This window comes from Caballeronia sp. ATUFL_F1_KS4A (assembly GCF_023630905.1).
GTDB lineage: Bacteria > Pseudomonadota > Gammaproteobacteria > Burkholderiales > Burkholderiaceae > Caballeronia > Caballeronia zhejiangensis.
Window position 1 is genome coordinate 1 of sequence record NZ_JALQEB010000019.1, and the last position, 57,671, is coordinate 57,671.

General features: G+C 63.2%; 46 protein-coding genes, 1 tRNA gene and 2 riboswitches (1 of these 49 running past the window's edge). Of the genes, 15 read left to right on the plus strand and 32 right to left on the minus strand.

Annotation, left to right across the window (positions count from 1 at the left end; all coding sequences use genetic code 11):
- Positions 1–148: 148 nt before the first annotated feature.
- From NCS03_RS13635 to flgB, 10 genes are all read right to left on the minus strand, one after another.
- Positions 149–901 (minus strand): flagellar brake protein, encoded by a 753-nt coding sequence (locus NCS03_RS13635; RefSeq protein WP_008352549.1) that lies wholly within the window; start codon positions 899–901, stop codon positions 149–151.
- A 270-nt stretch (positions 902–1,171) separates the two neighbouring features.
- Positions 1,172–2,233, minus strand: a complete 1,062-nt coding sequence (flgJ, locus tag NCS03_RS13640; RefSeq protein WP_051996850.1) for a flagellar assembly peptidoglycan hydrolase FlgJ — start codon at positions 2,231–2,233, stop codon at positions 1,172–1,174.
- Between the two features lie 15 nt (positions 2,234–2,248).
- Positions 2,249–3,376 (minus strand): flagellar basal body P-ring protein FlgI, encoded by a 1,128-nt coding sequence (locus NCS03_RS13645; protein ID WP_008352546.1) that lies wholly within the window; start codon positions 3,374–3,376, stop codon positions 2,249–2,251.
- A gap of 2 nt (positions 3,377–3,378) precedes the next feature.
- Positions 3,379–4,062 carry a flagellar basal body L-ring protein FlgH gene (locus NCS03_RS13650; RefSeq protein WP_008352545.1) on the minus strand — a complete coding sequence of 228 codons (684 nt, stop codon included), beginning with the start codon at positions 4,060–4,062 and terminating at the stop codon, positions 3,379–3,381.
- Positions 4,063–4,140: 78 nt separating this feature from the next.
- Positions 4,141–4,929 (minus strand): flagellar basal-body rod protein FlgG, encoded by a 789-nt coding sequence (flgG, locus tag NCS03_RS13655; RefSeq protein ID WP_008352544.1) that lies wholly within the window; start codon positions 4,927–4,929, stop codon positions 4,141–4,143.
- A 57-nt stretch (positions 4,930–4,986) separates the two neighbouring features.
- Complete coding sequence (flgF, locus tag NCS03_RS13660; RefSeq protein WP_008352543.1) at positions 4,987–5,739, minus strand: flagellar basal-body rod protein FlgF; 753 nt, start codon at positions 5,737–5,739, stop codon at positions 4,987–4,989.
- A 49-nt stretch (positions 5,740–5,788) separates the two neighbouring features.
- Positions 5,789–7,036 carry a flagellar hook protein FlgE gene (gene flgE / locus NCS03_RS13665; RefSeq protein ID WP_008352542.1) on the minus strand — a complete coding sequence of 416 codons (1,248 nt, stop codon included), beginning with the start codon at positions 7,034–7,036 and terminating at the stop codon, positions 5,789–5,791.
- Between the two features lie 45 nt (positions 7,037–7,081).
- A complete protein-coding gene (locus NCS03_RS13670) occupies positions 7,082–7,804 on the minus strand; it encodes a flagellar hook assembly protein FlgD (RefSeq protein WP_008352541.1) in 723 nt (240 codons plus the stop codon).
- Between the two features lie 23 nt (positions 7,805–7,827).
- The gene (gene flgC / locus NCS03_RS13675; RefSeq protein WP_008352540.1) at positions 7,828–8,253 is read right to left on the minus strand and encodes a flagellar basal body rod protein FlgC; all 426 of its coding nucleotides are present in this window, start codon (positions 8,251–8,253) and stop codon (positions 7,828–7,830) included.
- Positions 8,254–8,271: 18 nt separating this feature from the next.
- On the minus strand, positions 8,272–8,751 hold the full coding sequence (gene flgB, locus NCS03_RS13680) for a flagellar basal body rod protein FlgB (RefSeq protein ID WP_008352539.1): 480 nt from the start codon (positions 8,749–8,751) through the stop codon (positions 8,272–8,274).
- 240 nt (positions 8,752–8,991) lie between these two features.
- Between flgB and flgA the strand changes: the two genes are divergently transcribed.
- The 5 genes from flgA to flhA all read left to right on the plus strand — a co-directional run bounded on the left by flgA (position 8,992) and on the right by flhA (position 14,847).
- On the plus strand, positions 8,992–10,290 hold the full coding sequence (gene flgA, locus NCS03_RS13685) for a flagellar basal body P-ring formation chaperone FlgA (protein ID WP_250529267.1): 1,299 nt from the start codon (positions 8,992–8,994) through the stop codon (positions 10,288–10,290).
- Between the two features lie 170 nt (positions 10,291–10,460).
- Positions 10,461–10,802: a flagellar biosynthesis anti-sigma factor FlgM gene (gene flgM, locus NCS03_RS13690; RefSeq protein ID WP_008352536.1), complete on the plus strand. Its 342-nt coding sequence runs from the start codon at positions 10,461–10,463 to the stop codon at positions 10,800–10,802.
- Positions 10,803–10,882: 80 nt separating this feature from the next.
- Positions 10,883–11,317 (plus strand): flagella synthesis protein FlgN, encoded by a 435-nt coding sequence (locus NCS03_RS13695; RefSeq protein ID WP_008352534.1) that lies wholly within the window; start codon positions 10,883–10,885, stop codon positions 11,315–11,317.
- Between the two features lie 219 nt (positions 11,318–11,536).
- Complete coding sequence (flhB, locus tag NCS03_RS13700) at positions 11,537–12,745, plus strand: flagellar biosynthesis protein FlhB (protein WP_250529268.1); 1,209 nt, start codon at positions 11,537–11,539, stop codon at positions 12,743–12,745.
- Entirely contained in the window at positions 12,742–14,847 is a 2,106-nt protein-coding gene (gene flhA / locus NCS03_RS13705; RefSeq protein WP_008352531.1) for a flagellar biosynthesis protein FlhA, read from the plus strand. The genes flhB and flhA overlap by 4 nt, the downstream gene beginning before the upstream one ends.
- A gap of 192 nt (positions 14,848–15,039) precedes the next feature.
- Here the strand turns inward: flhA and NCS03_RS13710 are convergent, their stop codons facing one another.
- The 6 genes from NCS03_RS13710 to gcvT all read right to left on the minus strand — a co-directional run bounded on the left by NCS03_RS13710 (position 15,040) and on the right by gcvT (position 22,786).
- Positions 15,040–15,363, minus strand: coding sequence for a hypothetical protein (locus NCS03_RS13710; RefSeq protein WP_250529269.1), 324 nt, complete (start codon positions 15,361–15,363; stop codon positions 15,040–15,042).
- Positions 15,364–15,589: 226 nt separating this feature from the next.
- A complete protein-coding gene (locus tag NCS03_RS13715) occupies positions 15,590–16,978 on the minus strand; it encodes an L-serine ammonia-lyase (protein WP_250480752.1) in 1,389 nt (462 codons plus the stop codon).
- Between the two features lie 21 nt (positions 16,979–16,999).
- Positions 17,000–18,103, minus strand: coding sequence for an alginate lyase family protein (locus NCS03_RS13720; protein WP_008352523.1), 1,104 nt, complete (start codon positions 18,101–18,103; stop codon positions 17,000–17,002).
- A 124-nt stretch (positions 18,104–18,227) separates the two neighbouring features.
- Complete coding sequence (gene gcvP, locus NCS03_RS13725; protein ID WP_175979651.1) at positions 18,228–21,158, minus strand: aminomethyl-transferring glycine dehydrogenase; 2,931 nt, start codon at positions 21,156–21,158, stop codon at positions 18,228–18,230.
- A gap of 62 nt (positions 21,159–21,220) precedes the next feature.
- Complete coding sequence (gene gcvH, locus NCS03_RS13730) at positions 21,221–21,601, minus strand: glycine cleavage system protein GcvH (protein ID WP_008352521.1); 381 nt, start codon at positions 21,599–21,601, stop codon at positions 21,221–21,223.
- Positions 21,602–21,661: 60 nt separating this feature from the next.
- Complete coding sequence (gene gcvT, locus NCS03_RS13735; RefSeq protein ID WP_239295434.1) at positions 21,662–22,786, minus strand: glycine cleavage system aminomethyltransferase GcvT; 1,125 nt, start codon at positions 22,784–22,786, stop codon at positions 21,662–21,664.
- 116 nt (positions 22,787–22,902) lie between these two features.
- Positions 22,903–23,034, minus strand: a riboswitch (glycine riboswitch).
- A gap of 9 nt (positions 23,035–23,043) precedes the next feature.
- Positions 23,044–23,149: riboswitch (glycine riboswitch) on the minus strand.
- A gap of 197 nt (positions 23,150–23,346) precedes the next feature.
- On the opposite strand from gcvT, the gene NCS03_RS13740 reads away from it, so the two are divergent.
- A complete protein-coding gene (locus NCS03_RS13740) occupies positions 23,347–23,673 on the plus strand; it encodes a hypothetical protein (protein ID WP_008352517.1) in 327 nt (108 codons plus the stop codon).
- 3 nt (positions 23,674–23,676) lie between these two features.
- On the opposite strand, the gene NCS03_RS13745 is transcribed toward NCS03_RS13740, so the two are convergent.
- Entirely contained in the window at positions 23,677–24,720 is a 1,044-nt protein-coding gene (locus NCS03_RS13745; RefSeq protein ID WP_175979653.1) for an oxidoreductase, read from the minus strand.
- A 144-nt stretch (positions 24,721–24,864) separates the two neighbouring features.
- Between NCS03_RS13745 and NCS03_RS13750 the strand changes: the two genes are divergently transcribed.
- A complete protein-coding gene (locus tag NCS03_RS13750) occupies positions 24,865–26,952 on the plus strand; it encodes a UvrD-helicase domain-containing protein (RefSeq protein ID WP_008352515.1) in 2,088 nt (695 codons plus the stop codon).
- A gap of 66 nt (positions 26,953–27,018) precedes the next feature.
- Here NCS03_RS13750 and NCS03_RS13755 read toward each other — a convergent pair whose 3' ends face one another.
- Positions 27,019–27,906 carry a c-type cytochrome gene (locus NCS03_RS13755; RefSeq protein WP_250529270.1) on the minus strand — a complete coding sequence of 296 codons (888 nt, stop codon included), beginning with the start codon at positions 27,904–27,906 and terminating at the stop codon, positions 27,019–27,021.
- A gap of 312 nt (positions 27,907–28,218) precedes the next feature.
- Here NCS03_RS13755 and NCS03_RS13760 point away from each other — a divergent pair.
- Positions 28,219–28,294, plus strand: a tRNA-Arg gene (locus NCS03_RS13760).
- Between the two features lie 335 nt (positions 28,295–28,629).
- Positions 28,630–29,793, plus strand: a complete 1,164-nt coding sequence (locus tag NCS03_RS13765) for an AAA family ATPase (RefSeq protein WP_250497103.1) — start codon at positions 28,630–28,632, stop codon at positions 29,791–29,793.
- Positions 29,794–30,447: 654 nt separating this feature from the next.
- Here NCS03_RS13765 and NCS03_RS13770 read toward each other — a convergent pair.
- Complete coding sequence (locus NCS03_RS13770; RefSeq protein WP_250497104.1) at positions 30,448–31,431, minus strand: Rieske 2Fe-2S domain-containing protein; 984 nt, start codon at positions 31,429–31,431, stop codon at positions 30,448–30,450.
- Between the two features lie 212 nt (positions 31,432–31,643).
- Between NCS03_RS13770 and NCS03_RS13775 the strand changes: the two genes are divergently transcribed.
- Positions 31,644–32,738: a GGDEF domain-containing protein gene (locus tag NCS03_RS13775; RefSeq protein WP_008352510.1), complete on the plus strand. Its 1,095-nt coding sequence runs from the start codon at positions 31,644–31,646 to the stop codon at positions 32,736–32,738.
- A gap of 6 nt (positions 32,739–32,744) precedes the next feature.
- Here the strand turns inward: NCS03_RS13775 and NCS03_RS13780 are convergent, their stop codons facing one another.
- From NCS03_RS13780 to flhF, 3 genes are read right to left on the minus strand one after another with little or no spacing between them, the layout of a single operon-like run.
- Positions 32,745–33,476, minus strand: coding sequence for an RNA polymerase sigma factor FliA (locus NCS03_RS13780; RefSeq protein WP_250529271.1), 732 nt, complete (start codon positions 33,474–33,476; stop codon positions 32,745–32,747).
- An 18-nt stretch (positions 33,477–33,494) separates the two neighbouring features.
- Positions 33,495–34,412 carry a MinD/ParA family ATP-binding protein gene (locus tag NCS03_RS13785; protein WP_034472320.1) on the minus strand — a complete coding sequence of 306 codons (918 nt, stop codon included), beginning with the start codon at positions 34,410–34,412 and terminating at the stop codon, positions 33,495–33,497.
- A complete protein-coding gene (flhF, locus tag NCS03_RS13790) occupies positions 34,405–36,177 on the minus strand; it encodes a flagellar biosynthesis GTPase FlhF (RefSeq protein WP_250440306.1) in 1,773 nt (590 codons plus the stop codon). Before flhF ends, NCS03_RS13785 begins: the two co-directional genes overlap by 8 nt.
- A 296-nt stretch (positions 36,178–36,473) precedes the next feature.
- On the opposite strand from flhF, the gene NCS03_RS13795 reads away from it, so the two are divergent.
- From NCS03_RS13795 to NCS03_RS13810, 4 genes are all read left to right on the plus strand, one after another.
- A complete protein-coding gene (locus NCS03_RS13795; protein WP_034472322.1) occupies positions 36,474–38,165 on the plus strand; it encodes a thiamine pyrophosphate-binding protein in 1,692 nt (563 codons plus the stop codon).
- 78 nt (positions 38,166–38,243) lie between these two features.
- The gene (locus NCS03_RS13800; protein ID WP_008352500.1) at positions 38,244–38,507 is read left to right on the plus strand and encodes a PepSY domain-containing protein; all 264 of its coding nucleotides are present in this window, start codon (positions 38,244–38,246) and stop codon (positions 38,505–38,507) included.
- Positions 38,508–38,517: 10 nt separating this feature from the next.
- Entirely contained in the window at positions 38,518–39,033 is a 516-nt protein-coding gene (locus NCS03_RS13805; protein WP_239295428.1) for a cytochrome b/b6 domain-containing protein, read from the plus strand.
- 127 nt (positions 39,034–39,160) lie between these two features.
- Entirely contained in the window at positions 39,161–40,063 is a 903-nt protein-coding gene (locus tag NCS03_RS13810; protein WP_239295427.1) for an NYN domain-containing protein, read from the plus strand.
- Positions 40,064–40,124: 61 nt separating this feature from the next.
- Here NCS03_RS13810 and NCS03_RS13815 read toward each other — a convergent pair whose 3' ends face one another.
- The 4 genes from NCS03_RS13815 to hemE all read right to left on the minus strand — a co-directional run bounded on the left by NCS03_RS13815 (position 40,125) and on the right by hemE (position 49,586).
- Positions 40,125–41,270, minus strand: coding sequence for a branched-chain amino acid ABC transporter substrate-binding protein (locus tag NCS03_RS13815; protein ID WP_008352495.1), 1,146 nt, complete (start codon positions 41,268–41,270; stop codon positions 40,125–40,127).
- A 112-nt stretch (positions 41,271–41,382) separates the two neighbouring features.
- Positions 41,383–45,309, minus strand: a complete 3,927-nt coding sequence (gene putA, locus NCS03_RS13820; protein ID WP_250529272.1) for a trifunctional transcriptional regulator/proline dehydrogenase/L-glutamate gamma-semialdehyde dehydrogenase — start codon at positions 45,307–45,309, stop codon at positions 41,383–41,385.
- Positions 45,310–45,780: 471 nt separating this feature from the next.
- The gene (locus NCS03_RS13825; protein ID WP_250529273.1) at positions 45,781–48,027 is read right to left on the minus strand and encodes a primosomal protein N'; all 2,247 of its coding nucleotides are present in this window, start codon (positions 48,025–48,027) and stop codon (positions 45,781–45,783) included.
- A 461-nt stretch (positions 48,028–48,488) separates the two neighbouring features.
- Positions 48,489–49,586, minus strand: a complete 1,098-nt coding sequence (hemE, locus tag NCS03_RS13830) for a uroporphyrinogen decarboxylase (protein ID WP_175979658.1) — start codon at positions 49,584–49,586, stop codon at positions 48,489–48,491.
- 182 nt (positions 49,587–49,768) lie between these two features.
- On the opposite strand from hemE, the gene NCS03_RS13835 reads away from it, so the two are divergent.
- Positions 49,769–50,614, plus strand: coding sequence for a transporter substrate-binding domain-containing protein (locus NCS03_RS13835; RefSeq protein WP_250435342.1), 846 nt, complete (start codon positions 49,769–49,771; stop codon positions 50,612–50,614).
- A gap of 3 nt (positions 50,615–50,617) precedes the next feature.
- On the opposite strand, the gene NCS03_RS13840 is transcribed toward NCS03_RS13835, so the two are convergent.
- The 6 genes from NCS03_RS13840 to atpA form a co-directional block, all read right to left on the minus strand.
- Positions 50,618–51,565, minus strand: a complete 948-nt coding sequence (locus tag NCS03_RS13840) for an alpha/beta hydrolase (RefSeq protein WP_250435343.1) — start codon at positions 51,563–51,565, stop codon at positions 50,618–50,620.
- Positions 51,566–52,181: 616 nt separating this feature from the next.
- Complete coding sequence (locus tag NCS03_RS13845) at positions 52,182–53,912, minus strand: AMP-binding protein (protein ID WP_250435345.1); 1,731 nt, start codon at positions 53,910–53,912, stop codon at positions 52,182–52,184.
- 279 nt (positions 53,913–54,191) lie between these two features.
- Positions 54,192–54,617 carry a F0F1 ATP synthase subunit epsilon gene (locus NCS03_RS13850; protein ID WP_008352481.1) on the minus strand — a complete coding sequence of 142 codons (426 nt, stop codon included), beginning with the start codon at positions 54,615–54,617 and terminating at the stop codon, positions 54,192–54,194.
- A gap of 77 nt (positions 54,618–54,694) precedes the next feature.
- Positions 54,695–56,089 carry a F0F1 ATP synthase subunit beta gene (gene atpD / locus NCS03_RS13855; RefSeq protein WP_033536458.1) on the minus strand — a complete coding sequence of 465 codons (1,395 nt, stop codon included), beginning with the start codon at positions 56,087–56,089 and terminating at the stop codon, positions 54,695–54,697.
- Positions 56,090–56,127: 38 nt separating this feature from the next.
- Positions 56,128–57,012, minus strand: coding sequence for a F0F1 ATP synthase subunit gamma (gene atpG, locus NCS03_RS13860; RefSeq protein WP_175979661.1), 885 nt, complete (start codon positions 57,010–57,012; stop codon positions 56,128–56,130).
- Between the two features lie 64 nt (positions 57,013–57,076).
- Positions 57,077–57,671: the final stretch of a F0F1 ATP synthase subunit alpha gene (gene atpA, locus NCS03_RS13865; protein WP_008352478.1), read on the minus strand. Its footprint extends 947 nt past the window's final position; the window shows 595 of its 1,542 coding nt (coding positions 948–1,542); its start codon lies off the right edge, out of view; its stop codon occupies positions 57,077–57,079.

Here is a 57,671-nt window from a genome sequence, read left to right on the forward strand (position 1 = left end):
AACTCAACCCTTGACGCTCAATACAGTTGCTTTCTTTGCAGCAGCAAAGAAAGTGACTGCCGCCCCGCACAGGGGCAGTGCTAATAGACCGACACGAAAACGGGATCCGGCGAAAACGAAAGCAAAAGCAAAAGCAAAAGCAAAACCCCTACTTCGCCAAAGACCGCCGCTTCATCTCAAGCTGAGTGATCAGCCGCTGAAGAGTATTCTCCGCCGACCCCGGCATCGAAACAAACTTGAACCCGATGGTATATCGCCGATCCCCTTTCGCCGTCGTCGATTCCCGATGCGAAACCAGCATCATATCCACCGTCACACGTCCATTCGCGCTGAAATGCAGCTCGGCATCCTGAAACACGATGCCCATCTCCAGATCCGCGATGCGATCATCCGTCGTGCGCAGCGCCACGCCGCCCAGCGACAGATCATGCACCTCGAAGCGGAATCGCTCGCCATCCGGCAACGAACCCGTGCAGATGTAAGGATCGAGAACCGGCGTATCGACACGGAAATACTCGCGCCGCTGCATGTAGTACAGCACCGTCGGAAAATCGACTTCGAACGCCGGACGCCCGTCGAACATCGTTTCGCGCGCACCCGGCGTCGTGAACTCGACGCGCACGCCATCCGGCGCCGCACTGAAAATCAGCTTCTGCGACGCAAGCACGCCGCGATTCTGCTCGTCGAGACCGCCCCAGTCGAACGTGAAGCGATGCGCGGTCACATCGACGTCGAGCACGCGCGTGACGATCTGACCGTCGCCGTATTGCGCCGTCAGAAAGTCCCCGCGATTGGCGAGATTGCGCAGCGCCACGCCGATTTCCAGCGGATTACGCCTGCCGAAATCCACGATCGGCGCGATATCCTCGTCGGCAACGTCATGCTTTTGATTGGTGTTCATGGTGCTAGCCGTGTTCATTGTGCTCGCGCGCTGCCCGACCCCCGAACATCGCGCGACGATCCGAACCGAATAGGTCCGGCACTTCGATTATTCAGGTTAGCGGCATACCTCTTCAAAAGTTTAGGGTCGCCCGCCGAAAAATGTATGTGGTGCGCCGTCCCTACGGACGTAAAACGTTTGCTTCCCCGAAGCAATAAAGCGGCCGCATACATCGGCTGAATGCGCGGCGTGGCCCGCGCTTCAATATCGAACTACGCGGTCGAACGGGCGTCAGACGATCTGACGCATGATCGAGATGAGCTTCTTCGCGTACTGCGGATCGGTCGCGTAGCCCGCCTTCTGCATGCCGTGCGCGAAGCCCGCGACGTCGCGCGAAGCCTGAATCACCGGCGCATAACGCGGATTGTTCTTGATGACGCTCGCGTAATCGGTAAGCGCGTCCTCGTACGAATCGTAAGCGCGGAATTTCTCGACGACCTTCTGCGGACGGCCGTTGATGTATTCCGTCGTCACCGAGCTGACAGTCTTGCCGTTCCAGTCTTTCGTCGCCTTGACGCCGAAGATGTTGTGGCTCGTCGCGCCGTTCGGATGCTTGATCTCGCGCTTGCCCCAGCCCGATTCGAGCGCCGCCTGACCGATGATGAAGCGCGCCGGAATGCCCGTCGCCGCGCTCGCGGCCTGCGCCGGCACGGCGAGCCGGTCGACGAACGCGTTCACCTTGTCAGACCCGTTGCCGCGCGCCGGCGCTTCCACCGAATCCGCCGCCGTGTAGCCCTTGCCGGCGAGCGACGCGTTGTTCCTGTTGCCCTGCGCCGCAGCGTAAGCCTTCGCCATCGCGTTCATCGCGGCGAGATTGCCCGCGTTCGCGTCGAGATCGCCGCCGCCGCCCGACATGCCGCCCAGCGTCTGCATCGCGTTCATCGTGCTCATCGTGTTCATGGCGCCGCCCTTGCCGTCCGCGCCGGTCTGCGCGCCCGAGTTGCGCATGAGCTGCTTGAGCATCATGTCCGCGACGCCGATGCCCTTCGACGACATCTGCTGCGACAATTGCTGATCGAGCATCGACGTGAACGTCTTCGAATCGTTCGATTCGAACGGGCTGTCCGAAGGCGTCGCGTCGCGCATGCTCTTCAGCATCATCTGCGTGAAGACGGCGTCGAACTGCTTGGCCGCTTCCTTCAGGCCCTGTTGCGGGTTCGCGCCGGCCTGCGCGCGCAATGCGTCGAAGCCCTGCGTGTCGAGCGCGAAACGGTTCGAGAGATTCGAGAATCCGCTGCTCGTATCGGTCGATGCCAGCGCGGTGCCGGCGATGCCGTTCGTGTTCGAGTTCATAGGTTCTTATTCGTTTTAGATGATTTCGAGGTCTGCGCGCAGCGCGCCCGCGGCCTTCATCGACTGAAGGATCGAGATGAGATCGGCCGGCGTCGCGCCGAGCGCATTGAGCGCCTTCACGACATCCGCGAGATTCGCGCCCGCCGACAGCATCTTGAGCGCGCCGCTGTCCTGCTTCAACTGAATCGACGATTCCTTCGCCGCAACCGTCTGGCCGTTCGAGAACGCGTTCGGCTGGCTCACCGCCGTCTTCGTGTTGATGACGACCGACAGATTCCCGTGCGCGACCGCGCAGTTCTGCAGCGTGACCATCTGATTCATCACGATGGAACCCGTGCGCGCGTTCAGGATCACCTTCGCGGCGGCCTGCGCCGGACGCACGTCGATGTTCTGCAGCTGCGCCATGAACGACACCTGCTCGCTCGGCTCCTGCGGCGCGCGCAACTGGATCGTGCGGCCGTCGAGCGCGAGCGCGGTGCCCATGCCGAACTGATTGTTCACGGCCGCGACGATGCGCTGCGTCGTGTCGAAATCCATTTCGCGCAGTTCCATCTGCATGACGCCGCCCTGCTGCTGCAACGCCGACGGCACCGCGCGTTCGACGATCGCGCCCGCCGAGATGCGGCCGACCGCGAGCTGGTTCACCTGCACCTTGCTGCCGTTCGCGCTCGCGCCCGCGCCGCCGACGACGAGATTGCCCTGCGCCATCGCGTACACCTGGCCATCGGCGCCTTTCAGCGGCGCCATCAGGAGCGTGCCGCCGCGCAGGCTCTTCGCGTTGCCGAGCGACGAAACCGTCACGTCGATCGCCTCGCCGGGACGCGCGAACGGCGGCAGCGTGGCCGTCACCATCACGGCGGCCACGTTCTTCAATTGCATGTTCGACGACGTCGACGGGTTCACCGTGATGCCGAGGTTGCCGAGCATGTTGGTGAGCGATTGCGTCGTGAACGGCGTCTGCATCGTCTGGTCGCCGGTGCCGTCGAGACCGACGACGAGACCGTAGCCGATCAGCGGATTGTCACGCACGCCCTGAAACTGCACGAGATCCTTGAGACGCTCGGCGTGCGCCTGATGCGCCGAACCGATGGCGACGAGCGCGGCTGCGAGCGAGAAGGAAACGAAACGGAGAAACGGATTCATGATCAGAACGGCGCGACGTTGAGGAAGAAGCGCTGGAGCCAGCCCATGTTCTGCGCTTCGTCGATGTAACCCTTCGCCGAGTATTCGATCTTCGCGTCGGCGACCTGCGTGGAATAGACGGTGTTGCTGCCCGAGATGGTCGTCGGGTTGACGACGCCCGAGAAGCGCACGTACTCGTTGCCCTGGTTGATGAGCATCTGCTTTTCGCCGCTCACCTGCAGGTTGCCGTTGGGCAAAACGTCCGTGACGGTCACGGTCAGCGTGCCGCTGAACGTGTTGGCCGCGCTCGCGCCGCCCGTCGCGGTGAACTTGTTCGCGCCGGTGGCCGAAAGGTTCGTGTTGTTGAAGAGGCCGCCGAAGAGGCCCGGCGTGGTCGGCACCGCGAACGACGCGTTGCCGCCGCGGTTGGTGTTCGCCGCCGACGACTTCGTCGCGTTGACGTTTTCCGAGATCACGATGGTCAGGATGTCGCCCACGTTGCGCGGACGCTGGTCTTCGAACAGCGGCCGGCCCGCGTAGCCCGCGTTGTAGATCGCGCCGGGCGACCGCGTGCCGACGGGCGGCTGCGGCGGACGCGCGGTCATCGGCTGCTGGATGATCGGCTCTTTCGGCACGAGGCCGCACGCGGCCAGCGATGCGATGAGCGCGCCGATCGACGCGCGCGAAAGAATGTGAGTGAGCGACATCGTGATAACTCTTCTGAAGCGGATTCAGGCATCAGTGTGACGCCATCGCCGCGATTCCCATCCGTCGAATAGAGGGGATTAAACCTGCATTTGCGAAAGCGTCTGCAACATCTGGTCGGACGTGGTCACGGCCTTGCTGTTGATTTCGTACGCGCGCTGGGTCTGGATCATGTTGACCAGTTCCTGCACCACGTTGACGTTCGACGCTTCCACATAACCCTGTTGCAGCGAGCCCGCGCCGTTCAGTCCCGGCTGCGACACGTTCGGCGCGCCCGAGCTGCTCGTTTCCGAGAACAGGTTTTCGCCCCGCGCATCGAGGCCGGCCGGGTTGATGAAGGTCGCGAGCGTGACCTGGCCGACCGTCGTGCTGGTCGACGTGTTCGCGGTCGTCACCGACACCGTGCCGTCCGAACCGATGGTGATCCCCGTCGCGTTCTGCGGAATCGTGATCGCCGGATTCAGCTGATATCCGCTCGACGTGACGAGCTGGCCTTGTGAGTTCGTCTGGAACGAGCCGTCGCGGGTGTAGGCGGTCGAGCCGTCGGGCATCGTCACCTGGAAGAAGCCCTGGCCGTTGATCGCGACGTCCTTCGAATTGCCGGTCTGCTGCAGGTTGCCCTGCGTGTAGAGGCGCTCGGTCGCGACCTGTTGCACGCCGGTGCCGAGCTGCACGCCCGATGCGAGTTCGGTCTGCTGCGTCGAATTCGCGCCCGGCTGGCGCGTCGTCTGATACAGCAGATCCTCGAACACCGCGCGCGAGCCCTTGAAGCCGTTCGTGCTCACGTTGGCGAGGTTGTTCGAGATGGTGTCCATCTGCGCTTGCTGCGCATTCATGCCGGTCGCGGCGATGTAGAGAGAGCGATTCATCTTGTTTCGTATCCTGTGTAGCCGGCGTTTGCCGCGTGTTTGCAGCCTGTTTGCCGCTTAAGAGAAGTTGAGCAGCTTGTTGGCCGACTGTTCGTTCTGGTCCGCCGATTCCATCAGCTTCGTCTGCATCTGGAATTGCCGCGCGTTGGTGATCATCGAGACCATCGCGGCAACCGGATTCACGTTGCTGCCTTCGAGCGCGCCGCCGGCCACGACCACGTTCGGATCCGCGTCGGCGGGGTCGCCGCCGGCGGTGCGAAAGAGCCCGTCATCGCCGCGCGTGAGCGTCGCCGGATCGGGATTCACGAGCTTGAGCTGATCGACGACCGCGATCGCCGTCGGCGGGTCGCCGGGAATCAGCGCGGAGATCGTGCCGTCCTTGCCGATGGTGACTTCCGCGCCCGGCGGAATCGACAGCGGACCGCTGTTGCCCAGCACCGGCAGATTGTTCGCCGTGACGAGCTGGCCGTTCTGATCCACATGCAGATTGCCGGCGCGCGTGTAAGCCTCGCTGCCGTCGGCGGCCTGCACGGACAACCAGCCCTGTCCCTGAACGGCGACATCGAGCGGATTGCCCGTCTGCTGGATCGGGCCTGCCGAGTAGTCCGCGTTCGGCGTCGACGAAAGCACGAAAGTGCGCGTCGTGCCATCGGCGGACTGGTCTTCGAACGACATCGGCACCTGGCGGAACGCCGCGAGCTGCGCCTTGAAACCCGTGGTCGACGTGTTCGCGAGGTTGTTCGCCACGACGGCCTGCTGCTCGAGCGCCTGGCTCGCGCCGGTCATCGCGGTGTAGATCAGACGGTCCATGAATCGCTTTCCTTCTTCCTAATGCGTCAAATTCGCGTGCAGACGACGGTTACAGATTGATCAGCGTCTGATCGACGGTCTGCTGCGTCTTGATCGTCTGCGCGTTCGCCTGATAGTTGCGCTGCGCGGTGATCAGATTCACGAGCTCGCTCGTCAGGTCGACGTTGGAGTTCTCCACCGCGCCGCCCTGCAGCGTGCCGTGGTTGGTCGAGCCCGGCACGCCGACTTGCGGTGCGCCCGACGCCGAGGTCTGCGCGTAGACGTTGCCGCCGAGATCCTGCAGGCCGTTCTGGTTGTTGAAGTTGGCGATGGCGATCTGCCCGAGCGCTTTCGTTTGGCCGTTCGAGTAGTTGCCCGTCAGCGTGCCGTCGGTACTGACCGTGAAGCCCGTCAGCTCGCCCGTGCTGTTGCCGTCCTGCGCGATGTTGGTCACGCCGTCTTTCGCGCCGTACTGCGTGGTGCCGTTGAGGTCGATCGTCAGCGCTTGCTGCGTCGCGCCGCCGTCCCCGCCGTTCGGAATCGAGAACGTGAACTTGCCGGTTGCCGCCGTCGCCGCGCCGCTCGAATCGGTCGTCGAGGTCAGCGTGCCCGACGAATTGAACGCCATCGTGCCGAGCGAAATCGGCGCGCTGACCGGGTCGCCGTAGGTCGCGTAGGCTTGCCACGTATTCGTCGTCGCGCTCTTCTGGAAGTACACGGACACTTTCTGCGTGCCGCCGAGCGAGTCGTATACATCGACGGACGTCGACTGGTTGAAGGTCGTCGAATCGGTCGGATCGAAGGCGCCGGTCGGCGCGGTGTCCTGCGAGTTCAGGTTGAACGCGGCCGTGATGTTCTTGGTCGCGGTCGGCGCGACGTTCGACGTCGGCACGGTCAGCGGCACGGTGCTCGCGCTGTTGACGACGCCGTCCGAGTTCGCGGCGTAACCCATCAGTTGCAGGCCCGCCGAGTTGACGATGCGGCCCTGGTTGTCGAGATGGAACACGCCGTTGCGCGAATACACGATCGAGCCGTTGTTCGACAACTGATAGAAACCGTTGCCGTTGATCGCGACATCGAGCGCCTGGTTGGTCGTCGTGATCGTGCCTTGCGAGAACTGCTGCTGCACTTCGGCGAGCTTCGTGCCGATGCCGATCTGGTTGTTCACGGCCGTGGCCATCGAATTCGCGTACATGTCGGCGAATTGCGCGGAGCCCTGCTTGAAGCCGACCGTGTTCGCGTTGGCGATGTTGTTGCCGATGACGTCGAGATCGCTCGATGCAGCGCCCAGACCGCTCAGTGCTTGTTGGTAACTCATTTGATGTTTCTCCGTAACGAGCCCGCGCCCGTCCTGAAATTGGATTTAGAGGATCGACGCGACGCCCGACAGCGCGACCGTGGAGCCGTTCGACAGCTTGAGGCCCGGCGCACCGCCGGACATCTGCACGACGCTTTGCACTTGCGAAGCCGACAGCGTCGTCGCGGTCGCCTGCTGGCCGTTGATCGTGCCTTGCGCGGTGATCGTGTACGTGCCGTCGGCGAGCGTGGCGCCCTTCGAATCGACCGGCGTCCAGCCCGTCACCGGCACGACGCCCGCGCCTTGCGCGCCGAGGTCGAGCGTGTTGACGATCTGGCCCGACGAGTTCTTCACGACGATCTGCAGGTCGCTCACGTCGTTGGCCAGTTGCACGCCGAAGCTCGACGACTTGCCGCTCGACACCGTCATGTTGTTGCCCGCGGCGAGCACGTTCGAGCCGATGAGCAGCGCCGCCTGCGTCTGCTGGCCGGCGGAAAGCTGCGTCGCGAGCGAGGACAGCGACGTGTTCAGCTGGCCGATGCCCGTCACCGTGTTGATCTGCGCGAGCTGCGAGGTCATCTGCGAGCTGTCGGCGGGATTCGTCGGATCCTGGTTCTTGAGCTGCGTCACGAGCAGCGTCAGGAATGTGTTCTGCAGATCCGACGCCGATTGCGCGCCGGTCGCCGAGGTCGACGACGTCGACGAGCTCGACGATGCGCCGTTCATGGTGTCGAGCAGCGTCTGCGACACCGTGGTGCCGTTGCTGCCGATGGTTGTGCTGGTCGTCACGTTGTGTTCCTTGAGTGTCTCTATCAGGTTCCGATGGTCAGGGTCTTGAGCATCAGTTGCTTGGCGGTGTTGAGCGTCTCGACGTTCGCCTGATAGGAACGCGACGCGGAAATCATGTTGACCATCTCCTGCACCGGATCGACGTTGGGCAGCGTCACATAGCCGTCCGCGTTCGCCGCCGGGTTGCTCGGGTCGTAGCTGGTCTTCATCGGGCTCGGATCGTCGACGACGCCCGTCACCTGCACGCCGCCGACCTGCTGGCCCGACGCGGTCTTCGCGCCGCCGAGCGGATCGACCGCGAACACGACCTGCTTGGCCTTGTACGGCTTGCCGTCGGGGCCGGTCGTGCTGTCCGCGTTCGCGAGGTTGGACGCGGTGACGTTCAGGCGCTGCGCCTGGGCTGACATCGCCGAGCCGGCGACGTTGAAGATGTTCATCAAGGAAGGCATCTGTTTCTCCTACTGCGCTCAACTGTTCGACGTAATCGCCGACAACATCGATTTGATTTGCGACGACAGCACCGTCATGCCCGCCTCGAAGTGCAGCGCGTTGTCCGCGAACTGCACGCGTTCCGAGTCGAGATCGACCGTGTTGCCGTCGAGCGACGGCTGGCTCGGCACGCGATAGGCGAGCTTGCCGTAGTCGTCGCTCGGGCCGCCCGACGCGGACAGCGTCGACGTGCCGCTCATGTGGCCCTTGGCCGTCGTCGCCATGCCGCCGCTCGTGCTGACGCGGACGGGTTGCGCCATCTTCAGCGTCGAGCCGTTCGATGCGCTGCCGCCCTGCTTGAGCGCGCCCGCGAGCGCGCTCGAAAAGTCGACGTCGCGCGCCTTGTAGCCGGGGGTGTCGGCGTTGGCGATATTCGACGACAGCAATTCCTGCCGATACGCGCGCACGTCGAGCGCCTCGCGGCCAAATGCGAATTCCTTGTCGAGTCTGTCAAGCATTGCGGTTTCTCCTGTCGGCAGCGCCGGGGCCTTTTTGCATGACACGCATCTTAGGAGCGGCGCGCAATAACTAATCCGACGAATAACCGGGAAACGGGGCCTCTATTCGACGCTTGCGTTATCCGGCCGATATCTAGAATTCGTCTCGTTGCCGATTGCGGGTCTTTTTCCCGCCGCAAACGGATCAATGCAGTCGCCGCATCGTTTGCGGCCCGATCGAATCAGGTACGGAGAAAGTCGATGAGCAGGTCCGCGAAACGTGCATCGAACCCTACGGCTCGCGCCGCAGCGACGTTCGCGCGCCGCACGCTGCGCGGTCTGGCCGGCGTGTCTCTATGGATGGGCGTGGCTGCGCTCGCACAGGCGCAGCAGGCCGACGGCCCGATCGTCATTCCGGGCAACGCCGAAACCAATCCGGCCGCCGCCGCCGACATGGCCCAAAAGCTGACGGCACGCGCCGCGACGCCCGTTGCCGCGGCGCCCGCGCCTGAAACAACGCGTCCGGGCCCGAGCGGCTATCGCGCCGCGACCAAAGCCGCCGACGCCGCGATGCGCAACGCCGCGCTCGAACTCGACGCCCGCGCCGACGCCGCCGACGATTCGATGAACAGCGCGATGAACAGCGCGATGAACGACGCGAGCGGCATGATCGTGATTCCCGGACCGGGCGAAGCGAAGCCTGCGCGCGCGGTTGCGGTTGCGGCGCCTGCGCTTCAGAAAGCGCCGGCCTCATCCGCTTCGCGCGAGGTGATGCCCGTCGTCGTGACGCGCGACGATGGCGTCGTCCGCGGCGCGAGCGTCAAGCCCGTCGCGGCCAGCCCCGCGACGCCCGTCGCCGCCACCGCTTCGCCGATGAAGCGCGTGAGCTTCAATCCGTCGGCGGCAGCAGCAACGCCGGCCGCAGCGGTAGCCGCCACCATGCAAGACGGCGAATCGATCCGCCTCACCGCGCTCAACTTTCTTCAGCAGCAGGCCGCCGGCTTACCGGGCAAGGTCGACATCACCGTGACGCCGGTCTTTCCGCGCGGTCTCGCGGCGTGCTCGGCGCTCGATCCGTTCATGCCGACGGGCGCGCGCCTCTGGGGTCGACTGACGGTCGGCGTGCGCTGCGTCGGCGAGCGTCCGTGGACGCTTTACGTGCAGGCGCGCGTATCGATCAACGCCACTTACTACACCGCCGCGCGCGCAATCGCGCCGGGCGAAGTGCTGAACAACGCCGATCTCGTCGCCCGCGACGGCGATCTCACCGTGATGCCGCAGGCCATCGTCACCGATCCGGCTCAGGCCGTCGGCGCAGTCGCACTGTCGCGCGTGCCGGCCGGCCTGCCGCTGCGCACCGACATGCTGCGCGCGTCGACGTCGGTGTCGATCGGCCAGACCGTGCACGTCGTCGCCGGCGGCTCCGGATTCTCGATTTCCGCCGACGGCACCGTGATGAACAACGCGGCGCCCGGCCAGCAAGTACGCGTCAAAACCGCCGGTGGCCAGATCATCACCGGCATCGTGAAGGACAGTCAGACGGTGGAAGTGGCCCTGTAAAACGGGATGTGTTCGGTCCCCCACACTTGTTTCATTTTGTTGCAAATGCGCTCGATGCCCGCCAAATAAGGCTCAGAGCGCGATAGGCAGAGCGAACGGCAGTTGGCAGTCCGGCGTCAGGGTAAAGTTTTCAAGACCCGTCGCCGTTAAAGGACTCAACACGTTCGGGAATGGACATCGTGAAGATCGAATCGAATAGCAACACCAATCTGGCTGGCCTTCAAGACAATCTGCCGCGCGCGTCGCAAAACGACGCGAAAGGTGCCGCGGGCACCGTGCAGCAATCGCAAGCGGGCGCGAGCCCGGCGAAGAATTCGACGGTGAGTCTGTCGTCGGTTTCGAGCGACTTGCGCGCATCGAGCGGCTCGGACATCGACACGGCGAAAGTCGAGTCGATCAAGGCCGCAATCCGCGACGGCAGCCTGAAGATGGACACCAGCAAGATCGCCGACGGCATTTTGAGCACCGCTCGCGACCTGCTGCAAACGAGAACCCCGCCGACCGGCGGCTGAACGCTTCCGTAGCGCCTTGCGCGTGACGGCGAGCGTTGGCGACACCGGGCGGCTTTTCAAACCGCTTTTCGAGCGATGCAATGAGAGACGCCCTGCTTGCCACTGTCACCGAAGAAGTCGCCGCTGTTCTGGCCTTCGAATCCCTCCTCGAGGTCGAGGAAAAAGCGCTGATCGCCGCGCAGCCGCTTCCGGCGCTGCCGACGATCATCGAGAACAAGACCGCGCTCACCGAACGCATCTCCGCTCTCGAAAAGGCGCGCGACGAACAATTGAACGCGCTCGGTTTTCCCGGCGGCTTCGTCGGCATGGAAGCGGCCGCTGCGGGCGACAGCAAGATCGCCGAGCAATGGGCGCTGCTCACCGCCGCGGCCCGCCGCGCGAAACAGGGCAACAACAACAACGGCGTGCTGATCCGCACCCGCATGGAATACAACCGCAAGGCGCTCGCCGCGTTGCAGGTCGCTCCGTCGAAGGGCGGCTTCTACGGTCCGGACGGCCGCGTGCCCGGCGCCTGATCGCCTGTCATTGCCGTTTCTCGCCTCTCGAACGGCGCGCGCTTCTCGCGAGGCGCGCGCCGCTTTTGTTTCCCGCGCTTTCATCGGCCGAATAACCCCCTTTTCCCCGGCTTTATCCGCCGATGGCTGCTCGACGCCTTCCGCAATAATCGCTTTCATCAAAAAGCGGCTTCGTGCCGCTCGCATGTGAAACCGATGGAAGCGATGGAGTAAGGCCCGGTGGCAGAAGAAAGCGATCTCGAAAAAACCGAATCAGCGACTCCCAAGCGCCTGGAAAAGGCGCGGGAGGACGGTCAGGTTGCGCGTTCGCGCGAGCTCGCGTCGTTCGCGCTGCTGGCGGCGGGTTTTTTCGGCGTGTGGGCGTTGTCGGGGCCGATCAACCAGCATTTGCAGACGATTCTTCGCGGCGCGTTCACGTTCGATCACGCGACGGTGCTCGACACGCACCAGATGATGATGGGCGCGGCAAACGCGGGCCGGGAAGGTCTCTTCGCCGTTTTGCCCGTGCTGCTGCTGACCGGATTCGCCGCGCTCGTCGCGCCGATGGCTCTCGGCGGCTGGCTCATCACGACGAAACCGCTCGCGCCGAACTTCGGGCGTCTGAATCCGATCAGCGGTCTCGGCAAGATTTTCTCGATGCAAGGACCGGTGCAGCTCGGCATGTCGCTCTTGAAGACGGCGGTGGTCGGTGGCATGGCGGGCTGGGCGATGTGGAGCCGCAAGGCCGAAGTGCTCGGCCTTTTGACGAAGCCGCTCGATCTCGCGCTCGCCGACGCGATGCACATGATTTTCGTGTGCTGCGCGATGGCGATCGGCGGACTGTTTCTCGTCGCGGCCGTCGACGTGCCGTATCAGCTTTACTCGCACGCGAAAAAGCTGCGCATGAGCAAGGAAGAAGTGAAGCGCGAGCACAAGGAAAACGAAGGCGATCCGCACATCAAGGGCAAGATCCGCCAGCAGCAGCGCGCGGCCGCGCGTCGCCGGATGATGCAGGCGATTCCGACCGCCGATGTCATCGTCACGAACCCGACGCACTTCGCCGTCGCGCTGAAGTACGCCGACGGCGAGATGCGCGCGCCGAAGGTGGTCGCGAAGGGCGTGAATCTGGTCGCGGCACGCATCCGCGAACTGGGCCGCGAGCACAACGTGCCGCTGCTCGAAGCGCCGCCGCTCGCGCGTGCGCTGTATCACAACGTCGAGATCAACCGCGAGATTCCGGGCGCGTTGTACGGCGCGGTCGCGCAGGTGCTGGCGTGGGTCTACCAGCTCAAGCGCTACAAGGAAGATGGCGGCATCAAGCCGGACGAACCGTCCGATCTCGAGGTGCCGAAGGAACTGGACAAAGGCGGCGTTTCCGACGCCGACGCCGATCAGGAGGCTGCCGAAGCCCTGGCTGGCGACAACACTGACAATGGAGCCGCAGCATGAACGCGCGCGCTGGATTTTTCGCCAAACGGCCCGACGCGCTGGGCACGCAGAACCTTCGCGCCTTAGCCGGCCCGATCCTGATCTGCATGATCTTGGGCATGATGATTCTGCCCTTGCCGGCGTTCCTGCTGGATCTGTTGTTCACCTTCAACATCGCGCTGTCGGTGATGGTGCTGCTCGTCAGCATGTACACGCAAAAGCCGCTCGACTTCGCGGCGTTCCCGAGCGTGCTGCTGTTCTCGACGCTGCTGCGCCTGTCGCTGAACGTCGCGTCGACGCGTATCGTGCTGCTCGAGGGTCACACCGGCCCGGACGCGGCCGGTCAGGTGATCGAATCGTTCGGGCACTTTCTCGTCGGCGGGAATTTCGCGGTCGGTATCGTCGTGTTCGTGATTCTGATGATCATCAACTTCATGGTGATCACGAAGGGCGCGGGACGTATCGCCGAAGTCGGCGCGCGCTTCACGCTCGATGCGATGCCCGGCAAGCAGATGGCCATCGACGCCGATCTGAACGCCGGTCTCATCAACGAGGAAACGGCGAAGAAGCGCCGTCAGGCGGTCGCGCAGGAAGCCGAGTTCTACGGTTCGATGGACGGTGCGTCGAAGTTCGTGCGCGGCGACGCGATCGCGGGCTTGCTCATCATGGTCATCAACGTGGTGGGCGGGCTGATCGTCGGCATGCTCCAGCACGACATGGACTTCGGGCACGCGGCGACCAACTACACGCTGCTCACGATCGGCGACGGCCTCGTCGCGCAGATTCCGTCGCTCATTATCTCGACGGCGGCAGGCGTGATCGTGTCGCGCGTCGCGACCGAGGAAGACATCGGCACGCAGCTGACCGGCCAGTTGTTCCAGAACCCGCGCGTCTTGATGATTACAGGCGTGATCATCGGCGTGATGGGCCTGATTCCGGGCATGCCGCACTTCGCGTTCATGCTGCTCGGCGGCGGCCTCATCTACGCCGCGCGCACGATGAACAAGCGCGCCGAAGCGAAGAAGAAAAGCGCCGTCACCGATGTCACGCCGCTCCAGGCGAGCGCGGCTGCGGCTTCCGCCGAAAATGCCGAGGCCAGTTGGGAGGACGTGTCGCTCATCGATCCGCTCGGGCTCGAGGTGGGTTATCGCCTGATTCCGCTCGTCGATCGCAACAGCGACGGCGAATTGCTCAAGCGGATCAAGGGCATCCGCAAGAAATTCGCGCAGGAAATCGGCTTTTTGCCGCCGGTCATCCACATTCGCGACAATCTCGAACTGCGGCCGAACGGTTATCGCATTGCGCTGAAGGGCGTGGAAGTGGGCGTCGGCGAGGCGTTTCCGGGTCAGTGGCTCGCGATCAATCCGGGACAGGTGTCGGCCGCGCTGCCGGGCGCGCAGACGCAGGATCCGGCGTTCGGTCTGCCGGCGGTGTGGATCGATACGAATCTGCGCGAACAGGCTCAGGTCTACGGCTACACGGTCGTCGATGCGAGCACGGTCGTCGCGACGCATTTGAATCACCTCGTCGTGACGCATGCTGCCGAATTGCTCGGCCGTCAGGAAGTGCAGGCGCTGCTGGAGCGCATCGGCAAGGACACGCCTTCGCTGACGGAAGATCTCGTGCCGAAGGTCATTTCGCTTACGACGCTGCAGAAGGTGTTGCAGAACCTGCTGGACGAAAGCGTGCCGATCCGCGACATGCGTACGATTCTCGACGCGTTGCAGGAACACGCGCCGCGTGTTTCGGATGCACACGATCTCACGGCGGCGGTACGTCTCGCGCTGGGCCGCGCGATCACGCAGCAGTGGTATCCGGGCAACGACGATCTGCAGGTGATGGGCCTCGATCCGACGCTGGAGCGCGTGCTGTCGCAGGCATTGTCGACGGGTCCGAATCCGGGACTGGAACCGGGACTCGCGCAGACGCTGATGAACTCGACGCAAAACGCGATCATGCGTCAGCAGAACCTGGGCTTGCCGCCGGTGCTGCTCGTGCAGCATTCGCTGCGCGCGATGCTGGCGCGGTTCCTGCGCCGGAGCTTGCCGCAGTTGAAGGTGATCTCGTATGCCGAAGTGCCGGATACGAGGAATGTGAAGGTGGTGAATTTGATTGGGGCGTGATGTTCCGCTTCAATGAAGGACCGAACCGATCAGACTTCGAAGGTTTCGCGCATCGAAGACGACGGTCTTCCAGGTGTAGTAGTTGGCGCGTTCGAACTGTGCCTTGCCGACGGCTAACTGACTCTCGGCGATCGCCAGTATGAGATCGTGATGCCTGTCGCTCGGCAAAATAGGACGATGAGCGCCGAGCGATCATCTGTGACGCGCGGATCGAAAATTCGAGATGACTTGAGGTTCAGCTCCGGCGCCGCCCGGCAGCAAGCGATTCCGATAATCGATGGTCGTTTCGCAGGGCATCTTGCAATGCACGCCTTTATGGCTCGGATGATAGTGAAACTCCAACAGCGGAGACAAATCGCCTTGAGGCAAAGTCCAGAGCAGGTGTCCGTAGAACGATCGATCCATTAGCTCTTCGCCATCGCGCCACATGAACAGCACGCAGTGCGCATCCGAAACGGGAATCAGATCGGTGGCCTGACACGCGGACGCGCCATTCTGCTGAATGGCTTCGGCCACTTGCTCTTGTTCATCTGCCTGAACTTGGGCGACGCAGTCAGCGTCTTGAACGCCTGCTTGTGGGCAAGCAATTGATCGGATTCCAATGCTGCTCTCTCGGTCTGCAATCGGCAAAATCTGTCTTGGATTCCGCTGATGCTAACCGCGTCCGCACCGCAAATTTATCTCGTATAACGAATGTTTCAGTCATCGATAAAGCGGCTTATCCGCAGGCAACTCCTAGCGCTCAACACTCCACGATATTCACCGCCAATCCGCCGCGCGAAGTCTCTTTATATTTGGTCTTCATATCCGCGCCCGTCTCCCTCATGGTCTTGATTACCGAATCGAGCGAAACGTAGTGCGATCCGTCCCCGCGCATCGCCATGCGCGCCGCGTTGACCGCCTTGACCGAACCCATCGCGTTACGCTCGATGCACGGAATCTGCACCATTCCGCCGACCGGATCGCACGTCAGCCCGAGGTTATGCTCCATGCCGATTTCCGCCGCATTCTCGACTTGCGCTGGCGTGCCGCCGAGCACCGCGGCCAGCGCGCCCGCCGCCATCGAACACGCGACGCCGACTTCGCCCTGACATCCGACTTCCGCGCCGGAAATCGACGCATTCATCTTGTACAGAATGCCGATGGCCGCAGCCGTCAGCAAAAAATCGATCACGCCTTGCGTATTCGATCCCGGCACGAAGCGATCGTAGTAATGCAACACCGCCGGAATGATGCCCGCCGCGCCGTTGGTCGGCGCCGTCACAACGCGTCCGCCGATCGCGTTCTCCTCGTTCACGGCAATCGCGTAGAGATTGATCCAGTCGATCATCGACAACGGATCGCGCAACGCCTGCTCGGGCTTTTCAGCCAGCGCGCGATAAAGCTGCGGCGCGCGCCGCTTCACCTGAAACGGCCCCGGCAGATGCCCTTCCGCTTCCGGATTGCCGATGCCGCACCCGCGCGCGACGCAATCCTGCATCACGTCCCAGATGCGCAGCAGCCCGCTGCGAATCTCGTCTTCCGAACGCCACACGCGCTCGTTTTCCCACATCAGTTGCGCGATCGATTTGCGCGAGTCCGCGCACATCTTCATCAGCTCGTCGCCGGTCTGGAACGGATACGGCAACTGCTCGTGCGCCGTCAGCACCGCCGTGTTCGCCGCGCCCGCCGTCACGACGAATCCGCCGCCAACAGACAGATACGTCGCCTCGCGCAGCAACGCGCCGTTCGCATCGAACGCGTAGAGCTTCATGCCGTTCGGATGCTCCGGCAGCGCCTGCCGGTAGAACGCGATGTTCTCCTTGATCGTGAACGGAATCTGGCGCGCGCCGAGCAGCGCGAGCGTTTTCGACGTCCGCACTTGCTCCAGGCGCGGCACGATGCTCGAAGCATCGACGGTATCGGGCGCGTCGCCCATCAGGCCGAGCATCACGCCGCGATCGGTGCCGTGGCCCTTGCCCGTCGCGCCGAGGGAGCCGTACAGCTCGCATTTCACCGATGCCGTCGACTCCAGCAGTTCGTCGCGCTCGAGCCCCTGCGCGAACATCAACGCGGCGCGCATCGGTCCGACGGTGTGCGAGCTCGAAGGTCCGATGCCGATCTTGAAGAGGTCGAATACGCTGACTGCCATGACATCACCTGACTGAAAGAATTAACGCGCCGGCAGCGGCAGACACACCGCGAGCCACGCGGGCGGCGCGGGCGCGAGCCGCAGCGCCACCGGCGCGTAGCGGCCGTCGAGACGCGCCGCGAGATGAAAGAGTTCCGCCGCGTTCCTCGGATCCCACTGACCCGAGTAACCCGGCAATCCTGCTTCGCGCCGCTTGGCGTCGAAAGGCACGGACGACTTCACGAATTCGTCGTGCGTCTTCGTGCCGAGCGCATACGGCGTGAGCCAGTTGAGCGCCACGGCCAGCGTCGCACCCGACTGCGCGCGCTCCGGCAGCCAGTTGCGGTTGTGCCTGCGCGCAGCGAGCGCCGCCGTCACGAGCGGCTGAAGATCGTAGGTGACGTAGCGCAGCGCATCGCGTTCGGCGAAATCGACCGTGGATCCGTCCGGCGCGATGTTGTCGCCGATATGTTCGATAAAAAGCCGCTGCGCCGCGTTGATGAGCTTGCGGTCGTCGATGGTGAACGCGCCCATCGCCACCAGCTTCACGCGATGGCTCTGCCAGTTGTTGCGATAGCTGCCGGTCAGCGGGCGCGGCTGCTTGTCCATATCGTCGATATAACCGCTCACCATCTTCGTGATGAACGCGTTCGCCGCGTTGCGCGTCTTGACCGGCAGCGCGCTCGCCGTGAGGTCGTACGCGAGAATCAGCGATTCGAAATTCGTTTCGTCGATCGGATTGAAGCTCGGCTGATACGTGGTCGTCCACGCGAACAGGAAGCGGTCGACGAGACGCAGGTAACGTTCGTCGCCGGTCGCGCGCCACGCGAGCGCGGCGTCGCGCATCAGGCCGAGGTCTTTCTCCGCTTCGACGCTTTCGTCGTAGATGCCTTCGTGCGGCAGCGTGCCTTCCGTATGCAGCTTCGCGCGCGGCTTCGGCTGATCGTTCACGCGCGACTGCACCATTTTCACGAGGGCCTTCACACCGGGATCGGCGTTGGTGCGCTCGCTCGTCTGCATCGCGGGCGCGGCGCAGAAATTCATCGCGGCGTGCGCGGACGATGCGGCAAGCGACATCACCCCGAGCATCGCCAGCGCCGCGCACGCGCGGTTCGTCCCTTTCACCTCTCGCACCTTGAGCGCCATGTGAACCCCCTGTTTTGGCTTTTGGTCCGGGGTGAGATGTTAGCCGTTCTGGAACGCGCCGCAAAACCGCCCGACGAAGCTTTACGCTTTCGGGCGGCGCTCTCTCAGGTTCGTGCGCGTAGCCTTACTCGTCCGCGTATTCCGATACCGGCACGCACGAGCACATCAGATTGCGGTCGCCATAAGCGTTGTCCGCACGGCCGACCGGCGACCAGTACTTGCGCGCGATCAGCGACTTCAGCGGATACGAGGCCGCTTCGCGCGTGTACTTGTGCTCCCACGCATCCGATGCGACGACCGCCGCCGTGTGCGGCGCGTTCTTCAGCACGTTGTCCTCGCGATCGGCGCGGCCTTCTTCGACCGCGCGGATTTCCTCGCGGATCGCGATCATCGCGTCGATGAAGCGGTCGAGCTCCTCCTTCGATTCCGATTCCGTCGGCTCGACCATCAGCGTGCCCGGAACCGGGAAGCTCATCGTCGGCGCGTGGAAGCCGTAGTCGATCAGGCGCTTCGCGACGTCTTCCACCGAGATGCCGCTCGATTCCTTGATCGGACGCACATCGAGAATGCATTCGTGCGCGACCAGTCCGCCCGCGCCGCTGTACAGCACCGGATAGTGCGGCGCGAGACGCTTCGCGACATAGTTCGCCGCGAGAATCGCGCTTTCGGTGGCGGCGGTGAGGCCGCTCGCGCCCATCATCGCGATGTACATCCACGAGATCGGCAGAATCGCGGCCGAGCCGTACGGCGCCGACGACACCGCGCCGATGCCTGCTTCATCGCGCTTGTAGCCCGTGGACGTCTGATTCGGCAGGAACTTCGCCAGATGCGCGCCGACCGCGACCGGACCGACGCCCGGTCCGCCGCCGCCGTGCGGAATGCAGAACGTCTTGTGCAGATTCAAGTGCGATACGTCGCCGCCGAACTGGCCGGGCGCGCAGAGACCGACCATCGCGTTCATGTTCGCGCCGTCGACATACACCTGGCCGCCGTGCGCGTGCACGATGTCGCAGATTTCGCGGACGTTGCGCTCGAACACGCCGTGCGTCGACGGATACGTGATCATGATCGCCGCGAGATTCGCCGAATGCTTTTCGGCCTTCGCCTTCAGATCGTCGATATCGACGTTGCCGTTCGCATCGCACGCGACGACGACGACCTGCATGCCCGCCATCTGCGCCGACGCCGGATTCGTGCCGTGCGCGGACGCCGGAATCAGACACACGTTGCGATGCCCTTCGCCGCGCGACTCGTGATACGCGTGAATGATGAGCAAGCCCGCGTACTCGCCTTGCGAACCGGCGTTCGGCTGCAACGACACCGCCGCGTAACCCGTGCACGCGACGAGCATCTGTTCGAGCTGATCGATCATCGTGCGATAGCCGACCGTCTGCTCGGCGGGCGCGAACGGATGAATCGCCGCGAACTCCGGCCACGTGACCGGCAGCATTTCCGAGGTCGCGTTGAGCTTCATCGTGCAGGAACCGAGCGGGATCATCGTGCGGTCGAGCGCGAGGTCTTTATCCGCGAGACTGCGCAGATAGCGCAGCATTTCGTGCTCGGAGTGGTGGCGATTGAAAACCGGATGCGTCAGATACTCGCTCGTGCGATGCAGTGCCTGCGGCAGCGAATCCGTCACCGATTGATCGAGCGCGTCGATATCGAACGTTTCGGTCTTGCCCGCGACCTCCGCAAAGAGCGCGAAGAGCTTCTGCAAGTCGTCGCGCGTGGTGGTTTCATCGAGCGAAACGCCGACCTGGCTCGCGCTCACATGACGCAGATTGATGTGCGCGGCGTACGCGGCCTGATGCAGCGCGGTCGTGCTCGCGCCGCTTTCGATCGTGACGGTATCGAAGAACGTGTCGTTCGCGATCGTGTAGCCGAGCTTCTTTACGCCCGCCGCAAAGATCGACGCCACGCGATTCACGCGCAGCGCGATCGTCTTGAGACCGCGCGGGCCGTGATAGACCGCGTACATGCTCGCCATGATCGCGAGCAGCGCCTGCGCCGTGCAGACATTCGACGTCGCCTTCTCGCGACGGATGTGCTGCTCGCGCGTCTGGAGCGCGAGACGCAGCGCCGGATTGCCCTGCGCATCGACGGTCACGCCAACGAGACGGCCCGGCATCTGGCGCTTGAATTCATCGCGCACGGCCATGTATGCCGCGTGCGGCCCGCCGAAGCCGACCGGCACGCCGAAACGCTGCGTATTGCCGATCGCGACGTCCGCGCCCCATTCGCCCGGCGGCGTGATGAGCGTCAGCGCGAGCAGATCCGCGGCGGCGACGACATGGCCGCCCGCCGCGTGGATCGCTTCGGCGAGCGCGCGATAGTCGCGCACATCGCCGTTCGCGCCCGGATATTGCAGCAGCACGCCGAATGCATTCGCGCTGGCGGCATCGGCGGCGGGACCGACTTTCACGTCGATGCCCGCCGGCTTCGCGCGCGTCTTCACGACTTCGATCGTCTGCGGCAGCACGTCGTCGGCAACGTAGAACACGTTCGACTTCGGCTTGCCGATGCGTTGCAGCAGCGTCATCGCTTCGGCGGCGGCGGTGGATTCGTCGAGCAGCGAGGCGTTGGCCATCGCGAGGCCAGTCAGGTCCATGACCATCTGCTGGAAATTGAGCAGCGCTTCGAGGCGCCCTTGCGAAATTTCCGGCTGATAGGGCGTGTATGCCGTGTACCACGCCGGATTTTCGAGCACGTTGCGCAGGATCACCGCCGGCGTGTGCGTGCCGTAGTAACCCTGGCCGATGTAAGTCCGGAACACCAGATTCTCGTCCGCCAGCTTGCGCAGATACGCGAGCGCTTCCGCCTCGCTTTTCGGCTGCGTGAACGCGCCGAGCGGCAGCGTGTCCTTGCGGCGGATCGATTCAGGAATCACCGCGTCGATGAACGCCGCGCGCGACGCGAAACCGAGCGCGTCGAGCATCGCGCGCTGGTCGGCATCATCGGGGCCGATGTGCCGCTCGGCGAATGCGTCGTGGCATTCGAGCGCGGCGAGTGACAGGGATGTGCGGTTCATCAGGCGATCCGGGTGTTCGAGCTTCATGTGAATTCCTGCGACGCGGCTCGCTCTTGGTCTGCGCGAGCCGCCATCGTCATTGAGATGGGTTATTCGCCGATCGACTTGCCGTAGCCTTCGGCGTCGAGCAGCTTGTCGAGCGTGGCGTCGCCGGCCGGCTTGATCTTGAAGAGCCAGCTTTCGTACGGCGCGCCGTTGACCTGATCGGGCGCCGAGGTCAGCGCGTCGTTCGATGCGACGATCTCGCCCGACACCGGCGCGTAAATATCGGAAGCGGCCTTCACCGATTCGATCACCGCGATCGCGTCGCCCGCCGCAACGGTCTTGCCCGCCGCGGGCAGTTCGACGAACACGATGTCACCGAGCGCTTCCTGCGCGTGATCGGTGATGCCGACGGTCAGCGTACCATCGGATTCGGTGCGGACCCATTCGTGCGATTCGGTGTATTTCAGATCGGCCGGGATGCTCATTGGATGCTCCTTGCGTGGTTCTCGTGAGGTTCTTGATCGGAGGAAACGGGCGCGACGGCTTCAGGAAAGCTCAACCAGAACCTTGCCGTTGCGCACGAACGGAAGTTTTACCACGCGCGCCGGCAGTTGCTTGTCGCGGATGACGACCTGCACCGTGTCGCCGACGGCAACACCCGTGGGCACGCGCGCGAACGCGATCGACTCCTGCATCGACGGCGAAAACGTGCCGCTCGTGATTTCGCCGTCGCCGCGTTCCGTGACGACTTTCTGATGCGCGCGCAGCACGCCGCCCGCCTTGCCGTTTTCCTTGATGAGCACGAGCCCGACGAAGTTCGCCTTCGAGCCGTGCGCTTCGAGCGCGCTGCGGCCGACGAAATCGCGCGGCGTCTTCAGATCGACGGTCCACGCGAGGCCGGCGTCGAGGGGCGAGACGTTCTCGTCCATGTCCTGGCCGTAGAGGTTCATGCCGGCTTCGAGGCGCAGCGTGTCGCGCGCGCCGAGGCCGGCGGGCTTCACGCCTGCGTCGCGCAAAGCGTTCCAGAGCGCTTCCACATGCGTCGCTGGCACGACGATCTCGAAACCGTCCTCGCCGGTGTAGCCGGTGCGCGCGAGCATCAGTTCGCCGAATTGCGTCGACGGGAAAACGACCGCGTTGAACGGCTTGGTGTCCTGCGTCTGCGCGCGCGTGTCCGGCAGCACTTGCCAGGCTTTTTCGCGCGCGTTCGGACCTTGCACGGCGATGATCGCGAGGTCGCGACGCGGCGTGATGGAAAGGTTGAATTCGCCTTCGGCATTCAATTGACCGAACCAGGCGATGTCCTTCTCCGCCGTGCCCGCATTCACGACGACGCGAAAACTCGTTTCGGAGAAGTAGTAGACGATCAGATCGTCGATGACGCCGCCGTCGCCATTGAGCAGGCAGGAATAGAGCGCTTTTCCGGGCGTCGTCAGCTTGTCGACGTTATTGGCGATCGCGTACTTGAAGAATTCGCGGACGGCCTCGCCTTCGAAATCGACGACGCGCATGTGCGAGACGTCGAACATGCCGGCGTCGGTACGCACCGCGCGGTGCTCGTCGATCTGCGAACCGTAGTTGACGGGCATGTCCCAGCCGCCGAAATCGACCATGCGCGCGTTGAGCGCGAGGTGAGCGGCGTGCAGCGGCGTGTGTTGAAGAGAAGTCATCGGGGCCTCGGTTCGCGAAACAAAAAAGGCCACGCAGCGCACTATTCGCCTGCCGGATGCGCCTTTCGTGCTGCGGGAAGCAGCGCGCAAGGCCCATGCCGCGAGCGGTTGCGATGCGTGACCCCTCTGTCCTCGGTACCTGAGAGATTGCGCGAACCGTGCACGGCTGTGCCGCGGTCCATCGCGCGCCCCTTCGGTGGGCAACTGGCTCAATGACGAAGCCGCTGCCGCTCTCCAGAGTGCGAGGAAACTCGTTCCTCGACGCGGTCGGTCCTTTTGCCTGAGAGTTTGCGGGTATGCCCCTTCGGCGGCGCGGTCTTTCTCGTTGCGATGAAAGGCCACGCGCTCTCCCGACGCGTGCGGCAGAATTTACGCGACCGAATTAGGGTTGTCAAACGGATTCGGACTTGCGCGATTGCGCTTTTCCGCAGATTCGAAACCGATGCAAGCGCGCGAGCGTGTATCGACAAATCCGTCGTAGTTTGTTTCAGAAGCAGCGCTTTTTCGCAATGAAATCACGCGTACACTGTTCGGATCGCGTTGATTCCTCTTCGACGATCATGGCCACGATCACCATCAACGGCGTTACTTATACAGGCAACCATGTGTCGGTTCGCGGCGGCCGCGTGCTCGTCGACGGCAAGAACGTGAGCGCCGGCGAAGCGACGCGCATCACGCTCGAAGTGCACGGCGACCTTCAGGCGTTTCAGGCGGACAACTGCGATACGGTCGCGGTTCACGGCGCGGTCGGCGTCGTGTCGACCGTGTCGGGCAACGTGACTTGCGGCGATGTCGGCGGCGCGGTGTCGACGGTGTCGGGCAACGTGAACTGCGGCGACATCGCCGGCGAAGTGCGGACGACGTGCGGCAGCGTCAGCCGCCGCTAGGCGTCAGCCGCGCGCGAAGGGCACGCGCCGCCCTTCTTGCTCGCTCTGCATCGCGAGTTCGATGATCGTCATCGTGTCGACTGCGTCCTGCGGCGAAACCGGAAACGGCTTGCCATCCAGAATCGCCGCCGCCAGCGCACGATAAAACTCGACGTACGCGCCATCTTTCGTGGCGAATTCGTGACGCAGATCGAGATCGCCATCGACCTCGCGCAACGTGCCCGGCGGATTCTTCGCGAACTCCGGATTGCCCGGGCGCATCCCCGAACGCAACTGATCTTCCTGCGTATCGAGCCCGTTCTTCACATAACTGCCGCGCGTGCCGTGGATCGCGAAACGCGGCGGCTCCAGCGCCGCGAGCGCGCTCGCGTGCAGGATTACTTCCTTGTCGGCGTAACCGAGCACGAGATGCACGTAGTCCGGCGCGTGCGCGTGGTCGCGATGCGCCTTCACGAACGCCGTCACCGTTTGCGGCGCGCCGAAGAGCGTCAGCGCCTGATCGATCAGATGCGGCCCCAGATCGAACAGCAGGCCGCCGCCGCGCTCCGCTTCCTCGCGCCAGCGCTGCGGCACTTTCGGGCGGAAACGGTCGAAATGCGATTCGTAATGCGTGATGCGCCCGAGCCGTCCGCTTTCGATGAGCGCGCGCACCGTCATGAAATCGCCGTCCCAGCGACGGTTGTGAAACGGCGCGAACACGAGCCCTTTCTGCTGCGCGAGATCGGCGAGCGTGCGGGCGTCGCGCGACGAAAGCGTCACCGGTTTGTCGACGACCACGTGTTTGCCCGCCGACAGCGCCCGATGCGCGAGATCGAAGTGCGTGTCGTTCGGCGTCGCGACGACGACGCACTGGAGTTCGTCGATGGCGAGCAGCGCGTCGAAATCCGCGACGATCCGCGCGTTCGGATAATCGGCCTGCGCGCGCTCGGCCTGCGACGTGGCGATGGCCGTGACTTCGGCGCGGCCGCAGTGCTCGATGACGGGCGCGTGAAACGTCGCGCCGGCGAGGCCGTAGCCCATTACGCCGACTTTGAGTGCTGTGTCCATGCGGGCATCGTCCTGTCGTTGAATTGACCGGATATTGTGGCACGAACAGGGGCCGGAACCGCGCCGCCTCTATCGTGTTAACATCGCGCTCTCCTTTCGCGCGCAAGTCACAGCCAGGCGCGCCCAAACTCCAAAGCCAAAACGATGTCCGCTGGTCTGAACGCCGCGCAAAGCGAAGCCGTGCGCTATCTCGATGGTCCCTGTCTCGTGCTCGCCGGCGCGGGCAGCGGCAAGACGCGCGTCATCACGCAGAAGATCGCGCATCTGATCGAAGGGCGCGGCTTCGAGCCGAAGCACATCGCCGCGCTCACCTTCACGAACAAGGCCGCGCTCGAAATGCGCGAGCGCACGGCCAAGCTCCTCGAAGGCAAGACGCTCACGACGCCCGGCAAGGAAGGCCGCAAGATTCCCGTCAATCAGTTGACGATTTGCACATTCCACTCGCTCGGCGTGCAGATCATGCGGCAGGAAGCGGAACACGTCGGACTCAAGCCGCAGTTCTCGATCATGGATTCCGACGATTGCTTCGGCATGGTTCAGGAACAGCTCGGCACGACGGACAAAGGCCTGATCCGCAAGATCCAGTCGATCATCTCGCTGTGGAAGAACGCGATGGTTTCGCCCGATCAGGCGTCCGTGCTCGCGAGCAACGAGGACGAGCATCAGGCGGCGATCGTCTATCGGAGTTACGCCGCGACGCTGCACGCGTATCAGGCGCTCGATTTCGACGATCTGATCCTGCGTCCCGCGCAGCTTTTCGCGGAGAACGAGCAGGTGCGCGACAAGTGGCAGAACCGCCTGCGCTATCTGCTGATCGACGAATATCAGGACACGAACGCGTGCCAGTATGAACTCGTGAAGCTGCTGGCCGGTCCGCGCGCCGCGTTCACGGCCGTCGGCGACGATGACCAGGCGATCTACGGCTGGCGCGGCGCGACCATCGAAAATCTCGCGCAGCTCGGCAAGGATTTCCCGAAGCTGCATGTCATCAAGCTGGAGCAGAACTATCGCTCGACGGTGCGGATTCTGACGGCGGCGAACAACGTCATCGCCAACAATCCGAAGCTGTTCGAGAAGAAGCTCTGGTCCGAGCACGGCATGGGCGACACGATCACCGTCACCGGCTGCAACGACGAAGAGCACGAGGCGGAATCCGTCGTGTTTCGCTTGTCGGCGCACAAGTTCGAGCGGCGCACGCAGTTTCGCGATTACGCGATTCTCTATCGCGGCAACTTTCAGGCGCGCATCTTCGAACAGGTGTTGCGGCGGGAGCGCATTCCTTATGTGCTCTCGGGCGGGCAATCGTTCTTCGACAAGGCCGAGATCAAGGATCTGATCGCGTATCTGCGGCTGATCGCCAATCCCGACGACGATCCCGCTTTCATCCGCGCGATCACCACGCCGCGACGCGGTGTCGGCAACACGACGCTCGAAGCGCTCGGCGCATTCGCGGGCGCGGCGAAGGTGTCGCTGTTCGAGGCGGTGTTCATGGGCGGCATCGAGGCGCGTCTGTCGGCGCGGCAGGTCGAGCCGCTGCGCACGTTCTGCGAATGGATCCGGCGTCTGTCGGACCGCGCCGCGCGCGATCCCGCGACCGAAGTTCTCGACGACATGATGGAAGCCATCCACTACGAGTCGTATCTCTATGACGCGTACGACGAGCGCCAGGCGCAGTCGAAATGGCAGAACGTGCTCGAATTTCTCGAATGGCTGAAGCGCAAGGGCACGAAGCCGGAAGCTGCGCCGGGCGCGGAGCAGACCGGTTTCGACACCGCCGACGGTTTCGCCGATGAAGGCAAGAACCTGCTCGGCCTGATCCAGACCGTCGCGCTGATGTCGATGCTCGAAGGCAAGGAAGAAGACCCGGATGCAGTGCGCCTGTCGACGGTGCATGCGTCGAAGGGGCTGGAGTATCCACACGTCTTTCTGGTGGGCGTCGAGGAAGGCATCATGCCGCATCGCGGCAGTTCGGACGACGACGCGCCCGTCGACGATTCGCGCATCGAGGAAGAGCGCCGGCTGATGTATGTCGCGATCACGCGGGCGCAGCGCAGTCTGCATCTGAACTGGTGCAAGAAGAGAAAGCGCGCGCGGGAGACGGTGGTGTGCGAGCCGTCGCGGTTCATCCCAGAGATGCTGCTCGACGATGCGCCGCCGCCGACGGCCGAAGAAGCGCCTTTGTCGCCGAAAGATCGCATGGCGATGCTCAAGGCGATGTTGCAGAAGACGTGAACGGTTTGCCGTCTTGCTGATGAAAAACCCTGCTCGCGCGGCCCGCTCGCGCGGGGTTTTTTTCGCTTACTTCGCCGCGTTCGCCATGTAATCGACGGCGGCTTTCACATCTGCATCCGATGCGTTCGATCCGCCCTTTGGCGGCATCGCGCCCTTGCCGTGCAGCGCGTAGTTGTAGACGGTGTCCATCGGCTCTTTCAGGCGCGGCGCCCACGCGGCCTTGTCGCCGAACTTCGGCGCGCCGAGCACGCCCGCCGCGTGACACGCCTGACAGACCTGCTCGTAGAGCGCCTTGCCCGCCTGAGCGGCGTCGGCGCTTTGCGCGCCCGCGGCCGGCGCCGCCGATGCAACCGCCGGCACCGATGCGAGCGCCGCGACCGCTGCGGCGGCCTGAGCATTTTCGTTCGAACTGGCTGCGGCGGGCGCTGCCGCGCTCGATGCAGCCGCGGCGCCCGATGCCGGTTGCGCCGGTTCCGCGAGCTTGCCGCCGCTGCCGTTCGCCATATAGACGACCGCGCGCGCGATTTCGAAGTCGGAGTAATCGTCGGGGCTGGTGCCGCCGCGCGCGGGCATGCCGCCCTTGCCGTTGAGCGCGTTGTGCAGCAGCGTGTCGTAACCTTCGCCGATGCGCGGGGCCCATGCGCCGGCATCGCCGAACTTGGGCGCGCCGGCGGTGCCTGTCGCGTGACAGGCCGAGCACACGGCCTTGAAGACTTCCTCGCCGGACTTGTAGACGCGCGGCGCGTTGGCGTCGCGGACATCGACTTGTGCGGAGGGCGCGATGCGCGCGTTGACCGACTGCTCGATGTCCGTGCCGGCGCCGGTGCGCGTGGAATTGTTCACGTACACCGCGAGCAGGATGATGATGGCGACCGGGATGCCGAATCCCGCGATGACCGCGGCGATGAGTTGGCCGGGTGTCTTGATCGGGGCTCCGTGGGGTGCTTCGCTCATGCTTGTCTCGTCTCCCGTTTTTTGGTGTGAGTCGGTTCAGTGACAGCGTGACAGCTACGGCAGTGCGCTAGGCGCGCCTTGGGGAAAGGCACGGTCGATTATAGACGGAACGCTTAACTGTCGGCGCGGGGTGGCCGGGGCGGTGAAGCGGGCGTTTACCCGAATCGTGTGATGCTTTGTGACTCGTTCCGCGCAGGGCGTCCGGTCCCGCACGATGGACGGCGTCACGGAAAACAGGTATCCTCTCGGATTCGCATGGGCCTTGCAGCCGTCTTACGGCGTGTGTAGTTCTTCCGCAAGCCCTTCTCCGATGCGCCCGTAGCTCAATGGATAGAGTACTGCCCTCCGAAGGCAGGGGTTGCTGGTTCGATCCCAGCCGGGCGCGCCAAATACGAACCTCCGACTTGTGCCCGTCAGTACACAGTCTTGAGCAGGCAGCATCGTCCGTCCGCTCGGAAGTAAGGTACGTCGCATCCTTAGAGATGTCTCGCATGGCGAGCGGTCCATTCTGAGATGTTTGCCTGCCGATATTCGGGATAGCATTCTGGGGCTAAACTTCGCTAGGTATCTGGCACTCACACGGGCGGAACGGATACGCGAGTTAGTCAGCGCAGTAGCAGGAACCGTACGTTTCGATTCGTACAGACCGTCGAACGACCAAAAACGCGGATGGCAGATACTGCTCGATACCCGCTCTAAAAAATAGATAGCGCAAGGCGACGCATGCAAATCACACGACTCAGATTAAAGAATTGGCGAAATTTCCGCGAAGTCGATGTGCCTCTTGGTCTACGCTCATTCGTAATCGGATCCAACGCTTCTGGAAAGTCCAACTTCCTGGACGTATTTCGCTTCCTCCGTCTTTTGGCTCAGACGGAAGGTGGTGGTCTGCAAAAGGCACTGCGAGATCGTGGTGGACTAACGAAGCTGCGTAGTCTCCATGCACGCCGCGATCCGGAGGTTCGAATCGAACTTGAGCTGATCGATGATACGAGCGACACGGTAAGCTCTTGGCGTTATGCACTTGCTCTCAAAACAGAAGGGAAGGGACAGCAGCGCGTCGTGGTTTCCGAGGAGCGCGTGGAGCTCAACGGCGAACAGATATTGAGTCGGCCCGATTTGCAGGACAAGGAAGATCCTGAACGCCTGACCCAGACTCACCTTGAGCAGATCGGCAGCAACGCCGGGTTTCGCCCACTCGTGAACTTTTTTGCTGGAACTACCTATCTACACTTGGTTCCCCAACTACTCAAGTTCGGCGACGAGATTGGCGCGCGTATTCCTGAAAGCGATCCGTTCGGACAGGGTCTGATGCAGCGCATCGCTAAAACCCCAAAAAAGACGCGCGATGCGCGACTCAAGCGTATCCAGCAAGTCCTGTCTACTGCCGTGCCATTATTCTCTGAGCTGAGGTTCGAACAAGATCAAGTAACTGGACTCTGGCATCTCGAAGCAAACTTCACACACTGGCGAGTTAACGGGGCATGGCAAAGGGAAAATCAATTCTCCGACGGTACCCTTCGGCTTATCGGATTGCTATGGGCTTTACAGGAGGGTGAGGGACTGCTCCTACTCGAGGAACCGGAGTTGTCTTTGAACGACGGGATCGTCGAACATCTTCCGCTTTTGATCGATCGGGTTTTGAGAGACAGAAAAAAACGCCGTTCGTCTCGCCAAGTCCTTGTGAGTACCCACAGCCAAACACTGTTGCAGGGCGTTTCGGGCGATTCGCAGATATTACTTATCGAGCCTGGGGCCAATGGGTCATCGATCCGCCCGCCAAATGAGGAAGAGGAAGCACAGACCCAACACGGGCTCACCCCAGCGGAAGTCATGCTGCCAAAAACTCGCCCTCAGCGCGTCGATCAATTGGGTCTTTGGGAATGAGTCGTATATTAGTAGTTGGCGAAGATTCGCTAAGTTGTGTGCTTGGTGAAAAACTCGTAGAGATGGCATTACCGACATGGTCTTTAGCAAGTCCTTCGATCAACACGCGAGGCGTTACTAAACTGATCCCGTACTTAGAGCGCTATATGGAGCAAGCTCGACACGTTCAACCGGTCTTGTGTATTGCCGATACTGACGGGCAATGTGCGCTTGCTCTCTTGGCCGACTGGATCGACGCAGACGTGCCTGCCCACTTCGTGCTTCGACTCGCGGTATCCGAAGCCGAGAGTTGGGTCTTGGCGGACCGCACGGGGTTTGCACAGTATTTCCATATTCCGAAGAACAAGTTGCCGATGATCACAGATCAAGAGGGGGACCCTAAACGTCTGTTACTTTCTCTCGTTAGTAAGTCGAAGAATCGGATGTTCCGAGAAGAGGTAATATCGCGAAGTGATTTGAATAAACCGGGAGCTGGATACAACTTGCATCTGCGCAAATTCGTTTGCTCGGATTGGAACGTGCACAACGCGCGAGACCACTCGCCAAGTTTGAATCGCGCGTTCAATGCGCTACACGCACTAGGCAAGAATTCTTGAGCGCGCTTGCATGCTGACGTTCAACGTTCGCAATGTACAACGTGAAAAGCGACGTCGGCTATGGGTCGAGGTGGACTTTGAAAGTAGTCCCCCAACCAAACCCCATCCCCGCCAACCACCTCCTATAAGCCACCGCCATCCGATCGCACTTCTGATGCAACTCCGCATCGAGATCGAGCGGCAAGCGCTGCGGCCATTGCGACTCCACCACCGGCGTGTCCTGCATCAAAATCTCCATATTGAAGTCGTATAGCTCGCGATCGGAATGCGTCGAATCATCCTCGTGAATCGAGACGAGCCACGCGCGCGTCTCTGTCTGCGTCACCGGCGACGCCGCCAGCATGATATGCAGCGCGCCCTGCCCGCCCGACGCCATCTTCGTCAGCTTCGCGATCAAAGGCCGCTTCACGCGATACACATAATCGATCATCGCGCCGCCGCCCTGCCCCGGCATTCCCGCCGGTTGCCAGTATCGGCATTGCCGCGCTTCCAGACCTTCATCGCTCGCGACGACTTCGTAATCGGGCACTTCCGTATGCGTGTCCTCGCCCAGAATCCCCGCATGCACGAACGAGAAATGCGCCATGTCCAGAAAATTCTCGACGACGCGCGGCGCCGACGACCTCACCGTCTGCGGCGCGAGATTGATGCGCCGGCCACCGGGAATCGCGGCTTCGGGAAAGAAATCGAGCGCATACGCAGGCTCGCCGAAACACATCCAGATAACGCCGTACTTCTCTTCGCAAACGAAAGTCGTCGCGCACGCGCGCTTCGACGGACGCAATGAAGGATTCGACGGAATCCGCAAACACTGTCCTTCGATGTCGTAACTCCAGCCGTGATACGGACACACGATCTGATCGCGCATCACATGCCCGAGCGACAACTGCGCGCCCCGATGCGGACAGTAATCGCGCCACGCATGCGCCGCGCCGATGCTGTCCCGCCACACGACGATCCGCTCATCGGCCACGATGAATCCGCGCGCGCCGCCTTCCGGTACGTCTTCGCTATTGCAAACGGGCAGCCATTCGGCAGCCAAAGAAATGGATTCGTCGCGCATCGCCGTGAATGAGAAATGGACGTTCTTAAGCTGTTCTTACACGAAACACAGCGTCTTCGCAAAACGTTGCAAAATAGCGGATCGCTCGCTCGGTGCAACTCGATACCACTCCATTCAGCCGATGCCATGCGACGGGGCCGCAGTACTTGGCAGCAAGATAAAAGAAAGAAATCACCATCCAGGGGTTCAGTATGGAGCAGGCGCATCAACCGGCACGCCGGACTTATGCCTTCGCATGGTCCGAACACCGGAATCCGGAACGCGAGCAGGCCACGCTGCGGGTCTGGATGGGAGCGGTGGTTCTTCTGGCTTACGGCGTTTTCGCGTGGCTCCGCCCTTCACACGATGCCTTCCTGACCACGCGCCTCGTCGCGCTCTATGTGTCTTATGGGGCGATCACGCTTCTGATCGTCAGCCGCATGAGCGCGCCTTCTGTTGCGCGCCTGACCGTCACGACCATCGCCGATCAGACGATCCTCGGGCTCGCGCTCGCCGCGGGCGGCGCAACGGCGCTGCCGCTTCTCTGGGTGATGTTCTGGTTTCTGATCGGTTCGGGATGCCGATACGGCAAGCGCACGCTCGCCGTATCGTGCGCGACGGCGCTCATCATCGTCACGGCGATGGCCGTCTGGCAGCCGTGGTGGCACGAGAATCTTCCCGCCGCGATCGGGCTCGCGCTGAGCGTACTCGGCGCATCGGTGTATCTGAGCGTGCTCGTCGATCGGCTCGGCAACGCGAATCGCGATCTAGCGCGTCAGGCATCGACCGATCCGCTCACGGGTCTGTCGAACCGGTACGCGCTGGAAAGAGTCGTCGATCGCGCGATGAACGCGCCCGAAGCCAATGGCGATCACGCCACCGCGCTCCTTCTGATCGATCTCGACGGCTTCAAGGAAGTGAACGATACCTACGGTCACGCCGTCGGGGATCTGCTGCTGCAAGCCTTCGCGGACTCGCTCGCGAAGCGCATGCGCAAGTCGGACACCATCGCGCGTCTGGGCGGCGACGAGTTCGTCGTGCTCGCGCATCAGATGCGCGACCGCGACGCCGTGTTGTCGGTGGCCGACAACATCCATTCGGCGCTCGGCGAAATTACGTCGGTGCAGGAGCGGCCGGTGTCGGTATCGGCGAGCATCGGCGCATGCCTGCTTTCGAGCGCGGCGTCCGCGCATCAAACCGGCATGACCGCCGTGCTGCGCGCCGCCGACCGCGCGATGTACCGCGCGAAAAGTCTCGGTGAAGGGAAAACGGTCTTCGCCGAGACGCGGGACTTCGAGATCAGCTAGGGAACGTCAGGCCTCGACGCTCGTCCACGCCTGCTCGCGCAGCTTCGTGCGCAGACGCGCGACCGCCTGGCTGTGCAACTGACACACGCGCGACTCGCTCACTTCCATCACCGCGCCGATTTCGCGCAGGTTCAGGCCGCGTTCGTAATAGAGGCTCATCAGGAGCTTCTCGCGCTCGGGCAGCTTGTCGATGGCTTCGATCAGCGCGCCGCGAAGGCTGTCGTCGAGCAGCGCGGACAGCGGATCCGAAGGATCGACGCAATAGCGGTCGAGGAACGGCTCGTCGTCGGCGGAGCGATCGAAGTCTTCGTAATAGATCAACTGGCTGCCGTGCAAGTCCTGAAGCATCGACTGATATTCGTCGAGCGGCATCTTCATGTGCTCGGCGATTTCCTGCTCGCTCGCCGCGCGGCCGAGGTTCTGCTCGACCTTGTGCACCGCCGATTCCACTTCGCGCGACGTCTTGCGCATGCTGCGCGGCAGCCAGTCGTTCGCGCGGAGCTCATCCAGCATCGCGCCGCGGATGCGCTGGCTCGCATATGTTTCGAACTGCGCGCCCTGATCTTCCTTGTAGCGGCTCGCCGCGTCCAGCAGGCCGATCATGCCGGCCTGAATGAGATCGTCGAGATCGACGCTCGCCGGCATCTTGGCGACGAGTTGAAGCCCCAGCCGTCGAACGAGCGGTGCGTATTTCGTCAGCACTTCCGACTGTGAGAGTTTGCCTTGGGCGTTATACATCTTGGTCACCTATCTTGATCACATCGACGCCGTGCTGCTCAATGCAAAGTCGTGAAGCGCAGCCGCACGATGCGACGCCTCCCGCGCGCCCTGTACAGAGTCGCTAACCGGATTTCGCGCGTCGGCCTGGCCGCCCGCATCGCGCATATAAGGCGCGGGGCGCATCGGCCAGTGCAGGAGCTCCGCCGCGATTGCGCGGTAGTCGCGCGCCGCGGCCGTGGCCGGGAACGCTTCGACTGCGCAGCGTGAGAGTTCCATCGCCCGAGCGACGCGCGCATCCTCGGACACATATCCCGCCTGCACGAGCGACACGGCCAGATACCGGCTCGCGACGCCCGACAGGTTGTCGAACGCGACCGCCGCGTCGGCCGGGTTCTGCACGTGATTGACGAGCACGCGGAACTGGCCGATCGCATGGGCGTAGTGCAGTCGTTTCATGCACGCATACGCCTCGGTGATCGCCGACGCGGCTACCCGCGTCACAATAAGAAAGTCATGCGCCTGCGCCGCGAGCGTCGACAGCGCGCCGTGGCGATCGAGTTGCGCATCGATCAGCACGATGTCCGCCGGACCGTCGAGCAGCGCGCGGCATTGCGCGGCATCGTGAACGATGCGTTCGTCGCGCGGCGCGGCCATCAGCGAGAAGCCGAACGGCGTGCGCTCGACGGCATCGCCGAGCATGCGCCGGCCCGACATCACCGAGGCGAGCGCGCCCGCGTCTTCGGTGCCCACGAGACGGCTCACCGATCCCGCGTTGCGGTGCTCGTCGATCACGAGCACGTCCTTGCCGTGGATGGAAAGCGCCGCGCCGAGATTCACCACCGCCGACGTGCATCCGATGCCCGCCGGTCCGCCCGCGATCGCCACCACGCGCGAACCGGCGCGCGTAAGGAGCCGTCGCAGGCCTTCCGCCTGGTCGAGCACGAACTTATCCAAAGTGCACCTCATGCAGTTCGGTCGTGGCGCGCGCGGACAACGCGGACAGCAGCGCAGGCGTTTCTTCGTCTTGCGGCACGAAGGGCGAGTTGTCGCGCGGGATGCAGAACGCGCTCTTGATGAGAAACCGCTTGGTCGCGACGTACAGGTTCTCCGGCACTTTCTGACCGGTCGACACGTAATGCACCGGCAGCTTGTAGCGGATGACCGTATCGAGCACGCCGCCGAGATTCGTCGCTTCGTCGAGCTTGGTCAGGATGCAGCCCGCGAGCGGCGGCTGGTCCGCCGCGCTCTTGTAGGCCTGCACGACTTCGTTGAGCGTGTCGCCGTGGCTCGTCGCGTTGAGCAGCAGGATGCGCTGCACCGGATGACCCGCGCCGCACAGCATCGCGATCTGATCCGAGACCATGCGATCGCGCTGGCTCATGCCGATCGTGTCGATCAGCACGATATGTTTGTTGCGGAGTTCCGAAAGCGCGAGTTGCAGGTCCGCGCCGTCTTTCACCGCGTGAACCGACACACCGAGAATCTTGCCGAAAATGCGCAGTTGCTCGTGCGCGCCGATACGGTAGCTGTCGGTCGTGAGCAGCGCGACCTTGCTTGCGCCGAAGCGCATCACGCAGCGCGCGGCAAGCTTGGCCGTCGTGGTCGTCTTGCCGACGCCAGTCGGGCCCATCAGTGCGAACACGCCGCCGCGTTCCATCAGCGCGTCTTCGCTGTCCATCACCGGAATGTTCGATTCGAGCACCTGCTGCACCCACTCGAGCGCGCCTTCGACGCTCTCGAGTTCCGGCATGTTGTCCACCATCATGCGGACGAGCTGCGCCGAGAAACCGGCGGCGAACAAACGCTTCGTGAGCGCGCCGCCCGTCGGGTTGCGGCGCTGGCGCTCGCCCCACATGAGACCGGAGAAGTGCTCTTCCATCATCGAGCGCATCGACGAAAGCTCGTTCATCACCGTTTCGTTGACGACCTGCTCCATGCGCGTGCGGATCGCTTCGGTGACGACGGCCGCCGCGTTCGCGGGCAAGCCATCGAATGCGTGTTCCTTCGATGCCGGCGCGGCGTTCGCCTCGGCTGCTTCGGCGTGCGGCGCGCTCGCGTTGATCTTCTGCGCGGCGCGGCGCGCGGCGATTTGCGCGGCTTCGCGTGCCCAGTCGGGCGTTTGGACCTTCGGCTCGACGGCGGCTTCCGCGCGCTTCGTTTGCTGACGCATGGCGTAGCGGGCCGAGTCCGCCGTCTTTTCGACGCGCGTCTCTTGCGCAGTCACCGGGACCGGCACGCCCATGCCGCGTGCGATCGCAGCCGACGCGGTCAGCGGACGGTTCGACGGCATCGACGCCTGCTGCGCGATGCGCTTCGCATGCTCGATCAGCCACGGATTGGAATCGGCCATCGTCGGCGGCGTGTCGTCTTCTGCGCGAGCTTCCGGCTCGGCGTGAAATTCATCGTCCGCATCGGTGTTCGCGCCGAAGACGGACGAGAACACATCGCCGCTCGCGTACGGATTCGCGGCCGACTGCTTCGCCGGCATCGCGGCTGCAGCGGCGGCCAGCGCGGCGCGCGACGTGCCCGCCGAACGTGCTGCCTGTTCCTTCGCGGCGGGCGAGATCGACGCGATGTCGCTGTCCGCGACGCCGACGATCTCGACCGAGCCGTCATCGAGCGTGCGATTGGACAACACGATGGCATCGGGGCCGAGCGCTTCACGAACCTGGCGCAGTGCGTCGCGGCTGTTCGCGCCGATGAATTTACGAATGTTCAAACTTGCCCCCGATGAGGTGAAACTGCGATCTTTAGCAAGCGGACCCACTTGGCTCGTTGCCGTGTCCGCTTTTCAGTGAAGCCATTATTGCGAACTTGAGTCTTTGTCCATCGCTGGATAAGGGGTGAGAAAAAGGGGTATTTCGGCTGATGGAAGCGCGCCGTGCATCGCAAGGGCGGGCGTTTGCCCGGAAAAAGATTCCGCTTCGCCCGTTTCCGCGCGCGGGCGCGGCGGCGTAAGCTTTAGGCTCCGCGCGCATCGAAGCCGCGCCGGACAATCAAAGGAGACTTCTTCGCATGACGTCCGCTGTCCCTTCCTCACAGGATCAAACCACCGGCGCGCGATTGCTCGTCGATGCGCTCGTCCATCACGGCGTCGAGCGCGTGTTCTGCGTGCCCGGCGAGAGCTTTCTCGCCGTGCTCGATTCCCTGCATGACGAGACCGAGCAGATTCAGACGATCGTCTGCCGCCACGAGGCGGGCGCGGCGAACATGGCCGAGGCGGTCGGCAAGCTCACCGGCAAGCCGGGCGTCGCGATCGTGACGCGCGGGCCGGGCGCGACGCACGCGTCGATCGGCGTGCACACCGCGTTTCAGGACTCGACGCCGATGATCCTGCTCATCGGCCAATGCGCTCGCGATCACATGGATCGCGAGGCGTTTCAGGAAATCGACTATCGGCGGATGTTCGGGCAGATGGCGAAGTGGGTCGCGCAGATCGACGATCCGCGCCGCGTGCCTGAATACATGAGCCACGCGTTTCACACGGCGATGTCCGGCCGTCCGGGTCCGGTCGTGCTCGCGCTGCCGGAAGACATGCTGACCGAAACCGTCGATGCCGTGCCGCCCGCGCCGCGATATCAGCGCGTGGCGGCGTCGCCGTCGAAGGCGCAGATGGAGCGCCTGCGCGAACTGCTCGCGAACGCGAAGAAGCCGTTCGTGATCGCGGGCGGAAGCGGCTGGACCGCCGAGGCGACGCAGGACTTCGCGCGCTTCGTGGAAGCGTGGAAACTGCCGGTCGGCTGCGCGTTCCGCTTTCAGGACACGCTCTCCAACGACCATCCGAACTACGCGGGCGATGTCGGCCTCGGGATCAATCCGGCGCTCGCCGCGCGCGTGCGCGATGCGGACGTGCTCTTCGTGCTCGGCCCGCGCATGGGCGAATCGACGACGGGCGGCTACACGCTGCTCGATATCCCGAAGACGAAGCAGACGCTCATCCACGTGCATCAGGGCGCGGAGGAACTCGGGCGCGTGTATAGCGCGGAATTGCCCATCGTGTCGGGCATGCCGGAGATCGCGTCTCTTCTGGCTTCGCTGGAAGCGCCCGCCAGCGTTGCATGGGATGGCAGCGCCGAAGCCGCGCACGCCGCGTATCTCGAGTGGCGCAAGCCGCGCCCGATGTTGGGCGATGTGCAGCTCGGCGAAATCATGCGTCAGCTCGCCGAGACGATTCCCGCCGATTCGATCCTGACGAACGGCGCGGGCAATTACGCGACGTGGCTGCATCGGCATTATTCGTATCGGCATTTCCGGTCGCAGTGCGCGCCGACGAGCGGTGCGATGGGCTACGGCGTGCCCGCCGCGATCGCCGCGAAGTCGCTGTATCCGGACCGCACGGTGATCGCGTTTGCGGGCGACGGCTGCTTCATGATGTCGAGCAACGAACTCGCGACGGCGATGCAGTATCGGCTGCCGGTGATTTTCATCGTCGTGAACAACGCGCAGTACGGCACGATCCGCATGCATCAGGAGCGGCATTATCCGAATCGCGTGCACGGGACGGAGCTCACGAATCCGGATTTCGCGGCGTATGCGCGCGCGTTCGGCGCGCATGGCGAGCTGGTCGAATCGACGGAGCAGTTCATGCCCGCGTTCGAGCGCGCGCGGGAATCCGGCTTGCCCGCGGTGATCGAGATTCGCATTCCGCGGGACCAGAGCACGCCGGGCGCGACACTCGAACAAATTCGCCAGCAAGGCAAGCGCTAGCGGACAAACTTTCAAGCTGCTTGCAGCGCGCTTCCGGTGGCAGTAGAGTAGCCAGTTCGAAAACACCGGGAGTTAGCGATGCTTAAGGTTCTGGCTTTGTCGTTGGCGTTGGGCTTTTCGGGTGCGGCATTCGCGAAGGCGGATTGCACGGCGCATCCGAAGAGCGAATGGATGAAGGAATCGGATGCCAAGGCGCAGCTTGAAGCGCAAGGCTACAAGATCCGCAAGTTCAAGGTCGATGGCAACTGCTACGAAATCTACGGTCACGACAAGAACGGCAAGAAGGTAGAGATCTATTACGACACGAAGACGCTGGCGGTCGTGAAGTCGGAAGTCGAATGACGCTCGCGCCGTGAAAGTCTGGGACGGCTTCGTCCGGCTGACGCATTGGGCCGTCGCGGGCATCGTCTTGTGGAATCTGTTCGGACCGACGGATTCCACGCATCGCGTGCTCGGGTATGTCGCGGCCGGGCTTGTCGTTGCGCGTATCGTTTGGGGTTTCGTCGGCTCGCGTCATGCGCGGTTTTCGGCGTGGTGGCCGACGCGCTCGCATCTCGTCGACTATCTGAGGTCGCTTGCCAGGGCCAGGCCGATCCATCACGTTTCGCACAATCCGCTTGGCGGGTTGATGGCGCTCCTTCTCTGGTTCCTGATTCTCGCGCTCGCGCTGTCCGGGTGGATCATGCGGCTCGATGCGTTCTGGGGCGAGGACTGGCCGCAGGAGATTCATGCGTGGCTCGCCATCGCGGTCGAGGTTTGTGTCTGCGTGCACGTCGCCGCGGCCGTGCTGATGAGCGTGTGGACGCGGGAGAATTTGGTTCGGGCGATGGTGACGGGGAATAAGCGAATCAAGAAAGCGTCCGACTGAACTGCTTCTGGGCAACTTAAATTCAGCATCCTGCACTATCGAAGACATCTGGCAGCTTCGGATAATCGGATCCACGTTCTCGATTCAGAGAGCCGACCTCGATAAACGATAAAGGAGCGACTGCACGATGTCTCACGCAGCGAGGCAACTGACCAAGATCGGCGTTTTTTACGATGGCAATTATTTCGATCGCGTCAGCAAGTACTACAACCATCAGCATGAGAAGAAGGCCTGGATTTCGATTCCCGGGCTGCATGAGTACATCCGCTATAAGGTTGCCGACGAGGAAGCTGTCGACATTGGCAACTGTCAAGTAATCGACGCTCATTATTTCAGGGGACGCTTCTCGGCGCAAAAGAGCAAAGAGAAAGGCGGTGATGCGTTCTACTACGATCGCGTCGTTGATGACATGTTGATGCGCGAGAATGTCACTGCGCATTATCTGCCGATGAACTTCGCCGGAAAGGAAAAAGGGATCGACGTATGGCTTGCGCTCGAAGCCTTCGACCTTTCGATCCACAAGCACTTTGACGTCGTCGTGTTGATTGCAAGCGACAGCGACTATGTCCCACTGGTCCGCAAACTCAAGACTCTGGGAATCCGCGTCATGATCGTCACCTGGACCTTCACGCAGTCAGTCAGTAATGGCGACGCCAAGCCTGAACGACCAAGCACAATGTTGCTAAAGGAAGTGAGCTATCGCATCTCGATGTCCGAAGTCATCGACAAGATGGATGAGACGCGAGGAGACGAGCGCGATGTCTTGAGCGACCTGTTCCAACGACGCCGCGACCGACAACCTAATTCCGGTACGCCAGAGGCCGACCGGAAGATGGGAACAATTGAAAGTCTGACGGAAAAATATGGCTACATCAGGCCGGAACACGGCCTCAAGAAACTCTACTTTTACTACTCCGCACTGTCCGACGCGGATTCCGATGAACTCGAGGTAGGCATGGAAGTGAGCTATCTCGAGGGCATGGGACAGAAAGGTCTGTTCGCGAGAAAGGTTCGAACGGTCAGCAGCTAGAAGAAAACAAAACGGCCCAGCCGCTTTCGCGACCGGGCCGTTCGAACACTGCGACAAGCCCTTACTTCCCGCCCACGCTCTGCAACGTCGTCCACTTCCCGCCGACGACCTTATACAGCGTAATCCCGCCGTTCTTCAAATCGCCCTTCGAGTCGTACGACAGGTGCTTCGCCGTCACGCCCTGCATGTCGGTCTTCGCGAGGAACGGCAGGTACTTTGCCGGATCCGTCGAGTTCGCAGCCTTCATCGCGGTGAACATGGCCATCGCCCCGTCGTAGGCATACGGCGAGTACGTCTGCACGTCTTCGTTGAAGCGCTTCTTGTACTTCGCCGAGTAGTCCGCGCCGCCCGGCATTTCGTCCATCGGCAGGCCGGCGAGCGATGCCACCGTGCCGTCAGCCGCGTCGCCCGCGATCTTCAGGAACGTGTCCGTCTTCACCATTTCGCCCGCCATCAGCGGCGCGCGGAAGCCGAGCGTCTTCATCTGCTTGACCATCGGGCCGGCTTGCGAATCCGCGCCGCCGTAGTACACGAGGTCCGGATTCGTCGACTTGATCTTCGTCAGAATCGCCTTGAAGTCGACAGCCTTGTCGTTCGTGAATTCACGGTCGACGATCGTGCCGCCCGCCGCCTTCGCCGCCTTCTCGAACTGGTCGGCAAGACCCTGGCCGTACGCCGTGCGGTCATCGACGATTGCGATCTTCTTGACCTTCAGCGTCTTCACCGCGAACTCGCCCGCGACCGAGCCTTGCTGCGTGTCGGAGGTCATCATGCGGAAGGCGGTCTTGAAGCCTTGCGTCGTGTACTCGGGCGCCGTCGCCATCGCGATTTCGGGGATGCCCGCGTTCGCGTAGATGCGCGATGCCGGGATCGTCGTGCCCGAATTGAAGTGGCCGAGCATGCCCTTGATGCCATCGTCGACGAGGCGTTGCGCCACGGTCGTGCCCGTGCGCGGGTCGGCCTGGTCGTCCGCCGAGTTCAGCACGATGCGAACCGGCTTGCCGCCGATCACCGGCTTCGTGGCGTTGAAGTCTTCGACGGCGAGCGTGATGCCGTTCTGCATGTCCTTGCCGTAGTGCGCCTGCGCACCGGTCAGCGGGCCGGCGTAGCCAACCTTCACGTCTTCTGCCTGCTGTGCAGCTGCGGTCCCCGCGAACAGGCCGGCGAGCGTCATGGCTGCCGCCAGCTTGGTCATCGTGTGCTTCATAGCTTCTCCTGTGTTCCAGTGTGGATGGCAGCCTGTGCCGCGCGTGTCTCCGTTACGCCGTGCCTGCTGCCGATTGTTTGAATTCGTTTGAACCGAGCGTTCGAGGGGTGTCTCAACCGATCGTCATCAAATTCGCATTGCCACCCGCCGCCGCCGTGTTCACGCTCACCGAGCGTTCCGTCAGCAGACGTTCGAGCGCGTAGTCTTCACCGTCGTGGCCAGCGTCGGCGAACGCTCCCGCAGCCACGCCCTGCACCGATACGATCGGTCCCGGACGCTTCGCGACTTCCTTCACGAGCGACAGCAGTTCATCGCTGTCGCCTTCGAACAAGACGGCGTCGAAGTCTTCCGCCGCTTTCCTGACCATCGCGAACGGCTTGAGCGCAGAAGGCAACGACGCCGCCAGTTGCTCGCCCGCCGAGCCGGAGAACAACGCCTTGTTGCCCGTCGCCAGCACGGCGGCCAGTTGCGCGCGCGCGCCGCTCGCCGTCGCCGCCACGCACAGCACCGTGCCGCGCGCGCCGAGCGTGTACGTGTTGCGTTCGCCGGTCGGTCCGCTCAACACGGCCGTCGCGCCCGCCATCACATGCTGCAGATAACCGTCGCAACGCGCGGCCGTCTGCGGATCGCGTTCGCCGATCGCCCAGTCGCGCAATGCGGTGAGCGCGGCCGTCGGCGTGTCCTTCGACGCCACCTGATCGACGACGAGCGTGCTCGCCAGCGATTTCGGCAGACCGGTCGGGCGCTTCGCGAGCAGACGCTGCAGATACAGCGCGCCGCCCGCCTTCGGACCCGTGCCCGACAGCCCTTCGCCGCCGAACGGCTGCACGCCGACCACGGCGCCGATCACATTGCGGTTCACATAGATGTTGCCGACATGCGCCCGCGAGATCACGTGCGCGATGGTTTCGTCGATACGCGTATGGATGCCGAGCGTGAGGCCATAACCCGTCGAGCGAATTTGGTCGAGGAGTTTATCAAGGTTCGAACGGCGATAACGCACCACATGCAGCACCGGGCCGAATACTTCGCGCTTGAGTTCGTCGATGCTATCGAGCTCGATCAGCGTCGGCGGCACGAACGTGCCTTGCGCGCAGGTGTCGGGCAGCGGCAGTTGCGTGACGTTGCGGCCCTTGTCGCGCATCCCGGCGATATGCGCGTCGATGCCGCGTTTCGCGTCGGCGTCGATGACGGGACCGACATCCGTCGACAGACGATCCGGATTGCCGACCGCGAGCTGGTTCATCGCGCCGGTCAGCATCTCGAGCGTGCGATCCGCGACGTCGTCCTGCAGGCACAGCACGCGCAGCGCCGAGCAGCGCTGGCCAGCCGAATCGAACGACGACTGCAGCACGTCCGCGACGACCTGCTCCGCGAGCGCCGACGAATCGACGATCATCGCGTTCTGGCCGCCGGTTTCGGCGATCAGCGGAATTGGGCGGCCATCCGGATCGAGGCGCTCGGACAGCGTCTTGTTGATGAGGCGCGCGACTTCCGTCGAACCGGTGAACATGACGGCGCGCGTGCGCGGATCGGCGACGAGCGCCGCGCCGACCGTCTCGCCATTGCCCGGCAGCAGTTGCACCGCGCCCGCCGGCACGCCCGCTTCGCGCAGGAGGCGAACGGCTTGCGCGGCGATCAGCGGCGTCTGTTCAGCGGGCTTCGCGAGCACCGGGTTGCCCGCGGCCAACGCAGCGGCGACCTGGCCCATGAAGATCGCGAGCGGGAAGTTCCACGGGCTGATACACACGACCGGACCGAGCGGGCGATGCGTATCGTTCGAAAACTCGGCGCGAATCTGCGACGCGTAGTAGCGCAGGAAATCGATGGCTTCGCGAATCTCCGCGATCGCGTTCGGCAGCGACTTGCCCGCTTCGCGCACGACGAGGCCCATCAGCGTGTGCATTTGCGCTTCGAGCAGATCGGCGGCGCGCGCGAGGCAATCGGCGCGGTCTTCGACGGGCGTCGCCTGCCAGATCGGCGCGGCGGCGACCGCGTTGGCGATCGCGGCGCTCACCTGTTCCGGCGACGCTTCCACGACCGTGCCGACGAGATCGCGCAAATCCGACGGATTGCGCACATCGCGCGCGACGCCGTTGCCGATGTCACCGCCTTCGAGCATCGGTTCCGCGCGCCACGGATGATGCGCGCTCGCCAGCAACGCCGACGACAGCGAAGCCAGCCGATGCTCGTTCGACAGATCGAGGCCCATCGAATTGGAGCGCTCGTTGCCGTAAAGCTGACGCGGCAGCGGAATCTTCGCGTGCGGCGCGCCGAGCGGCGTGATCGCCTGCGCTTCGTCGATCGGATCGCGCACGAGTTCCTTCACCGGAATCGATTCATCGGCGATGCGGTTCACGAACGACGTGTTCGCGCCGTTTTCCAGCAGACGGCGCACGAGATACGCGAGCAGCGTTTCGTGCGTGCCGACCGGCGCATACACGCGGCACGGACGGTTCAGCTTGTCGCGGCCCGTGACTTCTTCGTAGAGCGGCTCGCCCATGCCGTGCAGGCACTGGAACTCGTACTGGCCGGGATAGTAGTTCTGTCCGGCGAGGTGATAGATCGCGGAGAGCGTGAACGCGTTGTGCGTCGCGAATTGCGGATAGACGGCATCCGGCGCGCCGAGCAGCTTCTTCGCGCACGCGAGATACGAGATGTCCGTGTAGATCTTGCGCGTATAGACCGGATAGCCCTCGAGTCCATCGACTTGCGCGCGCTTGATTTCCGTGTCCCAGTACGCGCCCTTCACGAGGCGAATCATCAGGCGATGACGGCTGCGGCGCGCGAGATCGATCAGATAGTCGATCACGAACGGGCAGCGCTTCTGATAACCCTGCACCACGAAACCGATGCCGTTCCAGCCCGCGAGCTCCGGATCGAAACAGAGCGCTTCGAGCAGATCGAGCGAGATTTCGAGACGATCGGCTTCCTCGGCGTCGATGTTCAGGCCGATGTCATAACGGCGCGCCAGTTGCGCGAGCGAGCGCACGCGCGGCAGCAGCTCGTTCATCGTGCGTTCCTGCTGCGAGCGCGAATAACGCGGATGCAGCGCGGAGAGCTTGATCGAAATGCCCGGGCCTTCGTAGATGCCGCGCCCGCCCGCCGCCTTGCCGATCGCGTGGATCGCCTGCTCGTAGGACGCGTAGTAGCGCTGCGCGTCTTCTTCCGTCGTCGCGGCCTCGCCGAGCATGTCGTACGAGTAGCGGAACCCGCGCGCTTCGTACTTGCGGCTGTTCGCGAGCGCTTCGGAGATCGTCTCGCCGGTGACGAACTGCTCGCCCATCAGGCGCATCGCCATGTCGACGCCCTTGCGGATCAGCGGCTCGCCGCCCTTGCCGATCAGACGCGTCAGCGCCGACGACAAGCCCGCTTCGCTGTTCGTCGTGACGAGCTTGCCGGTGATCATCAAACCCCACGTCGCCGCGTTCACGAACAGCGACGGCGCCTGGCCCATGTGCGATTTCCAGTCGCCCTTGCTGATCTTGTCGCGAATCAGCGCGTCGCGCGTGGCGCGGTCGGGAATGCGCAGGAGCGCTTCGGCGAGGCACATCAGCGCGACGCCTTCCTGGCTCGACAGCGAGAATTCGTGGATCAAACCTTCGACGCCGCCGCCCGAGCTTTTCGCGCGCAGCGCTTCGACGAGCTTCGTCGCGAGCTTTTCGGTTTCGGCCGCGACGTTCGAAGGCAGTCGCGCCTGACCGATCAGGAACGGCACGCACTCCGGCTCCGGCCGGCGATACGCCGCCGTGATCGCCGCGCGCAGCACCGATTGCGGCTGCACGTTCTGCGCGAAATCGAGGAACGGATGCGGCGCGCCGTCTTCGTCGCCATCGACGGAAGGTGCATCCGCCATTTCCGACGAGCCGTTCGCACCCGTCAGTTCGGGCGGAAGCTGGCCATCCTCGATGCGCTCCAGATAAGCGAAGATCGCCTGCTTGATAAGCCAGTGGGGAGTGCGTTCGAGGCGCGTCGCGGCATCTTTGAGCCGGGAACGCAGCAGATCGTCGACTTTGACGCCTAGGGTTGTGCTCGCCATATTTCCTTCGTTTGCCGGTCGTGCTCAGCCGGCCAGAGACCTGAAAAGTTGGCGAATCGTACCCCGCTGATTTAAAAGGTGCAACCGAGATTTTCGCTAGGGTTGCACCACAATGAAACCCTTGTGGCACAAGGCTTTGAGCGGTGCACCGCCGGATGGCGCGCGGCGCTCGGTGCCTAGTAGTTTCCCTAATCCGGAATTTTTGAGACGGCCCCTAAGTAAATCCTCGGACACCGCCGTTATAAACGCCATGCGCCGTCGATGGCGACGCCTTCAGCGGTCGATATTCCGCGATTTCGGGGAGAGCAACGAGCATGAGCACTTGGATGGTGGTGGCCGGCGTTTGGGCGATGTTCGCAGTCTGCGTCGTGTTGTTCGTGCGGGGCGCGTCGCCGCACGTTCATCGGTCCGATGACGCTTCCGGCCAAGGCGACCGCGCGGTCAGCGACGTTCCACGCGCCGAAATCTGAATCAGACGTCCAGCGGATCGACTTCCACGTTCCAGCGCAGCACGCCCTTGAGCGAGCGCAGCACCGGCTGCCACGCGCGCAGCGACGCCTGCAGCGCGGCCCGCGACGCGCTTTCGAGCAGCAGTTGCGCACGGTGGACATTGAACACTTTCACGATGGTGAGCGGAACCGCGTCGTAGACCGTCACGCGCTCAGCGCCGGGCAGAGGCGCGAACGCCGCCGCCGCTTCTTCGAGGAATTTCAGCGCCGCATCGAGCGTGCGGCCTTCGGCGCGCAGCATCGCCTGATAGACGAACGGCGGCAGACGCGCGTCGCGGCGTTCGGCGAGCGTCGAATTGGCGAAACCCACGTAGGCTTGTCGCGAAAGCGCCTGATACAGCGCGTGACGCGGATAGCGCGTCTGAATCATCACTTCGCCGGGCAAGCCCGCGCGTCCGGCGCGCCCGCTCACCTGCGTCAGTTGCGCGAAGAGCCGCTCGCTCGCGCGAAAGTCGTGGGAGAAGAGCGCGGTGTCCGCGTTCAGCACGCCGACGAGCGTCACGCGCCGGAAATCATGGCCCTTCGCGATCATCTGCGTGCCAACGAGAATGTCGACTTCGCCCGCGTGGACATCGGAGAAAAGCGCCTGCGCGCTGCCTTTGCGGCGCGTGCTGTCGGCGTCGATGCGCAGCACGCGAGCACCCGGCACCACGCTCGCGAGCGTTTCTTCGACGCGCTGCGTGCCGCGGCCCATCGGCGCGATATCGATGTTGCCGCATTCCGGACACGACTTCGGAATGCGCGATTCCCAGCCGCAGTGATGACAACGCAGCGCGCGCTCAGGCTTATGCAGCACGGCATACGCGCTGCAACGCGGACAACCGGCGACCCAGCCGCAGGCATCGCAGGACAGGATCGGCGCATAGCCGCGCCGGTTCAGGAATACGAGGCTTTGCTCGCCGCGCTCGACGCGTGTCTTCAGCGCCGCGATCAGCGGCCCCGCGAGCCCCTCGACCGAGGCGCGGCCTCGCCGTCTTTCCTCTTCGAGATCGATGAGCCGGACGCTCGGCAGCACCGCTTCGGCGACGGCGCGACGCGTGAGCGTGAGTCGCGTGTAGCGGCCCTGCTCGGCCTGCCACCAGGTTTCGAGCGATGGCGTCGCCGATCCGAGCACGACGGGAATATCCAGTTGCTTCGCGCGATAGATGGCGAGATCGCGCGCGGAGTAGCGCAAGCCTTCCTGTTGCTTGTACGCGGGATCGTGTTCCTCATCGACGACGATGATCGCGAGCTTCGGCATCGACGCGAGAATCGCGAGGCGCGTGCCGAGCACGATGCGCGCGCTGCCCGTATGCGCCGCGAGCCAGTTGCGCGCGCGTTCGCCTTCGGCGAGTCCGCTGTGCATCGTGACGATCGAGCCGTCCGCGAGCGCCGCGAAACGCGCGCGAAACGCCGCTTCGAACTGCGGCGTCAGATTGATTTCGGGAACGAGGACGAGCGCCTGCGCGTCGGGCCGGTCGGCGAGCAACGCGGCGAGCGCGTGCAGATACACCTCGGTCTTGCCACTGCCCGTCACGCCGTGCAGCAGGAACGGGGCGAACCCTTGCGCGCCGGAAATTGCATCGACGGCTTCGCGTTGTTCATCGGTCAGCAAGGGCAGCGGCACCGCGCCGGTCGGCAGCATGGGCGCGCTCGCGTCGGGTTCGGCGATCTGCGCTGTCACCGCTTCGATCCATCCGCGCGCGATCCAGTCGTCGAAGGTCGCGCCCGCTTTCGGATGCAACGCACGCGCGTCGGACAACGTCAGCGACGGCTGTTCCGCGAGCGCATCGGCGAGACGCCGGAGGGCGCTGGCGCGGGCGGGCAAAGCATCGGGGAGTTGCGCGCGCCCTTCGGGGAGAATGCGAAAGCGCGGCTCGACGGCAAAAAGGCGATCCCAGCGCGAGGCGTCGCGCAACGCCTGCGGAAGCGCCGGCAGCGCGACTTCGCCCAGCCCGCGCTGATAGTAATCGGCGGCGAAGCTGACGAGCGCGATCCACTTTTCCGACAGCGGCGCGCAGCCTTCGCAAATCGAAGTGATGTCGCGCAGTTTGGCAGCGGGCACGTCGCTTGAATGGGCGATTTCGCAGATCAACCCGACGACTTCGCGTCGCCCGAACGGCACCTGCACCAGCATGCCGACGGCAGGCGCGGCCGGCAGCGCATAGCGGTAGTCGAACAGCACGGGCATGGGCTGATCGACGGCGACGCGGACGAATAGATCAGTCACCGCGCGGGACCCCGCGCAAGACGGTTCGACAGAACCAAGCGCCCGAGGCGGGAGAAGTTAAAGTGAAACATCAGAATCGTCTGTAAACCGCCGATTATTTTTGGATTTCCGATGCTTTCCACAGCCCTGTGGATAACTTTGTTGAGAAGTGCGTCCGTGATCGCCGCAAACAATGTCACGAATCCCTTATGTGCGCTAACCCACATTTCGGGCGAAGCCGTCGAAATGCGTTAAGAATCATTGGCTTGAAGCACATATAGCGACATCTTATTGGTTGCTGTAAGCCATACGTCTGATGGCGCGCCGCAGCGAACAAATTGTGCATAAGTTCAGTCTTGACATCGGGGAGCGCCGCCTGAGGCGGGCGATCCGAACAGAACCCTCCAGCTCCTGATCACTTGCCCCGAATCACCGATATTGCACTGCAGCACGCGTCCGCAACGCAGGCTTTCGTACGCCTTTTACCGGGCGGCTTGGCCGGCGCGCATGGCGCGGCTATGTCGATGAACCTCGTCGACCAGCTCCGCGACATTTTCCGGCGGCGTGAACTGCGAGATGCCGTGGCCCAGGTTGAAGACGTGGCCCGGAAAATTGCCGAAGCTTTCGAGCACGGCGCGCGCTTCGGTGCGGATCGACGCGGGCGGCGCGAACAACACGCTCGGATCGATGTTCCCCTGCAGCGCCACACGCGAGCCGACCTTTTCGCGCGCCCGGCCGAGATTCATGGTCCAGTCGAGACCGACCGCATCGACGCCCGTCGCCGCGATTTCCTCGATCCAGAGTCCGCCGCCCTTCGTGAACGTGATGACCGGGACGCGCGCGCCATCGTGCTCGCGCTTCAGGCCGGCAACCACCTTCGCGATGTATTCGAGCGAGAAGCGCTGATACGCGCCATCCGCGAGTGCGCCGCCCCATGTATCGAAGATCATCACGGCCTGCGCGCCCGCTTCGATCTGCGCGTTCAGGTAAGCGGTGACGGCTTGCGCGTTGACCTCGAGAATGCGATGCATCAGGTCCGGCCGCGAATACGCCATCGACTTGACCGTGCGATGGTCGTCCGAGCCACCGCCTTCGACCATGTAGCACGCGAGCGTCCACGGACTACCGGAGAAGCCGATCAGCGGGACCTTCTGGCGGCCTTGCGCGTCGGTGAGCGCGCGGCGAATCTGGCTTACGGCGTCGGTGACGTAGGAAAGCGTCGCGCCGATGTCCGGCACGGCAAGGCGCTTCACATCGTCTTCGGTACGCACCGTGCGCTCGAAACGCGGCCCCTCGCCCTGCACGAAGTTCAGACCGAGCCCCATTGCGTCGGGGACGGTCAGGATGTCCGAGAAGAGAATCGCGGCGTCGAGCGGAAAGCGTTCGAGCGGCTGAAGCGTGACTTCGGTCGCGTAATCCGGATTCTTCGCGAGACCGAGAAAACTGCCCGCGCGAGCACGCGTCGCGTTGTATTCCGGCAGATAGCGCCCTGCCTGGCGCATCAGCCAGATCGGCGTGTAGTCGGTCGGCTGGCGCAAGAGCGCGCGCAGGAAGGTGTCGTTCAGAAGAGTGTGTGCCACGTCGCTCGATGCTCAAGGCAGAGAATCGTCCATTCTACCGGAGCGGTCGAACGTTTACGCCGGCTGAGCCCGGCAATTCGGAACGGCTCATGCCGCGCGGCCTATGTCGTTTGGCCGGATTTCGGGCAAGCGAAGCCCTCGTTATGATCGGTGTGCTTACACAACTAGAACCAGGAGAATCGATGCAACGCACGTCCGTCAGTCTCGCAGCCGCTGCCTTCGCGGTGTCGCTCTCGCTTTTGAACGCCGCGCACGCGCAGACGGTTCAGGCCGGCACCGTCGCCGGAGCAAAGTCCGCCGCGCCCGCGCCTTCCTCGGTTGCCGCGCCCTCTCGCCTCGACGACATCCTCGCACGCCACACGCTGCGCGTCTGCACGACCGGCGATTACAAACCGTACTCGTTCCTGCGTCCGGACGGGCAGTTCGAGGGCATCGACATCGATCTCGCGGAAAGTCTCGCGAAGTCGCTCGGCGCGAAGGCCGAGTATGTGAAGACGTCGTGGTCGAATCTGATGAACGACTTCATCGCGAAATGCGATATCGCCGTGGGCGGCGTCTCGACGACGCTCGAACGGCAGAAGCGCGCGTTTTTCACCGCGCCGTACATGGAAGACGGCAAGACGCCGATCGTGCGTTGCGACGATGTCGAGAAGTATCAGACCGTCGCGCAGATCGATCAGCCGAACGTGCGGACGATCGTGAATCCGGGCGGTACGAACGAACGCTTCGCGAAGCAGTTCTTTGCGCACTCGCAACTGATCGAGTATCCGGACAACGTGACCATCTTCAAGCAGATTCTCGACGGCAAGGCCGACGTCATGGTCACGGACGCATCCGAAACGCTGCTTCAGCAGAAGCTCAATCCGGGGCTGTGCTCGGTGCATCCGGACAAGCCGTTCCAGTTTGGCGAAAAGGCGTATCTGCTGCCGCGCGGCGACGTGCCGTTCCAGCAGTATGTCGATCAGTGGCTGCATCTCGCCCGTTCGTCGGGCGAGTTCCAGGCTGTCTATGACAAGTGGCTGAAGTAGCGGTCAGCGCGCGGCGCGCAAGAGTTCGCCGGTGCGCTCGCCGATCTTGCGCAGCCAGCCGAGCGCCGCGTCGGACTGTGAATGCATGCGGCCGAATCCGTGCGTCATGTCGCGCGCGTCGATCAGCTCGACACGGCCGCCGTTCGCTTGCAGGAAGCGTTCGAGTTCGACGGCGTCGTCATAGAGCGGATCGTACGCCGCCGCGACGACGATCGCGGGCGCCGGCGTGCGCTCGAACGGCTCGGAGAGCGGAAAGGCGCGCACATCGTGCGCCTGCGGTGTTTCACCCGAAAGGAACTGGGTCCAGTACCACTTCATCTCATCGTTCGTGAGACCCGGACCGTTCGCATTGGCGATGCAACTCGGGCTCTCGAACTGGCGACGCATGACCGGGTAAAGCAGCAGTTGCAAGCCGACGATGCCCGCGACGCGCTCGTTCGCGCCGCGTGCCGCAACAACCGCCAGATGCGCGCCCGCGCTGTCGCCGCCGACAGCCAGCCGGTCGGTCGCGAAGCCGAGCCGCGACCGGTGCTCCGCGAGCCAGAGCAGCGCGTCGAGCGCGTCTTCGCAAGGCGCGGGAAACGGATGCTCGGGCGCGAGCCGGTAGTCGACGCTCGCCACCGCGCATTGCGAGTCGCGCGAGAGCCGTGCGACGAGGCCATCGTGCGTGTCGATATCGCCGACGACCCAGCCGCCGCCGTGAAAGTACACGATCAGCGGCAGCGGGCCGCGCGCCTCTTTCGGCTTGTAGATGCGGGCGGCGAGCGTGCGGCCTTCGAGATCGAGCTGAATATTTTCCGCCGTTACGGCATCGTCGCGCTCTCCGGCGTAGGCTCGAGCGACCTTGCTGAAGCGCTCCCGGAACGCCAGCGCATCCGCGTCGGGCGGCAAAGCCGGAAAAGCGTCCTCGACGGCGCGGTAATAGCGAAGCAGGGCTGCATCAATGCTCATGCGTATCTCCATAGGTTTTTGTGTCGTTATGCGCGCGCGGCCTACTTTGCGCATCGATTTCATGCGTCCGGGCGTTCGATTTCCGCGAAAAAAATAGAATAATCGCACGGGTTTGAAAATCTGCAATCGCGCGTCAAGTCATCCCGAACGGATTAATCGTCCGAATAACAGACAATATATCGGTCGAAATCTGGACAATCGCGCTCGAAAATTTCCTCCGAGCCTTATCGGGCGCGGGTTACAACCTGAAACACTTTGTTACGGCGACCCGGATTCAATTCGCCCACAATCTGTTGAAACGGTTTCAACACGGATGTATTGGGTCGCGTCGTGCGAAAACAACGTGATCCGATGGCAGGCTGTGGCCGAAGCACTCACATTTGGGGCATCGGTGTTGGGATCGTTATTCGAATGCAAGGCATTCGACACATCCCACGTTTGGTCTCCTCGCGCTAACCCCGTAGCGTGTGGTTTTTAGCGGGCTCCAGGCCCGCTTTTTTTTCGCCCGGACAAACGTTTGCGTTTTGGGATTTCAACACCCGAACGTTTCGTCCAATGACAGAAGGGAGCGCCGCAGCGCTCCCTTTGTCTTTTCACCGCGAAGCAGCGCCGAAGTTCAGGCCGTTTTGGCCTCGGCGATCTTCAGTTCGTCGATCATGCGGGCGCGCATCACGAATTTCTGCGCCTTGCCGGTGACGGTCATCGGCAGTTCGTCGACGAAGCGGATGTAGCGCGGAATCTTGTAGTGCGCGATCTGTCCTTGGCAAAACTCGCGAATTTCCTCCTCGCTCGCCTGCTCGCCGGGACGCACGACGATCCACGCGCATACTTCCTCGCCGTATTTCTGATCGGGCACGCCGAAGACCTGCACCGACTGCACCTTCGGATGACGGAACAGGAATTCCTCGATTTCGCGCGGATAGACGTTCTCGCCGCCCCGAATCAGCATGTCCTTCAGGCGGCCGACGATGTTGCAGTAACCTTCCGCGTCGATGGTCGCGAGGTCGCCGGTGTGCATCCATCCGTCGACGATCGCCTCGCGCGTCTTGGCGTCGTCGCCCCAGTAGCCTTTCATCACCGAATAGCCGCGCGTGCACAGCTCGCCGGTTTCGCCGACCGGCACGATATTGCCCAGCGGATCGACGATCTTCACTTCCAGATGCGGCTGAATGCGTCCGACGGTCGTGGTGCGCTTGTCGAGCGGATCGGTCGTCGAGCTCTGGAAGGACACGGGGCTTGTCTCAGTCATGCCGTACGCGATCGTGATCTCGCTGAGATGCATCTTCGACACGACGCGCTTCATCGTCTCGATCGGACACGGCGAACCCGCCATGATGCCCGTGCGCAGCCGGCTCAGATCGTACTTCCCGAAGTCCGGGTGGTCCAGTTCGGCGATGAACATCGTCGGCACGCCATGCAGCGCCGTGCATTTTTCCTCGTGCACGGCAGCGAGCGTCGCGGCGGGGTCGAAGGCTTCGCCGGGAAACACCATCGTGCAGCCCGTCGATACGCACGCGAGCACGGCCAGGACCATGCCGAAGCAGTGATACAGCGGCACCGGAATGCACAGCGAATCCTGCTCGGTCAGGCGCATCGCCATTGCGATATAGCGCGCGTTGTTGACGATGTTCCGATGTGTGAGCGTCGCGCCCTTCGGATTGCCCGTGGTGCCGCTCGTGAACTGGATGTTGATCGGATCGTCCGGCTTCAGCTTCGCCTCGACTGCGTCGAGCGGCGTCGCGTCGAGCCGTTCGCGACCGGTACGCATCACGTCCTCGAAATTGAGCATGCCGGGCGTCTTGCTCTCGCCCATGCGGATCACGGCGCGCAATTCCGGCAGCTTCCCGGCGTGAAGCGCGTTCGGCTCGGCATGCGCGAGTTCGGGCGCGAGCGTCTGCAGCATCTCCAGATATTTCGATGACTTGAACTGCTCGGCCGCGATGATCGCCTTGCAGCCGACCTTGTTCAGCGCATATTCGAGCTCGGCCAGCCGGTACGCCGGATTGATGTTGACGAGCGTGGCGCCCATGCGCGCGGTGGCGAACTGCGTGAGCAGCCATTCGATGCGGTTGGGCGACCAGATGCCGACGCGATCACCCGCCTCGATGCCGAGCGCGAGCAGTCCGCTCGCGAGCACGTCGATCTGATTTGCGAACTCGCGCCACGTCCAGCGGATGTTCTGCTCGCGGAACACGACGGCCGGGCGATCGGGGAATCTCCCAGCGGTTTCGAGAAGGAAGCGCGCAACGGTCGCGTCGCTCAATGGGATGTCGGTCGCGCCGCGAACATAGGAAATGCCGTCGCGCGGTTCGATCTGCGCGCCGGCGTGGGTCGGTTCAGTTGTCATCGATGGTCTCCGCCAATGTGAATCGCCGCCCGGTGAAGGCTAATCGGAGGCCATTGTGCATCGCGAGGACGAGCGCGGGCATTGAGTGTTTCCCGCAATGCCGCTTTCGTGCGATCGGCGAAAGATGCGCTGAATCAATCGCTTACGTGAATCGGAGTGAGCGCCACATAACCGTTATGCAGATTTGCGTGCGCGATTTGCCGATTAGGAGCATAAAAAAAGCAGCCCGAAGGCTGCTTTCTTGACCTGCTGATCGCTGCTGCTCGATGCGTCGTGCGCTTAGTGCTTTGCGTGCGCCTTGCGCAGACGTTGGATCGCCGCGAGTTGAGCCGTCGCATAAGCGAGTTCCGCTTGCGCGGTCGCGTACTCGAGCTCCGAGGTGTTGTTTTGAATCGCTTCCTCGGCGCGCTTCTTCGCCTGCTCTGCCTTCGCTTCGTCGAGATCCGCGCCGCGGATGGCTGTATCGGCGAGCACGGTCACGATGCCCGGCTGGATTTCGAGAATCCCGCCGGCAACGAACACGAACTCTTCCGTACCGTCTTCCGCCTCGATACGCACCGCACCGGGACGAATGCGCGTGATGAGCGGCGTATGACCCGGCAGAATGCCGAGTTCACCCGCTTCGCCCGGCAGCGCGACGAACTTCGCCTGGCCCGAGAAGATCTGCTCTTCCGCGCTGACGACGTCTACCTTGATGGTTGCCATGTATGTCGACTCCTGTCGTCGGTGTCATGAGTGGACGCCCGCGCTGCGCGGACGTCCGCCTGAAAAACACCCGACTCTTACTGGATCTTCTTGGCCTTTTCGAAGGCTTCGTCGATCGTGCCGACCATGTAGAACGCCTGCTCCGGCAGATGATCGCACTCACCTTCGACGATCATCTTGAAGCCGCGGATGGTTTCCTTCAGCGGCACGTACTTGCCCGGCGAGCCCGTGAACACTTCAGCAACGTGGAACGGCTGCGACAGGAAACGCTGGATCTTACGAGCGCGCGCAACCGACAGCTTGTCTTCCGGCGATAGTTCGTCCATGCCCAGAATCGCGATGATGTCGCGCAGTTCCTTGTAGCGCTGCAGCGTCTGCTGCACGCCGCGCGTGATCGTGTAGTGCTCTTCGCCAATCACGTTCGGGTCGATCTGACGCGAGGTCGAATCGAGCGGGTCCACTGCCGGATAGATACCCAGCGAAGCGATGTCACGCGACAACACGACGGTTGCATCCAGGTGGCCGAAGGTCGTAGCCGGCGACGGGTCGGTCAAGTCATCCGCAGGGACATACACGGCCTGAACGGACGTGATCGAGCCGGTCTTCGTCGACGTGATGCGCTCTTGCAGCTTGCCCATTTCTTCAGCCAGCGTCGGCTGATAGCCCACTGCCGAAGGCATACGGCCGAGCAGTGCGGACACTTCCGTACCCGCCAGCGTGAAACGATAGATGTTGTCGACGAAGAACAGCACGTCGAGGCCTTCGTCACGGAAGTGCTCGGCCATCGTCAGACCGGTCAGCGCGACGCGCAGACGGTTGCCCGGCGGCTCGTTCATCTGGCCATAGACCAGCGCGACCTTGTCGAGAACGTTCGAGTCCTTCATTTCGTGATAGAAGTCGTTCCCTTCACGGGTACGCTCGCCAACGCCCGCGAACACGGAGTAACCGCCGTGCTCCTTCGCGATGTTGTTGATGAGTTCCATCATGTTCACGGTCTTGCCCACGCCTGCACCGCCGAACAGACCGACCTTGCCGCCCTTCGCGAACGGGCAGATCAGGTCGATAACCTTGATGCCGGTTTCGAGCAGTTCCGTCGACGGCGACAGCTCGTCGAACGAAGGTGCGTTCTGGTGGATCGAACGCGTCGTTTCCGATTCGATCGGACCCGCTTCGTCGATCGGACGGCCGAGCACGTCCATGATGCGGCCGAGCGTCGGCTTGCCGACCGGCACGCTGATGGGCTTGCCCGTGTTCTTGACCATCGTGCCGCGGCGCAGGCCGTCGGATGCACCCAGACAGATGGTGCGAACCACGCCGTCGCCCAGCTGCTGCTGGACTTCGAGCGTCAGTTCGGTGCCTTCCAGAATGAGCGCGTCGTAAATCTTCGGCATTTGCGCACGCGGAAATTCCACGTCGATAACGGCGCCGATGCACTGTACGATCTTGCCTTCTACCAAAGCAGTAGTACTCATCGCATTTCCTTTAGATACTGTGTTCTTTCACGCGGCCGTCAGACCGCTGCGGCGCCGCCGACGATTTCCGACAATTCTTTCGTAATCGCGGCCTGGCGGCTCTTGTTGTAGACGAGCTGCAGTTCGTTGATCACGGTCTTCGCGTTGTCCGACGCGGCCTTCATCGCGACCATGCGCGCGGATTGCTCCGACGCCATGTTTTCCGCGACCGCCTGATAGACGAGCGCTTCGACGTAGCGCACGAGAAGCTCGTCCACCACGGTTTGCGCGTCCGGCTCGTAGATGTAGTCCCACGAGGTCTTCGGCGTGACGCCGTCTTCGTCCTTCGCGTCCAGGTCGTCCACCGACAACGGCAGCAGTTGCTCGATCACCGCTTCCTGCTTCATCGTGTTGATGAAGCGCGTGTACGCGAGGTACACCGCGTTGATCTTGCCTTCCGAATACAGGTCGAGCTGCACCTTGATCGCGCCGATCAGCTTTTCCAGATGCGGCGTGTCGCCCAGTTGCGTGACTTGCGACACGACCTTCGCCTTCAGGCGATTCAGGAAGCCGAGTCCCTTGCCGCCGATCGCCGAAGCTTCGATCTGGACACCGCTTTGATCGAGTTCCTTGATCTTGTTCAGCGACGCACGCAGGATGTTCGTGTTCATGCCGCCGCACAGACCCTTGTCGGTCGTGACGAGGATCAGGCCGGCCGTCTTTGCGCCCTTGTTCTCGACCATGAACGGATGGCGATACTCGGGGTTCGCACGGCTCATGTGCGATGCGATCGAACGGACCTTGTCGGCATACGGACGGGCGGAACGCATGCGCTCCTGGGCGCGGCGCATCTTCGATGCGGCGACCATTTCCATCGCTTTCGTGATCTTGCGCGTGTTCTGCACGCTCTTGATCTTGCCGCGAATTTCCTTCATTCCAGCCATTGCTTACTCCTTGATCGAAGCCGCGCGACGTCCGGTGACATCGCGCGTTGCTCCTCTATCCCGATCAATAAGCGCCCGACTTCTTGAAGTCCTTCAGCGCGGCATGCAGTGCGCCTTCGTCGTCCTTCGACAAGTCTTTATTGTCTTCGATGCGCTTAATCAGATCGCCGTGGCTGGTCTTCAGGAATTCGCGCATGCCCTTTTCGAATGCGAGCACTTGCGAAACTTCGAGATCGTCCAGATAGCCGTTGTTGGCTGCGAACAGCGCGACGGCCAGTTCCCACACTTGCAGCGGCTGATACTGCGGCTGCTTCAGCAGTTCCGTCACGCGGCGGCCGCGCTCGAGCTGCTTGCGGGTGGCTTCGTCGAGGTCCGATGCGAACTGCGCGAACGCGGCGAGCTCACGATACTGCGCGAGGTCGGTACGGATACCGCCCGACAGCTTCTTGATGACCTTCGTCTGAGCCGCACCGCCGACGCGCGACACCGACACGCCCGCGTTGATAGCAGGGCGGATACCGGCGTTGAACAGGTCGGTTTCCAGGAAGATCTGGCCGTCGGTAATCGAGATCACGTTCGTCGGAACGAATGCGGTCACGTCGCCGGCTTGCGTTTCGATGACCGGCAGTGCCGTCAGCGAACCGCTCTTGCCTTTCACT

What these genes read in the sequence shown, in the direction of transcription:
- NCS03_RS13815 (WP_008352495.1), bottom strand. Translation starts at nt 41,270, where the DNA reads ATGAAGCACACGATGACCAAGCTGGCGGCAGCCATGACGCTCGCCGGC.
- NCS03_RS13850 (WP_008352481.1), bottom strand. Translation starts at nt 54,617, where the DNA reads ATGGCAACCATCAAGGTAGACGTCGTCAGCGCGGAAGAGCAGATCTTC.
- NCS03_RS13775 (WP_008352510.1), top strand. Translation starts at nt 31,644, where the DNA reads ATGGAGCAGGCGCATCAACCGGCACGCCGGACTTATGCCTTCGCATGG.
- flgF (WP_008352543.1), bottom strand. Translation starts at nt 5,739, where the DNA reads ATGGACCGTCTGATCTACACCGCGATGACCGGCGCGAGCCAGGCGCTC.
- flhA (WP_008352531.1), top strand. Translation starts at nt 12,742, where the DNA reads ATGAACGCGCGCGCTGGATTTTTCGCCAAACGGCCCGACGCGCTGGGC.
- gcvP (WP_175979651.1), bottom strand. Translation starts at nt 21,158, where the DNA reads ATGAAGCTCGAACACCCGGATCGCCTGATGAACCGCACATCCCTGTCA.
- NCS03_RS13800 (WP_008352500.1), top strand. Translation starts at nt 38,244, where the DNA reads ATGCTTAAGGTTCTGGCTTTGTCGTTGGCGTTGGGCTTTTCGGGTGCG.
- NCS03_RS13780 (WP_250529271.1), bottom strand. Translation starts at nt 33,476, where the DNA reads ATGTATAACGCCCAAGGCAAACTCTCACAGTCGGAAGTGCTGACGAAA.
- flgE (WP_008352542.1), bottom strand. Translation starts at nt 7,036, where the DNA reads ATGAGTTACCAACAAGCACTGAGCGGTCTGGGCGCTGCATCGAGCGAT.
- NCS03_RS13840 (WP_250435343.1), bottom strand. Translation starts at nt 51,565, where the DNA reads ATGAGCATTGATGCAGCCCTGCTTCGCTATTACCGCGCCGTCGAGGAC.
- NCS03_RS13750 (WP_008352515.1), top strand. Translation starts at nt 24,865, where the DNA reads ATGTCCGCTGGTCTGAACGCCGCGCAAAGCGAAGCCGTGCGCTATCTC.
- atpD (WP_033536458.1), bottom strand. Translation starts at nt 56,089, where the DNA reads ATGAGTACTACTGCTTTGGTAGAAGGCAAGATCGTACAGTGCATCGGC.
- NCS03_RS13795 (WP_034472322.1), top strand. Translation starts at nt 36,474, where the DNA reads ATGACGTCCGCTGTCCCTTCCTCACAGGATCAAACCACCGGCGCGCGA.
- NCS03_RS13720 (WP_008352523.1), bottom strand. Translation starts at nt 18,103, where the DNA reads ATGGCGCTCAAGGTGCGAGAGGTGAAAGGGACGAACCGCGCGTGCGCG.
- NCS03_RS13645 (WP_008352546.1), bottom strand. Translation starts at nt 3,376, where the DNA reads ATGAATCCGTTTCTCCGTTTCGTTTCCTTCTCGCTCGCAGCCGCGCTC.
- NCS03_RS13755 (WP_250529270.1), bottom strand. Translation starts at nt 27,906, where the DNA reads ATGAGCGAAGCACCCCACGGAGCCCCGATCAAGACACCCGGCCAACTC.
- flgA (WP_250529267.1), top strand. Translation starts at nt 8,992, where the DNA reads ATGAGCAGGTCCGCGAAACGTGCATCGAACCCTACGGCTCGCGCCGCA.
- NCS03_RS13810 (WP_239295427.1), top strand. Translation starts at nt 39,161, where the DNA reads ATGTCTCACGCAGCGAGGCAACTGACCAAGATCGGCGTTTTTTACGAT.
- NCS03_RS13715 (WP_250480752.1), bottom strand. Translation starts at nt 16,978, where the DNA reads ATGGCAGTCAGCGTATTCGACCTCTTCAAGATCGGCATCGGACCTTCG.
- flgC (WP_008352540.1), bottom strand. Translation starts at nt 8,253, where the DNA reads ATGCCTTCCTTGATGAACATCTTCAACGTCGCCGGCTCGGCGATGTCA.
- flgM (WP_008352536.1), top strand. Translation starts at nt 10,461, where the DNA reads ATGGACATCGTGAAGATCGAATCGAATAGCAACACCAATCTGGCTGGC.
- NCS03_RS13745 (WP_175979653.1), bottom strand. Translation starts at nt 24,720, where the DNA reads ATGGACACAGCACTCAAAGTCGGCGTAATGGGCTACGGCCTCGCCGGC.
- NCS03_RS13635 (WP_008352549.1), bottom strand. Translation starts at nt 901, where the DNA reads ATGAACACCAATCAAAAGCATGACGTTGCCGACGAGGATATCGCGCCG.
- flgG (WP_008352544.1), bottom strand. Translation starts at nt 4,929, where the DNA reads ATGAATCGCTCTCTCTACATCGCCGCGACCGGCATGAATGCGCAGCAA.
- gcvT (WP_239295434.1), bottom strand. Translation starts at nt 22,786, where the DNA reads ATGACTTCTCTTCAACACACGCCGCTGCACGCCGCTCACCTCGCGCTC.
- NCS03_RS13740 (WP_008352517.1), top strand. Translation starts at nt 23,347, where the DNA reads ATGGCCACGATCACCATCAACGGCGTTACTTATACAGGCAACCATGTG.
- NCS03_RS13845 (WP_250435345.1), bottom strand. Translation starts at nt 53,912, where the DNA reads ATGACAACTGAACCGACCCACGCCGGCGCGCAGATCGAACCGCGCGAC.
- flgB (WP_008352539.1), bottom strand. Translation starts at nt 8,751, where the DNA reads ATGCTTGACAGACTCGACAAGGAATTCGCATTTGGCCGCGAGGCGCTC.
- NCS03_RS13650 (WP_008352545.1), bottom strand. Translation starts at nt 4,062, where the DNA reads ATGTCGCTCACTCACATTCTTTCGCGCGCGTCGATCGGCGCGCTCATC.
- atpG (WP_175979661.1), bottom strand. Translation starts at nt 57,012, where the DNA reads ATGGCTGGAATGAAGGAAATTCGCGGCAAGATCAAGAGCGTGCAGAAC.
- NCS03_RS13835 (WP_250435342.1), top strand. Translation starts at nt 49,769, where the DNA reads ATGCAACGCACGTCCGTCAGTCTCGCAGCCGCTGCCTTCGCGGTGTCG.
- NCS03_RS13765 (WP_250497103.1), top strand. Translation starts at nt 28,630, where the DNA reads ATGCAAATCACACGACTCAGATTAAAGAATTGGCGAAATTTCCGCGAA.
- flgJ (WP_051996850.1), bottom strand. Translation starts at nt 2,233, where the DNA reads ATGAACTCGAACACGAACGGCATCGCCGGCACCGCGCTGGCATCGACC.
- gcvH (WP_008352521.1), bottom strand. Translation starts at nt 21,601, where the DNA reads ATGAGCATCCCGGCCGATCTGAAATACACCGAATCGCACGAATGGGTC.
- NCS03_RS13695 (WP_008352534.1), top strand. Translation starts at nt 10,883, where the DNA reads ATGAGAGACGCCCTGCTTGCCACTGTCACCGAAGAAGTCGCCGCTGTT.
- putA (WP_250529272.1), bottom strand. Translation starts at nt 45,309, where the DNA reads ATGGCGAGCACAACCCTAGGCGTCAAAGTCGACGATCTGCTGCGTTCC.